The organism is Ruania albidiflava DSM 18029, assembly GCF_000421225.1.
Taxonomy (GTDB): Bacteria; Actinomycetota; Actinomycetes; order Actinomycetales; family Beutenbergiaceae; genus Ruania; species Ruania albidiflava.
The window spans coordinates 1-57,671 of sequence record NZ_ATWL01000016.1 but is presented as its reverse complement, the minus strand read 5'-3'; the positions used below and the strand labels follow the sequence as shown (position 1 = coordinate 57,671).

Below are 57,671 nucleotides of genomic sequence, written 5' to 3'. Positions count from 1 at the left end.
GAGAGTACCTTCCGACCCGCCTATCAGTCCAAGGAGGTCATACCCGACAGGCTCCTGATACTTGCCACCAATATCAACCGCATCGCCTTGCCCCGTCACAAACCGAAGTCCGGTCAGATGGTTGGTGGTGAAGCCATATTTTAGGCAATGGGCACCCCCCGAATTCTCCGCGATATTGCCGCCGATTGTGCAGATTGTTTGACTCGACGGATCGGGCGCGAAGTAGTATCCGTGTGGCGCGGCCCGCTTGGTGAGCTGGAGGTTGATGACACCGGGCTCTACGACGGCGCACCTATTGATGTCATCGATCTCGATGATGCTCCGCATTTGCGTAACGACAATGAGGAGACCATCGGGATCGGGAAGCGCGCCACCCGACAGTCCTGTTCCAGAGCCGCGGATCACATAGGGGACTTCACGCTCGACACACATTGCGATAGCATGGCTGACGTCCTCGGCGGACCGCGCCAGGAATACTCCTCCAGGTATGGATGCATATTGTTCCAGACCGTCACTTTCGTACGTTCTGAGGCTGGATCGCACGGTGACGACCTGCGACTGGGTATACGACTCAGTCAGGCGTTGAAGGACCGATTGGAGGGGAGACATTTGTTTCTCCTATTTTGAGGAAAGGCTCACGCGTGATCTTGCGGAAAGGCGGGGGGCGCATAGTCGTAACGAACAGGCGTTTCCGACATCTCGATCGGGCTGGCCACCTGGGGTATCGTCTTCCCCTCGCGCTCGATCCGGCGAATGGGGTCCAAGCCCAACTGCCTCGCGCTTTCGAATGCACCAGCTATATCGTTTACTGGGCCCGCCGGCACGCCGGACTTAGTGAGCATCTCCTGTAGTTCTTGTGTCGCAATTTTCTTGGTCGACTCTTCTAGAGTCGGAAGTAGTGTCGATCGGTTGTCGACCCGTGCCGTATTCGTGGAGTATCGCTCATCTCCGGCGAGGTCCTGCCGATCGAGACTCTCACATAGGGACTCGAAGTGTCGATCGTTGCCACAGGCGATCGCTATCTGACCATCCGCGGTCGAGAATGTTTGGTAGGGGACGATCGAAGGATGCTGATTGCCCATCAAACCCGGAGAGCGTCCGGTTCCTAGATAAGCTGTTGCTTGGTTAGCCAGGGAGGCGAGGAGCGCCTGGAGGAGGCTTACCTTGATGCGCTGACCCTGACCGGTTGAATGGCGATGTTGCAGAGCGGCAAGGATCCCGACACATCCATGCAGTCCAGCCAGTACGTCGACCAAAGCGACGCCGGCCTTGACGGGCCCGCTGCCCTCGGTCCCTGTGATGCTCATGAGACCGCCGTAGGCTTGGACAAGAAGGTCGTACCCTGCCAGATTCTTGGCGGCCTCGGCCTCGCCGAAAGCCGAGATGGAGCAGTAGATGATCCTGGGATTTAGTTGACGTGCGTCCTCGTACGACGTCCCGAGTCTCGCGGCTACGCCTGGTCGAAAGTTTTCGACGATGACATCAGCCGTACGGGCTAATTCCGCGAGCTTTGCTCGTCCATCATCGCTTTTGAGATCTAGGACCAAGCTCCGCTTATTTCTGTTAGCGCTCCAGAAGTAGGTGGCCTCGCCATCGACAAACGGGGGGCCCCAGTGCCTTGTATCATCACCTGTTGGACCTTCGACCTTGATGACATCGGCGCCAAGGTCGCCCAGCAACATTGTCAGGTATGGACCCGCCAAGATGCGCGTGAGGTCGAGGACTCGAAGACCTTGCAGGCTAGTTGAGGCGCCGCGGCTCAGCCAGTCTGCCTCTCGGTTGTCCGAGACTGTCATTAGTGCTCCTTAAGGGGCTCTTCCCCTTTGAATCAGTGGGTGTTACTTGGTGGTCCCCAGTCACGAACTAGTCCGCTTCGACTGGTCACGGGGGCGCGCTCCGTGAGGCGCGACCCCGTGACCAGCCCGGATATTCCGTCAGGACATCCGTTCGTAGGCAGGTACCGTGAGGAAGTCGGCGTAGTCGTCGGAGACCGCCACCTCGAGGAAGAGCGACTTCGCTTCCTCGTAGTCCTCAGCGGCGCCGGGGAGGTTGGCGATGACCTCCTCGACGACGCGCTCGATGAGTTCCTTGGTGACCACCTGGTGGGTGTCAGCCAGCTCGATGCTGTTGTGCAGCCACTGCCAGATCTGGGAGCGGGAGATCTCGGCGGTGGCGGCGTCCTCCATCAGGTTGTGGATCGCTACCGCGCCGAGGCCACCGAGCCAGGCCCGGAGGTACTGCAGGGCCACATCGATGTTGTTGCGCAGGCCCTCCTCGGTCACCTCGCCTGGCGTCGAAGCCACATCCAGAAGCTGCTCCGCAGTGACCTGCACGTCCTCGCGCTTGTTGTCGATCTGGTTGGGCTTGTCGCCGAGCACCTCGGTGAACACCTCCTTGCAGGTGGCCACCATGCCGGGGTGGGCCACCCAGGAGCCGTCGAAACCGTCGCCAGCCTCACGGGCCTTGTCCGCGCGGACCTTCTCGAACGCGGTGGCATTGACGGACTCATCCTTGCTCGGGATGAACGCGGCCATCCCGCCGATGGCGTGCGCGCCACGCTTGTGGCACGTGCGTACCAGCAGCTCGGTGTAGGCCCGCATGAACGGTACGGTCATCGTGATCGCATTGCGGTCTGGCAGCAGGAACTCCTTGCCGCGCGTGCGGAAGTTCTTGATCATCGAGAACAGGTAGTCCCACCGGCCGGCATTCAGCCCTGCCGAGTGCTCCCGCAGCTCGTAGAGGATCTCCTCCATCTGGAACGCGGCCGGGATGGTCTCGATCAGGCAGGTCGCCCGGATCGTCCCCCGCGGGAAACCGAGGAGGTCCGACGCCATGTTGAAGGCGTCGTTCCACATCCGTGCCTCGAGGTAGTGCTCCATCTTCGGCAGGTAGAAGTAGGGGCCCTGTCCCTTCTCGATCTGCCGCAGGCCGGCCGTGGCCACGAACAGCGCGAAGTCCACCAGGCCGCCCGCGGTCACCTGACCATCCACGAGGATGTGCTTCTCGTCCAGGTGCCACCCACGCGGGCGCATCACGATCGTGGCGAGCTCCTCATCGGGCTTGAGCGCATAGGACTTGCCATTCTCCGCGGTGAAATCGATGCGCCGATTCACCGCATCCAGCAGGTTCAGCTGACCGTCGATCACGGCGTCCCAGTGCGGGGTGTTCGCATCCTCGAGGTCCGCCAACCACACCTTCGCCCCTGCGTTGAGGGCATTGATCGTCATCTTCTTGTCCGTGGGGCCAGTGATCTCCACCCGGCGGTCCACCAGGCCAGGCGCGGGCGGGGCCACCTGCCAGCTCTCGTCCTCCCGCACCTGGGCGGTCTCGGCCAGGAAGTCCAACGTGCCGCCGGCTGCCAGGTCGGCAACACGCTGCTGGCGAGCTGCCAGGGCCTCCGCCGGGCGTCCGGCCAGGCTGCGATGCAGCTCCACGATCAGTTGCTGCGCGGACTCTGTGAGCACTTCCCCGGCACGCTCGGGAAGATCGCCGACGATCTCGATTCCGCTGACCTTGTCCATCTGGACCTCCCATTGCCATATTTCGCATCGCGAACGTTTGCTTCCTCCCAACGATAGCAGACTGGGTGTCACGGCAGTGTCGACCCACCGACGGATATCCCCTCTTCCCGGAGGGAGGGGAGCACCGACAGCACCATCAGGCTCAGCACCTAGGCTCGGCGCAATGGGCACAGCGGGCACAGCGCTGCATACCGACACCGCTACCGTCGCCCGGCAGCACCACGCACGCCGAGCGAGGTGGTGCAGGCCATCGCCTCCGCGAACGGTTGGTTCAGCGCCGTGGGGAGGCCTAGGCCGACATGGACATCGGCCCGGGCCTCGCATCGACGACGACCTCTACGCCGTGATCGAGGATCGTGTCCGCACCTGGCACAGGTCGGATTCGCTCGAGCGGCTCAGCGTCAGCCGAGCCGCTCCATCACCAGCTCGCGCACCCGGCCGGCGTCCGCCTGCCCACGGGTGGCTTTCATCACCGCACCGATGATGACCCCCATCGGTCCGAGGTTGCCCGAACGGATCTTCTCGGCGATGTCCGGCTGGTCCGCCAGAGTGGCGTCGATGACCTGCAGCAGCGGGCCGTCGTCGGAGACCACCTCCAGACCGCGGGCGGTGACCACCTCCTCCGGCGAACCTTCCCCGGCGAGCACTCCTTCGAGCACCTGGCGGGCGAGCTTGTCGTTCACCCGACCGTCATCGACCAGCGCCTGCAGCGCGGCAACCTGCGCAGGCGTCACGCCGACCTCGGCAAGCTCGACCCCGCGTTCCTTGGCGGTGCGGGCCAGCTCGCCCATCCACCACTTCCGGGCGGCGGGCGCTCCGGCTCCGGCGGCCACAGTCGCCTCGATCACCTCAAGGGCGCCGGCGTTGATGACATCGCGCATCTCCTCCTCGGAGTAGCCCCACTCCTGGCGCAGCCGGCGGCGGCGCACGGCAGGCAGCTCGGGCAGTCCGGCGCGGATCTCGGCCACCCACTCCCGGGACGGGGCGAGCGGGACCAGGTCCGGTTCGGGGAAGTAGCGGTAGTCCTCGGCATCGGACTTCACCCGGCCGCTGGAGGTGGTCGCATCCTCCTCGTGGAAGTGGCGGGTCTCCTGCAGGACGGAACCTCCGCCGTCGAGCACTGCCGCCTGGCGGGAGACCTCGTAGCGCACCGCCCGCTCGATGGAGCGGAAGGAGTTGACGTTCTTCGTCTCGGTACGCGTGCCCAGCGGCGCGTCCGGGGACGACCGCAGGGACACGTTCACGTCCGCGCGCACGTTGCCGCGTTCCATCCGCGCTTCGGAGACCCCGAGCGCACGGAAGATGTCCCGCAGCGCCGAGACGTAGGCGCGGGCCACCTCCGGCGCCCGCTCCCCTGCCCCGGTGATCGGCTTGGTGACGATCTCCACCAGCGGGATACCGGCCCGGTTGTAGTCCACCAGGGAGTAGTCAGCACCCTGCAGCCGACCGGTGGCGCCCACGTGGGTGTTCTTCCCAGCGTCCTCCTCCATGTGTGCCCGCTCGATCTCCACCCGGAAGATCTCGCCGTCGTCGAGCTCCACGTCCAGGTAGCCCTCGTAGGCGATCGGCTCGTCGTACTGGGAGGTCTGGAAGTTCTTCGGCACGTCCGGGTAGAAGTAGTTCTTCCGGGCGAACCGGCAGGTCTCGGCGATCTGGCAGTTCAGCGCCAGCCCGATCCGGATCGCGTACTCCACGGCCTTGCCGTTGACCACCGGTAGCGCACCGGGCAGCCCGAGGGAGACCGGGGTGACCGAGGTGTTCGGCTGCTCACCGAAGCTCGCCGGGGCGTCGTCAAACATCTTCGTGGCGGTGCCCAGCTCCACGTGCACCTCGATGCCGAGCACCGGGTCGAACCGGCTCACGGCCTCGTCGTAGTCGACCAGCGTGGTCATGCCTTCACCTCGATCTCGGGGGCGCGGGCCAGCAGCGGGCCGCCGTTCGCCTGGTCCAGCCGGGCCTCCAGTGCGGCACCGACCCGGTACAACCGCTCGTCCGCCCGGGCCGGGGCGAGGATCTGGAAGCCGGCCGGCAGACCGTCGGAGAGTCCGTTCGGCAGCGACAGACCGGGCACACCGGCCAGGTTGGCGGGGATGGTGGCCACGTCGTTGAGGTACATGGCCAGCGGGTCGTCGACCTTCTCCCCGAAGGGGAACGCGGTGCTCGGCGCAGTCGGCGAGACCAGCACGTCCGCCTGTTCGAAGGCGGCCGCGAAGTCCCGCTGGATCAGCGTGCGCACCTTCTGCGCCGAGCCGTAGTAGGCGTCGTAGTACCCGGCGGACAGCGCATAGGTGCCCAGGATGATCCGGCGCTTGACCTCGGGACCGAATCCCGCCCCGCGGGTGGCGGCCATCACCCGTTCGGCGGTCACCGGGCCGTCGGCCGGTTCGACCCGGAGCCCGAACCGCATCCCATCGAACTTGGCCAGGTTGGAGGAGGCCTCCGAGGGCAGGATCAGGTAGTAGGCGGCCAGTGCGGCGTCGAAGCTGGGGCAGGAGACCTCCACGATCTCGGCCCCCGCGGCACGCAGCTCCTCCAGGCTGGCAGCGAACGCGGCGCTCACCCCCGCCTGGTAGCCCTGGCCACCGAGCTGGGTGACCACGCCCACCCGCACGCCGGCCAGGTCGCCATCGGCGCCCTTCCGGGCGGCCTCGGTGTACGACGGCGGAACTTCCGGCAGCGAGGTGGAGTCCCGCGGGTCATGCCCACCGATCACGTCGTGCAGCAGGGCGGAGTCCAGCACGGTACGCGAGCACGGTCCGGCCTGGTCCAGGCTGGAAGCCAACGCGATCAGCCCGTACCGGGACACTCCGCCATAGGTGGGCTTCACGCCGACAGTGCCGGTGACGGCGGCCGGCTGGCGGATGGAACCGCCGGTGTCGGTGCCGATCGCCAGCGGCGCCTCGTAGGCGGCCACGGCGGCGGCCGACCCGCCGCCGGAACCGCCGGGGATGCGGTCGGTGTCCCACGGGTTGCGAGTAGGGCCGTAGGCCGAGTGCTCGGTGCTCGAGCCCATCGCGAACTCGTCCATGTTCGTCTTGCCGAGGATCGGCATCCCGGCCGCGCGCAGCCGCTCGACGAGGGTGGCGTCATAGGGCGGGATCCAGCCCTGCAGGATCTTCGAGCCAGCGGTGGTGGGCTGCCCCTTGGTGACCACCACGTCCTTCACCGCGATCGGCACCCCGGCCAGCGGGGCGAGCTCCTCGCCGGCGGCGCGGCGGGTGTCCACGTCGGCGGCGGCAGCGAGCGCCTCCTCCGTGTTCACGTGCAGGAAGGAGTGGATGCGTGAGTCCACAGCGGCGATCCGGTCCAGGTGCGCCTGGGTGGCCTCGACGCTGGAGACCTCGCCGGCGGTGAGCTTGGCGGCGAGGTCTGCGGCGGTCAGGCGGGGCAGGTCGGTCGAGTCGGCCACTATGCGTCCTCCCCCAGGATCTGCGGTACGGCGAACTGACCGTCCTCGGCGGCGGGCGCCTGGGCGAGGACCTCGTCCACCGGCAGAGTCTGGCCGACCACGTCCTCGCGGAGCACATTCGTCAGCGGGATCGGGTGGGAAGTTGCGGGCACGTCGTCGCCGGCCACCTCGGAGACCGTGGCCACGGCCTGGACGATCACGTCCAGTTCTCCGGCCAGCTTCTCGATCTCCTCGGGACCGAGGTCGATGCGGGCCAGTCCGGCCAGACGCGCGACCTCGTCAGAGTTGATGGTGGACATGAGCGAAAGTCTACCGATGCCGCCGGACGCACCCGACCACCATGCACACAGCGGCGGTGCTGTGGCGACCGCGACAAGGCCGGCATATGCCTTGGCACGCACTGAGCGGGCCAAGACAACGCGTCGCACCCCGGCTCAGACGTCGACGTGTCGTCCTCTGGATGCCGCTTGAAGTAGACGATCTCGTACAGATCGTCGGCAGACGGCGCTCAGCGCACACTGACACTCGGCGTCTTCTTCCGCTTCTTCGAGGTAGCCATCGTCAGCGACCCTAGAAGCAGGGACCGACAACGCCGGCGAATGCCGCAGCGAGCACCAGGTCGTTGGTTGGAAACTCAGACCAGCCGGGCCACGAGGTAGACCACCCAGCACGCCACAGCAGCGTAGGCGAAACCGTTCACGATCTGACGGCGTAGTGACAGCGCCCAGGTGAGCGCCACCCCGGCGATCAGGGCCCAGCAGGCGGGCACGGTCCAGCGCACCAGAAACGCCCTGAACCCCGTGCCGGTGACGGTCGGTGGCACCACGGTGACGTACGCGACAGCGAGCACGGCGCAGATGATCGCGACCAGCAGGCCCAGCACCCGGCGGTGCCGGTTGGCGAATGCCTGGATCGGTGGCTCAGGAACCTCGCCGGACTCCGGCGCTTCCGCGGAAGCGCCGCCCGCAGCGCCCGGCGCGGGCTCCTGGGGCGCGGCCACCTCCGGCGACCCAGCACCGACCTCGGACTGCTCGGCCACCACGCCAGGTGACGTAGCCTCACCGCCGGAGGTCCCGCCGTCCAGAACTTGCTCCGCCGCACCCGCCTCCTGCAGCACCTCGGCCCGCGGGCGGGTGTCCTGCAGCGCCTCGGGCAGCGAGTCCGAGCCGTCCGTGGCTCCCGCGGAAGCGCCAGGCGGCTCGCCGCTGACGTCCCAGAGGTGGTGCACCAGATCGTGCACCAGGTACTGCATCAGCGTGGTGACGGTGAACGCTGCACCGTCGCTGCGCAGCCCGCGGCGGCCGGCCGACTCCGGCGGCACCGCCTCCACTGCCGCAGCGAGGGTCTCGGCGGAGGCGAGGATCTCGGCGCCCACGGTCTCGGGGTCGAGCTCGTGGTACCCGCCGGCCAGCGCCGCCTCGTTCGGGTCCCAGTCGGCAAAGGTGGGTTCGTCCTCGGCGCGGATCAGCGCGAGCCGGTCGGTGAACAGGCGCAGCACGTCCCGAGTGTGGGCGGCGTACTCCAGCGGGGACCAGACCTGCTGCGCGGGCCGGTCGAGCACGTCACCGCGCAGCAGCACCACCGGCCAGACCTGCACCTGGGCGCGAATCACCGCGGGGATCTCCGCCAGGGTGAGCACGCCCGCCTCCAGGGTGCACTGCGGGCAACGTTCGTGCAGCACCCAGGTCCAGTCCTTGGTCTCCGGGGGCACCTCGGGAAGCTCGCTGTCGGGCATGGTCCTCACGGTACCGGGCGGCAGAGGTCAGGAGTCGCCCGGCGCCAGCCCGTCCCACCCCTCGCCTACCTGCATCACCGGCCGTAGGCCCTCGATGACGGCGGTCCACACCTCCTCGTCGATCTCACCTGTGCAGGTGTAGATCAGGTCCAGCCACTGGCTGACCAGCGATCCGTCGTACTGCACGAGGTTGCCGACCCGAGACAGGCCCCGCACCATCTCGTCGCCGGTCTGCCAGTCCCCGGTCACGAGCGTGAGTACCTGGTGCGGGTCGTTGCCCTCCCCTGCGCCCTGTGTGGTGAGGTCGATGTCGGTGGCGTCGTCCGGCGAGGCACCGTTCTCGGCGGCCAGCTGGTCCAGTCGTTGCACCGACGCGGCACGCATATCGTCCACCGCCTCGGTGGTCGTCCCGGCACGGCCGGCGAGCACGCACTCCGGGCTGGTGACGATATCGGCCCACTGATCGGTGAGCTCGGCGGGCATCACGTCGGTGAACCCGGGCGGGGTGGTCAGCGCCCGCACGGTCGGCACGGGGATCTCTCCGCCGGCCGGCGCGTCCGTGGCCGCAGGCCCGGACCCAGTTGCGGCCGCCTCGTCCGGCGCCGGTGACGATGTCTCCTCGGAAGCGCCCGACGAGGTGCAGCCCGCGGCCAGCAGCAGGAGAGCTGCCACACCGATCCGCACCGGGAGGCGGCCCCGCGTGCTGCCCGTCATCTGCGCTCACCCCTTGAAGCATCGCTGCTCTCTGGTCCCCTCACGCTAGCCGGTCAACATGCGACTGAGGAAGCGGAGCTGGTCGGTGATGACCTGGGTGCGGATCTGCGGGTGATAGATCTCGAAGTGGGTACAGGGGTACCCGATCAGCTGGCCGTGCGGAGCGTCGTGGGCCAGCGCAGTGGTCATGTCGCCGACCGTCTCCTGATCGTGCTCGGCGATGCACACCAGCAGCGGCGCGCGGAGCTGGCGGACGTGGTCGCCTGGCTTGTAGCGCATCATCTGCAGCACGCCCCGTGGTGCAATGCGGTTCTGCCAGGTGGGGCTGTGCATCGCCGCGACGGCCTGGCTCGCACCGGCGCTCGCCATGACGGCGACGGCGTTCTCCTCACCCACGGCGGGGATGTAGTAGGGGGACATCCGAAGTGCGCCGCGCACCGTGTCGAGCAGGATCGCGCCGAGCAGGCCGACCGTGGACCTGGCGCTGCGGGGTGGGCCCTGCCCGGCCTTCGGGAAACCGTTGAACGGGACCTGGGTGAGGACGGCGGCGACCCGCGGGTCCTGGGCGGCGGCGGTGATGGCGTGGCCGCCGCCCAGAGAGGAGCCCCACAGCACGATCTGGTCGGCAGCAGCTCTGGGCTCGTCCCGGGCGTGCTGGATGGCGGCCCGGATGTCTTCCAGCTGGGCCGGGATGTCGATCAGCTGGCGCGGTGTGCCCTCGCTCAGCCCGAACCCGCGGTAGTCGAACGTCATCGCGAGGTAGCCGGCATCGGCGAATGCCTCGGCGGCAGCGACCAGGGCGGGCGTGTCCTGCGTCCCGCCAAATCCGGGGCACATCACGACGCAGGGACGAGGGGACGACCCGCCGGGCAGGTACAGGTGCCCGCTGCATTCCGTCCCGGCAACGTCGAAGGTGAGTCGCTCGGTGGTCATGAGCAGCTCGCGGGGGTGAACACCGAGGCGACCACCGGTCGCAGCGCGGCCTCGACATCGACCTCGAGGCGGTAGGTGGTCCGGGCCAAGACCAGACCGTTGAGGGTCACCAGGAGGCGCTCGGCGGCGGCCTCGGGGGCTGGGGCGGCATGCTGGAGGGCCGCAGCAGTGGTGCGGTGCACCTCGGCTGCCGATCGGGCCATCCGGGCCGCTAGCTCGCTGTGCTGGCCGGACTCCAGCAGCAACGCGAACCGGGCCAGGCTCAGCGAACGGCCAGGCCCGGTCAGGAAGTCGATCATCCGCACGCACAGGGCAAGCAGCGAGCGCTCGTCGGTCGCCTGTCCGAGCTCGGCCCTGACCCGGTCGAGCGCCTCGCGGTCCTTCTCGATCAGATGGTCCACGACGCCTAACAGCAGCTCGAACCGGGTCCGGTAGTAGTTCGACGTCGTTCCCGCCGGCACGCGGGCCCGCCGGTCGAGCCCGGCGTGCGTGAGCGCACGTGGGCCGGAGTCGGCCAAGAGCTCCACCGCGGCGTCCAGCAGCCGGGGCCGGTGCCGGGAGACCGTAGGAGCCATCAGGGTTCCCTCCACATCTGGACCCACCCTCGTGCCACTATGTTCATAGTGTATCCGGGATCGCTTCGGCAGGCCATGCTCCACGGCGGCCAGTCTGTGATCGGGAGCAGAGCGGTCCGGTGTTCCGCCCTACGATGTGCACCGGGCGACGTGCGAGGAGGATGCGTGGGCTGGGAGTTCTGGATCGACCGGGGCGGCACGTTCACCGATGTGGTGGCCCGCGCACCCGACGGGCGCCTGCACACCCACAAGCTGCTCTCGGAGGACCCGGAGCGCTACGCCGATGCCGCCGTCGAGGCGATCAGGCGGCTGGCCGGACCAGGTGCGCAGGTGGACACGGTCCGGATGGGCACCACCCTGGCGACGAACGCGCTGCTGGAACGCCGCGGGGAGCCCACTGTGCTGGTCACCACCCGCGGCTTCGCCGATGCGCTGGCGATCGGCTACCAGGACCGGCCGCACATCTTCGCCCGGCACATCGTCCGCGCCGGGGTGCTGCACAGCCAGGTCATCGAGGCGGACGAACGCCTCGCCGCCGACGGCTCCGTGCTCCGCCCGCTCGACGAAGCCGCCCTGACCGCGCAGCTGCGCCGGGCGCGCGCGGCCGGACTGCGGTCGGTGGCGATCGCATTCCTGCACTCCTACCGGGAGCCGCGGCACGAGCTGGCCGCCGCCCGGATCGCCCGCGATCTCGGCTTCGAGCAGGTCTCGGTCTCGGCCGAGGTCAGCCCGCTGATGAAGTTCGTCGCCCGCGCAGACACCACTGTGGTGGACGCCTACCTCTCCCCCGTGATCGATGAGTACATCCGCGGCATCCAGGAGCGCCTGCCGAACACCGAGCTGCTGTTCATGACCTCCGGCGGCGGGCTGGTGCCCGCCGGCTCGTTCCGCGGCAAGGACGCGATCCTCTCCGGCCCGGCCGGTGGGGTGGTCGGTATGGCCCGGGTGGCCGAGGCGGCCGGCTCCGACCGTGCGATCGGGTTCGACATGGGTGGCACCTCCACCGACGTATCGCACTACGCCGGGCAGCTGGAGCGGCAGTTCGAAACCGTGGTGGCCGGGGCTCGGCTGCGCTCACCGATGATGTCCATCCACACAGTGGCCGCCGGCGGCGGGTCGATCCTGCACTATGACGGGTCCCGGTACCGGGTGGGCCCGGACTCCGCCGGCGCCGACCCGGGGCCGGCCGCCTACCGCCGCGGCGGGCCGCTGACGGTCACCGATGCGAACGTGATGCTCGGGAGGATCCAGCCTGAGCACTTCCCGCACGTGTTCGGTGATGGCACCCAGTCGCTGGACGCCGGCGTGGTCCAGCAGCAGTTCACCGAGCTCGCGGAGGAGATCGACGACGGTCGCTCGCCGGAGCAGGTCGCCGCCGGCTTCCTGCAGATCGCCGTGGCGAACATGGCCAGAGCCATCACAGCGATCTCCGTGCAGCGCGGTTACGACGTGACCGGCTACACCCTGGTCACCTTCGGCGGTGCCGGCGGGCAGCACGCCTGCGCAGTGGCCGAGGCGCTCAGTATGCGCCGGGTGCTGATCCACCCGCTGGCAGGGGTGCTGTCCGCCTACGGCATGGGCCTGGCGGACGTGAGCGCGATCCGCAGCCAGGCAGTGGAAGAGCCGCTGACCGATGCTTCGGTGGACCGGCTCGGACCGCTGGTCGCCGACCTGGAGAGCCAGGCGCGCACCGACCTCGACAGTGATCCGGACGACGTGGCCGTGCAGGTGCACCTGCGCTATGCGGGCACGGACACCGCCCTGCAGGTGCCGCTGGGCACCGCTGAGGAGATGACCGCAGCCTTCCAGGCCGCCTACCGGCAGCGGTTCTCCTTCCTCATGCCGGACAAGGAGATCCTGCTCGAAGCGGTCACCGTGGAGCTGACCACCAGTCCGGACACGGCGGACCTGACCCCGGCCGACGCCCTGGGCAGCCAGCGGCCGGCGGCCGGGCAGGTGCCGATGTTCACCGGCGACGCCTGGCAGCAGGTGCCGCTGGTGCAGCGTTCCGCCCTGACCGCGAGCGAGCGGCTGGAGGGCCCGGCGATCATCGCCGAGACGACCTCGACCACGGTCGTCGAGCCGGGCTGGGTGGCCGAGGTGACCACCGAGGGCAACCTGCTGCTCGTTGCCCGGGCGGGCTCCGCCGTCGAGCAGGTCTCCACCGAGCGGGACCCGATGCGCCTGGAGATCTTCAACAACCTGTTCATGTCCGTGGCCGAGCAGATGGGGGTGCGGCTGCAGGGCACGGCGCACTCGGTGAACATCAAGGAGCGGTTGGACTTCTCCTGCGCGGTGTTCGACGGCGAGGGGAACCTGATCGCGAACGCCCCGCACATTCCGGTGCACCTGGGGTCGATGGGCGAGACGATCCGGATCGTCGCCGAGCGCAATGCGGGCACGATGCGCCCCGGGGACGCCTACGCCGTCAACGACCCGTTCCACGGGGGAACGCACCTGCCGGACGTGACCGTGGTGACACCGGTGTTCCTGAATGGCTCGCTGGAGTTCTTCGTCGCCTCCCGCGGCCACCACGCCGAGATCGGCGGCGCCACCCCCGGGTCGATGCCGGCGTTCAGCACCCACCTGGACCAGGAGGGGGTGGTGATCGACAACTGGCTGCTCGCCCGGGACGGGCACCTGCGCGAGGCGGAGACCACCGAGCTGCTCAGCAACGCCCGCTACCCGAGCCGCAACCCGGAGGACAACCTGGCGGACCTGCGCGCGCAGATCGCGGCGAACGAGCGCGGGGTGGCCGAGCTGCGGACCATGGTCGCCGACTACGGGCTGGATGTGGTGCAGGCGTACATGCGGCACGTGCGTGCGAACGCGGCCGAGGCGGTGGCGCGGGTGATCCCCACGCTGACCGGCGGCACCTGGCGGCAGGAGCTGGATGGTGGCGCGGTGATCCAGGTGGCGATCACCATCGACGGCGCAGCTCACCGGGCGAGGATCGACTTCACTGGCACCTCGGCGCAGCTGGGCAGCAACTTCAACGCCCCCTCCGCAGTGGCCAAGGCGGCCGTGCTGTACGTGTTCCGCACCCTGGTGGCCGACGAGATCCCGCTGAACGCCGGGTGCCTGGAACCGCTGGAGATCATCATCCCGGCCGGGTCGATGCTGGCGCCGACCTATCCGGCGGCCGTGGTGGCCGGGAACGTGGAGACCTCGCAGGCGATCACCGCCGCGCTCTACGGGGCGCTCGGGGCGCAGGCCGAGGGAGCGGGCACGATGAACAACGTCACGTTCGGCAACGCGGCGCACCAGCACTACGAGACGGTGGCCAGCGGCTCCGGAGCGGGTCCGGACTTCGACGGCACGGACGTGGTGCAGACGCACATGACCAACTCGCGGCTGACCGACCCGGAGATCCTGGAGTGGCGGATGCCGGTGCGGGTGGAGTCCTTCGAGGTACGGCGCGGCAGCGGCGGCGCCGGCGCGCACCGGGGCGGGGACGGTGCCCGCCGGGTGCTGCAGTTCACCGAGCCGGTCACGCTCACCCTGCTGGCCGGGAACCGGGTGCATGCGCCCTACGGGCTGGCTGGCGGGTCGCCGGGGGCGGTGGGTAAGCAGTGGGTGCGACGGGCGGACGGGTCCCAGACCGAGCTGGCGGGCTGCGACTCGGTGGAGCTGGAGGCCGGGGACGCGCTGGTGCTGCTCACCCCGGGCGGCGGCGGGTACGGGGCGCCGGGAAAGTGACGGTCATACGGCCGCACCTCGGCATATGGCGAAGCTCCGGCCGTATGACCGTCAGTTTGACCGCTGGGCCCAGCCGCAGTAGGAGACGAAGTTCGGGTCTTCCTCCTGCAGGTAGGTGACGAAGTCCCAATCGTCGATCTCGTCGCCGAGCCAGCTCTCGCTGGTGACGATCACCGCGTTGACCTCCGGGGAGGCCGGCTCCATCTCTGGGGCGGTGCGCACCTCGCCGCCGGAGTCGGAGGGCTCGACCATCATCGGGCAGGCGCCGCCCCAGGACGGGAACGGGTCGGTCTGCACCAGCCAGGGCCGGTCGTCGGTGTCGTAGGAGACCTGCACAGTGCGGGTCACCTCGATCCCGGCCCCTTCGGCGCAGGCGGACTGCCAACCCATCTGCGCCTCGTCGATGACCACTCCGACGTCATCGGCCTTCGTGACGGAGTCCACCTGGGTGTCGCAGTCCCCGGAACCGGCCAGCGGGTAGGGCAGCTGGGTGAGCTGCTCACCGTCGTTGAGCCAGACGAACCAGGTGGTGGCCACCCACTGGTAGGTCTCCGGGGCGGTCTCGAAGGAGAAGGACATCGAGGCGACCACGTCCTGGTCCCCGTCGTCGTCGATGTCTACGTAGAGCGGGTCGTCATCGCCGAGCTCGAACTTCCCCTCCCACTGGCCGAACTCGCCGGTGGCCTCGCCGCCTTCCAGCGGCACGTCCACCGGGTCCTGGTACACCGTGGAAAACTGCCACTCCTGCTCGGCCAGGTCCACCTGCTGCGGGTCGAACGGCTCCGGGCTCTCTGACACGCTCGGGCTGCTGCTCGGCTCGCCGGACCCGCCCGGCTCACTGCTCGGTGGCGCAGTCGGGTCAGGCCCCGGACCGTCCCCGGAGCAGCCCCCGGCCAGCACGAGGATGACCGCACCGCAGGCCATGACTGTTCTGCGCATTTCTCTCTCCCCTGGTGTCTGCGTGCCCGGGCAGAGTATCGGCACCGACAACCCCACCGTCCGGGCACCGGCACGCAGAGCCAGTACTCTGACCCGATGGCCATCCCCCTCGCCGACCGTGTCACCAGGATCAAGGAGTCGCCCAGCACTGCTGCCACCCAGCGGGTGCGGGACCTGCGCGCCGAGGGGGTGGACGTGCTCAGCCTGACCGTGGGCGAACCGGACTTCGACACTCCGGACCACGTGAAGGCGGCCGCTGAGGCGGCGATCCGGTCCGGACAGACGAAGTACACCTCGGTCAACGGCACCCCGGAACTGCAGCACGCGATCCTGGACCGGGTCGAACGCCGGATCGGGCTGCGCTACTCCTCCGGTGAGCTGGCCGTGGGCGGCGGCGGGAAGCAGGTGATCTTCCTGGCGCTGATGGCCACCGTGCAAGACGGTGCCGAGGTGATCATTCCCGCGCCCTACTGGGTGTCCTACCCGGACATGGTCGCCGCCAACGACGGCCACCCCGTCATCGTGCCGACCCGGGAGAAGGACGGCTTCCTGCTCACTCCTGAGGCCCTGGCGGAGGCGATCACTGCGCGCACCACGTGGCTGATCCTGAACTCACCGGGCAACCCCACGGGAGCGGTCTACGGCCGTGCCGAGCTGGCGGCGCTGGCCGAGGTGCTGCGCGAGCACCCGCAGGTGAACGTGCTCACCGACGAGATCTACGACGAAATCAGCTTCGGTACCGAGCCGGTACCCGGCCTGCTGCAGGTCGCCCCGGACCTGCGCGACCGGGTGCTGCTGATCAACGGAGTGTCCAAGGCCTACGCGATGACCGGCTGGCGGATCGGCTATGGGGTGGGTCCCGCGCAGCTGGTGAAGGCGATGAACACGCTGCAGTCGCAGGTGTCCACCTGCCCGTCCTCGGTGAGCCAGGCGGCCGCAGCCGCGGCGCTGTCCGGGGACCAGTCGTTCGTCGCGGAGGCGAACGAGATCTACCGGCGCCGCCGGGACCTGGTGGTGGCGGGCATCAACGCGATCCCGGGGCTGGGCTGCACCACGCCAGAGGGTGCCTTCTACGTCTACGTCAGCTGTGGCGACGTTCTCGGCACGACCGCCCCGGACGGTCGGGTGATCGACTCGGACGAGGCGCTGACGCTGTACCTGCTGGACCGTGCCCGGGTGGCCGTGGTGCACGGCGCCGCGTTCGGGCTCTCGCCCTACTTCCGGATCTCCTTCGCCACCAGCGAGGACGTGCTGCACGCTGCGCTGGCGCAGGTCGCCGAGGCGCTCGCCGAGCTGCGCTGACCGGGCGCTGACCGGCGCAGCAGCGAGCCTGCTCGGGTCAGTGCAGCTACGGCACCCGCTCGGCACGGGAGTCGCTGCGGAACCTGGACGGGCTGGCCCCGGAGACGGCTCGGAACTGTCGGGAGAAGTAGAACGGGTCGCTGTACCCCACCGCTCGGGCGACCTCGGCCACAGTCATCTCGCTGCTCACCAGCAGCACCCGCGCGCGGGCCATCCGGATCCGTTTGACGTACTCCAGCACCCCACCCCCGGTGGCGTGGCGAAACAGGGCCGCGAAGTGCGAGACAGACAGCCCCACCCGGGCGGCGAGCTCCGGCACCCGCACCGGCTGGTCGAAGTTCTCCATCAGGTACTCCCGGGCCCGCTGCACCGGGGAGCCGTCGTCCCGTGGGCCGGCGAGCTGGTCGGAGCCGACCTGGGCGAGCACGTGCCAGGCTGCCCCGCTGGCGGCGAGCAGCGCGGGCATCGTCTCGTCCCGCTCCATCGCCTGCACCACCTGCTCCATGCTGCGCGTCACCGGTGCCGGGTCGTGCAGCTGCACCAGGCCGTATCCGCGGCCACTGAGCACCGGCGCCAACAGATCGTCCAGATCCGCACCGGTGGCGTGCAACCACCACAGCGTCCACGGGTCGGTGGCGTCGGCGCGGTACAGGTGCGGCTGTCCCGGTGCGAGCACCAACGCCTGCCCCGGGAGCACCCCCAGCGCCCGATCCTCCAGCTCGCACCAGCCGGCCCCTGCCACGCAGACCAGCACCACAGCCTCCCGCGCCCCCTCCCCGCGGGAGCGCCCATGGTTCGCAGCGTGCGGGAAGTACCCGGCATCGGTGACCAGCAACCTGCCGGTGGCCCCACCGGCCAGCGCTCGGGCCACCAACGGGCGCGGCAGCACCCGCATCCGTTCACCGGGGAACCCGTCCCGTAGGTAGCGCACCATAGCAGAATCATAGGATCGTCCAGGAAGAACCATCGGATCAGCCATTCAGATGCGGCTGTGGCTCGGCCTAGCCTCGTGACATGCTCACCGAGGAGTCCCCCCGTCAGGCCGAACCGGTCGACCTGCCGCCGCGACCCGCTGACCAGACCGGACAGGCGGTCGCCGTCTGGCGCACCGGGCTCACACTGCCGACCTACCTGCCCGAGGAGCCGTCCACGCTGCCGGCCTACCTGGACCAGCGGGTCTACCAGGGCTCCTCGGGGCGGATCTACCCGCTGCCCTTCCATGAACGCATTGCCGCCGACCCCACCACCCGCACCTGGGACGCGATCCACCTGGAGAACGAGTGGCTCCGGGTGGTGGTGCTGCCCGAGCTCGGCGGCCGCGTGCACACGGTGATCGACCGGTCCTCCGGGGTGGACCTGTTCTACAGCAACCCGGTGGTCAAGCCCGCCCTGGTGGGCCTGGCCGGCCCGTGGCTTGCTGGCGGGATCGAGATGAACTGGCCACAGCACCACCGCCCGGCCACGTTCCTGCCCACCGATGCCCACATCGAGAGCCACGAGGACGGTTCGGTGACCGTGTGGTGCTCCGACCACGACCCGTTCGAACGGATGAAGGGGATGCACGGTGTGCACCTGGACCCCGGCAGCGCCGCGCTGGAGCTGCGGGTGCGCCTGTACAACCGCACCCCGCTGACCCAGACGTTCCTGTGGTGGGCGAACGTCGCCGCCCGGGTGCACACCGACTACCAGGCGTTCTTCCCCACCGACGTGTCGATGATCGCCGACCACGCCAAGCGGGCGGTGTGCGCCTACCCGGTGGCGGACCGGCCCTACTACGACCTGGACTACCCGGCCCGCCGGGACCGCACGTTCACCGCCGCCTCCGGGAAGGAGGTCACCGGCGACCGGCTGGACTGGTGGGAGAACATCGTGGTGCCCACCTCCTACATGGTCACCCACACCGACCATGACTTCTTCGGCGGCTACGACCACCGCAGCCAGGTGGGGTTCGTGCACGTGGCCGACCGGCGCGTGGGGGTCGGCAAGAAGCTCTGGACGTGGGGGAACTCCGCGTTCGGGCGCGCCTGGGAGGCGAACCTCGCCGACGACGCTTCGGCGTACGTGGAGCTGATGGCCGGGGTGTTCACCGACAACCAGCCGGACTTCGCCTTCCTCGCCCCCGGGGAGACGAAGGTGTTCCGCCAGCGCTGGTACCCGGTCCGGGACGTGGGCCCGGTGCAGCAGGCCACTGAGGATGCGGCCCTGGCGGCGCGGCGGACCCCGAGCGGGCTGGGTGTGGGGGTGGTGCCTACCCGGCGGCACGAGCGGCTGGAGGTGCTTCTCCTGCCCGACGGCGGAGCTCGCCCTGGCCAGGGTCATTCCGGGGCACAGGGCGCACCTGGGGAGGCCCTCGCCTCCTGGGCCGGTCCCGCCGCACCGGACGAACCGGTCCAGTGGGAGGTGGACCTCACCGAGGTCACGCGCGCCGTGCGGGTGGAGGTGCGCAGCGACGGTCGTCTGCTGCTCGAACACATGCTGCCGGGCGCCGACGGCACTGCCGAGGGCGCCGGTGCCGAGGAGGCGATGCACCCGGCCCGCGAGCCTGCTGCCCCGGAGCAGGTCGGCACAGTCGGCGAGCTGGTGGACATCGCGGGGCACCTGGTGCAGTACCGGCACGCCACCCGCTCCCCGGAGCCGTACTGGGCGGAGGCGCTGCGCCGCGATCCGGAGCACCCAGGGGCGCACACCGCCGTGGGTGTCCGCCGGCTACGGCAAGGGCGCTGGGCCGAGGCGGCCGAGCACCTGCGCCGCGCGGTCGCGGCCCTCACCGCCTACCACCCGACGCCTCCGGACATGAGTGCGCACTACCACCTGGCCCTGGCACTGACCGCCCTCGGTGACCTGGAGGAGGCCTACGACCTGCTCGGCCGCGCCTCCTGGGACCGCCGCTGGCGCGCACCGGCCGGGTACGAGATGGCCCGCCTGGACGCCGCCGCTGGCCGGCACCACGCCGCCCGGGACCGGCTCGCCGACGTGCTGCGCACCGAACCGGAGCACCTGCAGGCGCTCACGCTGGCCGCACTGACCGAACGCCGGCTCGGCCACGAGGATGCGGCGGCCGAGCTGCTGCATCGGGCGAGCAGCATCGACCCGTTGCACTGGTGGACCCGGCATGCCTTCGGCGAGCAGCTCGGCTGCGATGCGCAGACCTGTCTGGACGTGGCCTTGGAGTACGCCGCCACCGGGTACACCACTGAGGCACTGGCGGTGCTGGACCGTGCGCAGGTGCAGGAGGCGACCCGGGTCCGCGGGCAGACCGCTGCCGGGCCGCTGCTCGCCCTGCACCGGGCCGACCTGCTCGCCCAGGCTGGCGACACGGGCGGCGAGGCGACCGCGCTGGCCGCCGCGCAGGCCGCCGACGCCCGCTGGTGCTTCCCCGGGCGAGCCGCGGACGCCGCGATGCTGGAACGCATGGTGGCCCGCCACCCCGACCACGCCCGCGCCTGGGCGCTGCTGGGGCACTGGCGCTACGCCGTCGGCCGGGAGCAGGAGGCGGTGCAGGCCTGGCGCGCCGCAGCTGGCCAGGCGAGCGACGCCGTCGTGAGCAGGAACCTGGGCCTGGCCGCGGTGAACCTCGACGGCGATCTGGCTGCCGCCCGGGAGCACTACGACCGAGCCCTGGCCCAGGACCCGGACGACGCCCGGTTGCTGCTGGAGTCCGACCAGCTGGACCGGCGCCGGCGGGTGGCTGTGGCCGAGCGGATCGCGACGCTGCAGGCCGCCGCCGACCGGGTCGCCGAGCGCGACGACCTGACCACGACGCTGGTCGGCCTGCTGGTCTCCGCCGGGAAGCCCGAGCGTGCCCGCGAGCTGATGACTGGTCGGGTCTTCCAGCCCTGGGAGGGCGGTGAGGGTGAGGTGCTGCGGGCCTGGGAGCGCACCTGCGTAGCGCTCGCCCGGCGCACGCTGGCCGCCGGGGACGCACCCGGCGCCCTGGAGCTGCTCGGTGCGGCGATCGGACCGCCCGCCCACCTGGGTGAGGCGCGACACCCCCTCGCCTCCACCGCCCGGCTACAGCTGCTGCTCGGGGACGCCCACGCCCTGGCCGGGCAGGGCGAGCAGGCAGAGCTCGCCTGGCGCGATGCGGCCGAGCAGGTCGGCGACTTTCGCACGATGAGCGCCGCCCGGCACAGCGAGAACAGCTACTTCTCCGTGCTCGCGCTGCGGCGCCTGGGAGCCGCTGATCGTGCCGAGCACCTGCAGGCGGACCTGGCGGAGTTCACGGCCGAGCTGGCCAGCACCGAGCCACACATCCCCTACTTCGCCACCTCGTTGCCGCAGCTGCTGCTCTTCCCGCCAGACCTGCGCGAGGGACGGGACGTGCAGGTGGCGTTCTTGCGCGCCCAGCTGCACGTGCTCGCCGGTGACCTGGCTGCTGGCCAAGACCAGTTGACCGAGGTGCTCGCGGCGGCGCCCGACCATGCCGAGGCCCACGACCTGCTCGCCGAGCTCTCTGACCGCACCGACCAAGAGAGTGCCCGATGACCTACACCCCGGTGCCCCTGCCCGCCCACCTGCCGGAGAGGCTGACGATCACACTGTGGGACTTCTCCTGGTACGTGCGCACCGGACCGGGTGAGCCGTTCGAAGACCTGGACGCCGCGTTCGCCGCCGCCCGGGAGCGCGGCTACAACACCATCCGGATCTGCGCGATGCCCTACCTGCTGTTCGGCTCCGGTCTGGACACCAGCGCCTTGACCCTGGGCCCGCTGGGCGGCGAGGTCGGGCAGCAGATGCGCTGGTACGACGTGAAGTCGCCGACCACGATCGACGCCCGCGCGCACCTGCTGGAGCTGTTCCGCGCGGCGCAGCGGCACCAGATGTTCGTGATCGTCTCCTCCTGGGAGTATCAGCAGAGCCCAGCGTTTGCCGCCACCGACGAGTGGTACCGGGCCCTGCACGCCGTGGACCCTGAGGACCGTGCCGTGGAGCTGGCGCGGGCGCTGGCGGCACTGGTGGACTTCCTCGACTCTCATGGTCTGGCCGACCGGGTCGCGTTCACCGAGCTGCACAACGAGGTGCAGATCGGGCATCTGACCGCCGGGCTCGGTGCCCGCGGGGCCGAGGCGGTGCCGCTGCTGTCCGACCGGCTGGAGCGGGGACTGGCAGAGTTCCACTCGCTGTGCCCAGGGCTGCCGGTGACGGTGAACTACGCCGAGGTGCCGGTTGCGGCGATGAGCGCGATCCCAGCCAGCGCCGACGTGCTGGTATTCCACCCCTATGTCTACGGCGTGCTGCAGGACCTGATCGACACCTACGGCCTGCGCGGGGAGGTGGGCGACTACGACCAGGCTGCAGCCCGCGCCGACCTGCTCCGCCCGGGGGCGCCGGACCTGGCCGAGTGGGCGCTGCCGCCGGAGCAGGCCTGGCGGCTGGAGGCCTCGATCGTCGCCACACCCGAGATGTACACCCACGACTGGTGCGACCCGGAAGCGTTCGACCGGTGGCTGTACGCGAACTACGGCACCTGGCGGGAACAGATGGCCACGAAGCTCACCCTGTGGCTGGAGGTGGCCGCCGATGCCGCCCGTTCCCGCGGGGTGCCGCTGGTGCTCGGCGAGGGGTGGGTCGGCTACACCCCGCTGCACGGCACGTTCGAGGAGGGCCCGGTCGGTGCCGAGATCTGCCGCCGCGCCGTCGCGGAGTCCGCACGGGTGGGCGCCTGGGGCACGGTCGTGTGCTCCAACGCCGCACCCCAGCACCCGATGTGGGCCGATGTGGCCCTACAGGTGGAGTGCAACGACCTGTTCGCCGCTCGGACAGGAGCATCACCGGCCTGAGCACTCGGCTCGGACCATCGATCAAGCGCCAGCGTCGGCGCGAGGAGGATCAGATGTCTACTCAACCACTCACCCGTCGTTCCCTGCTGCTCGGCACCACGGGTCTGGGCGCAGCCGGGCTGCTGTCCGGGTGCGTCGGCTCCGGTGGTGGCGGCGAGGAGCCCACCACCGACACCGGCGCCGGGTCCGGCTCGGCGCCCACCGGCGACCCGGACGGGCCGGTCACCCTGCAGAACTCCCAGTCCGACCCGGCGCCGAAGGAGGCGATCGAGCAGATCGTCGCCGACTACGACGGCAACGTCACACTGAACACCGTCGCCACCGAGCAGTTCCGGGCCCAGCTGTCCACCTACCTGACCTCGGCCACCCCGCCCGACGTGCTGTCCTGGTACGCCGGGGCGGTCGCCCGCGACTATGCGGCCGAGGGCCTGCTGTTGGACATCTCTGACCTGTGGACCGGGGACGGCGCGTGCGCAAACTTCTCCGATGCGCTGAAGTCGCTGTCCAGTGCGGAGGACGGCACACAGATCTTCGTGCCGACGAACTACTACTGGTGGTCGGTGTTCTACAAGAAGTCCGCGTTCGAGGAGTGGGGCGTGAGCGCTCCCGAGACCTGGGACGACTTCATGGCCCTGTGCGAGGAGCTCAAGGGCAAGGGGGTGCACCCGCTGGCCAACGGCATCGGCTCCACCCCGTGGATGGCTTCCGGCTGGTTCGACTACCTGAACCTGCGGATCAACGGCGCCGACTACCACCGCGAGCTGCTCGCCGGGGAGCACGCGTTCACCGATCCGGAGGTGACCGCCGTGCTGGAGCAGTACAAGGAGCTCATCCCCTACTTCGACCCGAACATGGCCTCCTACTCCCACCAGGAGGCGGTCACCCCGGTGGCGCAGAACGAGGACGCGATGTACCTGATCGGGGCGTTCGTCACCCAGTTCTTCCCCGAGGACCAGCGCGACGACCTGGACTTCTTCTCCGTGCCGCCGATCAACCCAGACGTGCCCAGTGCCGAGGAGGCGCCCACGGACGGCTACTTCGCCGCCTCCGGGTCACAGAACCCGGCCGGGGCGAAGGCGCTGCTGACCTACCTGGCCTCTCCGGAGGCGCAGGAGACGTTCATCGAGGTGTCCCAGTCCTCGAACCTGCCCACCAGCCCAGACGTGGACACCTCCTCGTTCTCCCCGTTGGTGCAGAAGGGCATCGAGCTGCTGAACAACACTGAGGAGATCACCCAGTTCTTCAACCGGGACTCCTCGGATGCGCTGCAGGCCACCGCTGACGATGCGCTCACCCGGTTCCTCGCCAACCCCGACGACATCCCGGCGATCCAGGAGGGCTGGCAGGCAGCAGCGCAGCGGGTCTGGGACTCCGAGCAGTGAGCACTGCGGCACCGGCCCTGCCGGACCGGCGTGCCCCGGTGGCGCGCTGGTGGGCCGGTGTGCGCAAGGTGCCCGTGGTGGTCTGGGTGTTCCTGCTGCTGCCGGTGGCGGTCGAGGCGTTCTGGGTGTTCTGGCCCGCGGCGAACTCCTTCTCGCTGTCGATGACCCGGTGGAACGGGGTGGGGGCCGCGGAACCGGTCGGTGTGAAGAACTACACCGACCTGCTGGCCGACCCGATCTTCCAGACGGCAGTGAAGAACAACGTGATCTGGGTGGTCGGGTTCGGCGGGCTGAGCGTGCTGGTGGGCCTGGCGATGGCGGTGCTGCTGAACCGACCCGGCCGGGGCATCGGTTTGTACCGGGCGGCAATCTACCTGCCGATGGTGTTCTCGCTGACCGTGACCGGCATGTTCTGGCGGGTGCTGTACTCCCCGGACGGGCCGGTGAACGCCTCGTTGGGGCTGCTCGGGCTTCAGAGCTGGCAGCGGCAGTGGCTCGCGGACCCGGACGTGGCCCTGTACGCGGTGCTGGTGGCGGCGGTCTGGCGGCAGGTCGGCTACATCATGGTGCTCTACCTGGCCGGACTGAAAGGCGTGGACCCGTCCCTGGAGGAGGCGGCCGCCGTGGACGGGGCGAACCGGTGGCAACGGTTCGCCCAGATCGTCTTCCCCCAGCTGCGCGGGGTGAACGCGGTCGTGTTCGCGGTGACCGTGATCGACTCGCTCCGCACCTTCGACATCGTCTGGGCGATGACCCGCGGCGGGCCGTACAACTCCACCCAGCTGCTGTCCACCTACATGTTCGAGCAGGGGTTCACGCTGGTGAACCTGGGCTACGGGTCGGCGATCGCCGTGGTGATCTTCCTGCTCGCGATCGCATTCATCATCACCTACCTGGTGCGCTCGGCGCGGACGGAGGACTGACATGGCGACCACCCCACTCCGTCAGTCCGGCCGGGTCCAGCGCGGCCGGCGCTCCATCGAGCATCGTCGCTCCCCGTGGTTCCACGTGCTGATGATCCCGTTCACCCTGCTCTGGATAGCGCCGATGGTGTTCGTGCTGGTGGTCTCCCTGCGCCCGTTCGACGACCTGATCGCCCGCGGTCTGACCGCGCTGCCGACCACGCTCAGCCTGGAAGGCTTCCGCACCGCGCTGAGCTCGGGCGGGATCGCCGGGGCGTTGCGCAACTCGCTGATCGTCACCGTGGTGGCGGTGGTGCTCTCCTTGTTCCTGGCCTCGCTGGCGGCGTTCGCGCTCAGCCGGTACCGGATCCCGGGCCGGCTGGTGATCCTGCTGGTGATGCTGGCCGGGAACCTGCTGCCGCCGCAGATCCTGCTCATCCCGGTCGCGAAGATTGCCCAGGGGCTGGGCATCTATGACTCGCTGACCGCGCTGATCGTGGTGCAGGTGGGCTTCGGGCTCGGCTTCTACACGTTCGTGCTGCACGGGTTCATGCGCGCCCTGCCGGCGGAGGTGTTCGAGGCGGCGGTGATCGACGGCGCCGGCCCGGTGCGCATCTACGCACAGGTGGTGCTGCCGCTGACCCGCCCGGCGCTGGCGGCGCTGACCGCGCTGGCGACCACGTGGATCTTCAACGACCTGATATTCGCGATGACCGTGCTGCGCACGGAGACGAAGTTCCCGATCACCGCGGCGCTGCTGAACCTGCAGGGCGGGTTCGTCAGCCAGTGGAACGTGGTGGCCGCGGGGTCGATCATCGCAGCCATCCCGACGGCCTTCGTGTTCTTCATCTTCCAGAAGCAGTTCGTCTCCGGCCTGCTGGTGGGCACGAACAAGTAGGGCAGCGGCTCAGTCCTCTACGCTCTCCGCGGCGGCAGCGGCCTGCAGCAATCCCATCGCAGGCCGCACCTGGGGTCGGTCGCCGTCGGTCAGCAGTAGCCGGGACGGGGACCCGATCAGGTGGGTGTAGTACAGCCGGGTGTAGCGGGGCGTCGACTCGGCGAGGCCGAGCAGATATTCCATCGCTTCGACCTGGACATCATCGGTGATCTCCTCATGCGTGAAGAACCCGGGTTGTCCCACACCATCTTCGGTGTTCCAGATCTCGGCACCGGACCAGCTGCCGCGGAACGCATAGAGCACCCGCTCGAGCAAGCAGTCGTCGTAGCCGGTACAGGTCCGCACTCCGGTCAGGTAGGCGTTCGTGTCCGACCATCCATGGTAGGCCACCACGTCGGGTCGGAAGTCCGCCGGCAGCCCGAAGTCCGCAGCGGCATTCGCGATCTCGTTGCGGTACTCGTCCAGGTAGGACGGCGGCAGGCCGGTCGTATTGTGTTCGCTCGGCTCGTCGCAGTGCTCCTGTCGGGGAACCGCGGCCATCCTGCAGTTGGTCAGGTAGTCGACCCAACGCCCCCCGTTCGAGCCGAAGTTGACCGCGGCCACCGTGCATCCTCGTGAGGCGCACGCGCTGGTAGCCGCGAGGTAGTACTGCGCTGCGAGCCGAGGTCCGATCACCGAGTCCGCCCCCGGAGCGGGTGCTGGGTAACCGTTCCCGGAGGTCGCGTTCAGGTTGGGCTCGTTCCAAGCGGCGAACGCGAAGTCACCGGTGTAACCGGTCAGGCCCGCCCAGTCGGTGTCCAGATAGTCGACGAACGCCGCCTGGTACTCAGCGACCGTGGGCGGAACCGGGTCGAACTCATCGTCGGGGTCTGCCGAGGAGAGCGCCTTGAAGGAGATCAGCACTTCCTCACACCCCCTGGCCTGCGCGGTCTCCAGCCACGCGATGTTGGCGGCCAGGCCGCTGGGGTGATCGGGTTCCCCATCGGTCAGCACCGCCGTGTCCCAACCGGTGTAGTACTGGCAGAGCCGCGGCCCGTGGTCAGCGTCTGGCGTGTAGAAGTGGTCGATCATCTCGATCTGTTCAGTGCGCCCGTTGAAGCCGACCTGTAGCCGTTCGGTTGCCCTGGCGTCCGGGGTGACGGTGTGGTCCGGACCCGGCTGCACCGGGGATTCGTCTGCAGTTGCGGCGCTCGCGCCGGCAGCAAGCATCGCCGCCACGACGCTCGTCGCCAGGATCGAACCCACCGCTCGAACGCGGCCCTGATGTGTCGTCATCGGTGCTTCCCCTCGATAGTCGTGGACAGGGCGCTGAGGGTGACCTCACCCACCTGCTCTCCCCAGATCGATCCGGCGGCTCCGTCCGGGTCGAGCTGAAGCCGCCATCGACCCGCCGGAGTGGATACCTCGACCCGATATCCGCCCTGGCTGCTCTCCGAGGAAAGTCGTGGTACCGGATCTGCATCGTCGCGTACCCGGACCACCCAGGCGCTGGTCAGGATGGGCTCACCGGCGCCCACCCAGTACCGGCCCCGCCGTGCCCCGGCGCAGATCTGCTCGACGGCGATGCTGCGCAGCCCGGAGCGGTCCGTCACCGGATGGGAGGTCACCCCTAACGGTGCATCGGCGACTACATCGAGCACATCGTCCACGCACAGGGCGTTCTCGGCCAGGGGCACGATCGAACGCCGGTGATCGTTGTGCACATCGTTAGGGATCAACAAGTTGAGGCCGTGCGCGCTCAGCAACGGGGGGCGAAGGTCGCGCGCCCGGGAGACGTGCAGTCCGACCACCGTCGCGTCGTCGGGGAGGGCAGCCACGACGATCCAGGTGTCGGCGACCGGACCGGTACCGCGCCAGCCTTCGGCGACCGACAAGGCCACACCCTCCTCGACCCGGGCCGCGCTGACGAACCCGCCGGCGAACGTGTCCAGCGTGTAGCCGGCGACCCGCCGCTGCGGATGGGGGGACTCGGTGGTGCTCGAGGCCCGGCCGTCACCCTCGAACCGCAGCACCGGGCAGAGGTTGTGCGCCCACTCGGCCATGTCCGGCCGCTCGGTCGGGAACGCCAGCAGCTGGGTCCGGGTGGCCGCACGCCAGGAGACCGACGCTGTTCGCCGGGTGCCGCGGACGTAGGCGAACCCGTGCTCCCGGTCACTCCAGGCGTCGGTCTCCTCATCGCGGCGTGCAGCGGCGGTGCTGGTCAGGACCACCTCGGGACGGGAGGTCGCCGCAGCTGCGCCGGCGCTCCGGTGCCCTGCGGCGCTACCGATCACGGTGTGGTGCCACCAGAAGCCCAGCGCGCACGCCCGGTCGGTCTCCAAGCGGGCACGGTAGTAGGGCTGGTGGGAGCCGAGCGTCTGCAGACGGCGACCGTAGAGGAGGCCGTCGGAGGTCTCGGCCCGTTCGTGCCCCACCAGGTGGAGGTAACGATCGGCGAGCTCTCCCGCACCCGCATCACCGAGCTCGCGCTCGGCCAGCAGGAGTGCAGGGAGCAGATACTCCTGGCAGTACGCGTACCGGACGCGGGCGTCGCCACCGATCCGCAGAAGCCGCCCGTCCGGTCCGATCAGGCGTCGAATCCGCTGCCACAGGTCCCGCTGGTGCCACAGCAGCGCCTCCGGGACAGGGCGGCCCTGTGCCCTCAGGTCGAGCAGGGCCAGCGCAGCGTTGCTCGCGCAGATCACCATGTAGCCCACGTTCAGGTACCCGTGGTGGTCGAGAGCGTAGGACTCGAAGAAGTTCGCACCTCGATGCGCCTGCGCCACGGGCACCCCGTCGACGACAGCGGTGCTGTCGGCATCGCTGGGTACCGACACCGCGTTGAGGAGGAAGTGCACGGCCACCTCCTGCCACTTTGTGGCATGGGGATGGTCCGGGTACCGCTGCGCGGTGCGCCACAGATGTGCGCCGCACCAGAGGTTCGACTCGGGCCGGTTGAGGCCGTCCTTCTCCCAGCGGCCACCACAGATCCCGGGCACGCCGCCACGCTCATGATGGTCGGCTTGCCAGTCGGCCTCGTCGATCAGCAGATCGGCCAACCCGGCCCGGTACCGGGGTTCCAGCTGTGGACCGAGCTCGTCGAGCACCCATCCCGCTCGCTCCAGACCAAGCACGCTGATCCAGGAGCGGCCCCACCGGCGACCGTCCTCGGCGGCAGCGAACCCGCACGCGTGGGTGGCGACCACATACCTCAGAGCAGCGAGCGCCCGACGAGTCGCCCACCTGCGCGTCGCCTGATCGGGAGAGTGGACCGCTACTGCACCCGTGGCCGCGAGGTACTGCAGCGTCGTCTGCATCCCCCAGGCGGTGTAGCCGGTTCCGTACCAGCCCTGCTCGAGCCCGTCCGAGTCGTTGCGGGTGTGCCAGTCCTGCTCTGCCGACCGCAACCACTGCGTGAGCCAGTCACCTACCTGGTCGGCCGAGACTGCTGCCGGCGGCCTTCCGGACCTGTCGGTCGCCGTGACGTCGGCGCCAGACACCATCACTGCCCAGCCTGCTGCGCGTCGTAAGACTCCTGGTACTCCTCGATCATCGTGCTGCCGCCACCATCGAGGAACTCTTGTGCTGCCGGCTCCCAGTCGCTGACTGGGCGCCGCCCGTAGATGATGTCGTCCTGCACGCTGGCCAATGCACCGGCCAGGGAGTTCAACTGCCGGGACGCCGTCTCGGAGAGCAGGCCGTAGGTCGGGTCCACCACCGACTTCTCGGTCACAGCACTCTGGTGGTCCCAGGCGTCCTGCACCGTGTCCGGCCGACCGGGCGAGTAGATGACGCGTGCCGTGTCACTGAAGTACAGCGACCCGATGTTCACCTCAGTGGCGAGATCGCCCGGTACCGGGTCGGAGCCGTCCAGCTCGTAGTTGCGCCCGGCGATCCCATACTTGTTGAACAGGTACTCCTCGGTCCCGAACGGGGCGGCCAACCAGTCGGCGATCCGCAGCAGAGTCGGGAGCCGGTCACCGACATCGGCGGAGAAGGCGGTGAACCCGGCATTCGGTCGGGGCAGGTCCTGAGTCCCGGCCCCCTCGGTCATACCCGGGATCGACATCGCCTGGATGTCGATCCCGTCGACGCGGGCGTTGGCCACGTACAGGCTGAACCATGCGATGAAGGAGTCGGACATGAACACGATCTGTCCGCCGCCGAACCACTGCTTGCGCGTGGAAGCCGGGGTGCCGGCGGCATCAGGGTTGACGCTCCCGTCGTCGACCAGTTTCCGAGTCGCCTCCAACGCCTCGAGCTGCCGCTCGTCGAGGAGGTTGGTACCGATCGTGCCGTCCTCGAGGGTCCATCGGATCGGAATGTCGCACATCCGGCGCAGGTGGCCGATCGGTGCATCCGACCAGGCCCACCGGTTACCGCCGGTCAGCTCGGCAGAGATCTCCCGGAGCGTCTCGAAAGAGGTGATCTCACGACGATCGATTCCCTCGTCGGCGAGCAGGTCGTTGCGCATCAGCACGCTCGGCAGGGAAACCAGGCCCCGATTCAGCGGGATGGCCCGGATCGTTCCCTCGAAGACGCATTCCTGCCACGAGTCGGTCGGGATCGAGGCCAGACCTGGGTAGTCCTTGATGGCATCGCCGGCGAGGAACTCCGTCAGGTCCGCGGTCTTCGACATCATGAACCGCGGGCGAGAGGGCATCGAGCCCACGTAGAAGGCGTCCGGGAGACTGTCCCCGGCAATCGTGGTGGAGAACTTGGCATCGTACTCACCGGCCGGGGTGAGGGAGATCTGCAGGTCACTGCCGATCCGTTCGTTCATCTCCTGCCAGAACGGGTTGTCCTCCAGAGCCGGGGGCAGACCGAAGCTTGTCGGGCCCATGAACGTCACCGGCTCGCCGTCGCCCGGCGTCTCAGAGCTGAACGCGACCGGGGACTCCGGATAGGCGAAGAAGGCACCCGAGGTACGGCCCAGCTCCGCCGGAAGATCGGGTTCGACGTCCGCATACGGCACGTAGGTGGGCAGAACGGCCGAATTCGCCTCCTGGTCCGCTGCCGGGTCGTTGCTGCCGCCGGAGGAGCAGCTTCCGAGAACGACGGCGGCGCCGGCTCCGGCCATGCCTCCGAACAGGGCTCTGCGGGAGATAGGGATCATCGTTGACATTGCCTTTCAGTTGGTATGTGAATCGTGGTCAGCCCTTGATGGCACCGGTGAGGGCACCCTTGGCGAAGTGCTTTTGCAGCCACGGGTAGACGAGCAGGATCGGCACCACCGAGACCACCAGGATCGCCATCTGCAGCGACGGCTGGGCCGGGATCGCTTCTGCGGCGAGGTCGTAGCCGGTGATGGCGTTGTCGTCGACGACGTAGGTCCGCAGCACCAGCTGCAACGGCCACATCGTGGAGTCATTGAGATACAGCAGTGCCGAGAAGAACGCGTTCCAGTAGCCGACGGCGTAGAACAGCCCGATCACGGCCAGCGCTGCCTTGGACAGCGGCACGACGATGCTGGTCAGAATCCGGATCTCCGAGGCCCCGTCGATCTCGGCCGCGTCCAGGATGTCGCTGGGCAGACTGCCGAAGAATGCCCGCAGCACGATCACGTTGAATGCGCTCAGCGCAGTGGGGACGATCAGCGAGGCCAGCGAGTTCAGCAGCCCATAGGACTGCACCGCCAGGTAGGTGGGCAGCAACCCCGGGCTGAAGAACAGGCTGATCACCACGAGCATGGTCAGCCCACGCCGGAACGGTAGGGCCGGCCGGGTCAGGGTGTAGGCGAGCAGTGAGCTGACCGTGAGACTGAGCAGTGTCCCGCAGACGGTGACGATGACACTGATCCCGAGCGCACGGGTGACGATGCCGCCGGAGAGGATCGCCTGATAGGCGGAGAAGTCGAGGCTTTCCGGGAAGAGCACGAGTCCACCGGCCCGGGAGACCTGCTCCGGCGGCGCCATGGACGTGGAGAGGATCCCGACGAAGGGCAGCACGACCAACGCACAGGCCACGGAGAAGACGATGGCCTTCACCACGGTCGCCGCTGGCGAGGGAGGCAGCTGCCCCCCGACCAGCGGACGACGGCGACGGCGGCGTGCGGGGGTTGGGGTGATGGTGCTCATGTGCGGTACAGACCGTCCTCTCCGAAGATGTGCGCCACCTTGTTGGCACCCCAGACGAGCACCACGCCGACCACGCCCTTCACCAGGCCCACGGCCGCCGCCTCACTCCAGTTCTGGTCGACGATGCCGTTGTTGTAGACGTAGGTGTCGAGCACCTCGGATGCCTGCAGGCCCACTGCTTGCTGCTGCAGAATGATCTGTTCGAAGCCCACCGACAGGGCATCGCCGAGCTTGAGGATGAGCAGCAGCACCACGATCGGTCGCAGCGCCGGCAGCGTCACGTGCCACATCTGCCGCCAGCGGCCGGCCCCGTCCACGCTCGCCGCCTCGTACAGCTCCGTGCTGACCTGCGAGAGGACTGCCAGGAACAGGATCGTCGCCCAGCCGGAGTCCTTCCAGACCACTTGGGCGGTGATCAGCGGGATGAAGGCATCCGGATCGCCGATGATGGAGAACGTGTCCCACCCCTGGCTCCGCAGGAAGTTGTTGATCATCCCCGCGCCACCCAAGAACTGCTGGAAGACAGCGACCACGATCACCCAGGACAGGAAGTGCGGGAGGTACAGCACTGACTGGACCAGACGCTTGATGCGCTCCGACACCAGGCTGTTCATCGCCAGTGCCAGACAGATCGGTATCGGAAACACCAGGACCACCTGAACGAGCGTGATGATCAAGGTGTTGCCGAGAGCGTTGACGAAGCGCGGATCGCCGCCGGTGATGATCTCGAAGTTCTCGAGGCCGACCCAGTCACTCTCTGCGATACCGATGAACGGCAGATAGTCCTTGAACGCAATGACGTTTCCGGCCAACGGCACGTACTGGAAAGCCAGCAGCAGCACCAGTCCGGGCAGTGCCATCAGGATCAGCGGAGCTGCCCCTGGCGGCCGTCGGCGTCGCCGGGACCGGGCCTGTCCCCGCTTCCCGATCGCTTCCTCCGGGACGGATGGGCGCCGCCTCGTCTCAGTCAGTGTCGGCAAGAAGTCTCCCGTACGTGTCGTCGTTGTCACCGAGCAGGCACTTGTTTATCCGTCGTCACGAGCAGCTAGCAAGACAATCGATCACAATCGATCACGTTTCGCGCACGGCTCTGCACGAACGTGATCATTCGTTTGGCAGGATGGTCATGTCGACAGAGGAGCCCCGAATGTCCGACCACCTACCCACGAAGCGGCGCGAACGTCTGCTCACCCTCTTGCGCACCCGTGGTTCGATCCGGGTCAGCGAGATAGCGGTTGAGCTCGGAGTGTCACAGCCCACTGTGCGCCGCGACCTCAGCGTGCTGACGCAGCGTGGTCTGATCAGTCGGGAGCACGGGGGCGCCACCCCGGTGGCACCGGGGCGGGTCCCCGGTCGCTACCCCTCGGACGGACCGCACTGGGTCGTCGGCATGGTGGTGCCCAGCCTGCACTACTACTTCCCGGCGGTGGCCCGGGGGGCGAAGGCGGCAGCAGACTCCGCCGGAGCACGACTGGTCCTTCGTGGTTCTGAATATGATCCGATGGCCGATCGTGAGCAGATCGGCGGGCTCGTCGCCCGATCTGAGATCCAGGGGCTGATCGTTGCCCCGGAGCTGCGACGACCGACATCACCGGAGCTGCTGCACTGGCTCGACGCACTACCGATCCCGGTTGTCCTGGTCGAGCGGCAACCGGCTTCGGACCAGTTCGTCGAACAGCTGCAGTGGGTCGCCTCGGACCACGTGCGCGGCGGCGCCGCCGCAGTGGAGCACCTGCACGCCCAGGGCCACCGGTGGATCGGCCTGTTCGGCACGGACAACGTCACCGGAACTCAGGTAGCGGTGGGCTGGCGTGCTGCCCTCCGCCGACATGGACTGGACCCGGACCGTCAGCTCGTGGGCCAGATGGGGATGTTCCACCGAGACTCCCGCGAGTCCGCAGTGACCGATGTCGTCGAACGGGTCCGCAACGGCACGCTGACGGCGCTGATCGTGCAGCCCGATCCCGATGCCCTGGCGCTAGCACAGCGATGCGGGGAAGCAGGGATACGGATACCCGAGGACCTCGCCATCGTCGCCTACGACGACGAGATCGCCCCGATGGGCGAACCCGCACTGACAGCAGTGCGGCCAGCGAAGACCTACGTGGGCAGACTGGCGATGAAGGTCCTGCTGACGCGACTCCGGCAAGGCGCCGAGGCACCGCCTCAGCAGCTGCTGGTCCGCCCCCAGCTCATGGTGCGGCAGTCGAGTATCGGTCGCGCAGCCGACGTGCCGCACCTCCCTCTGCTCTCGGAGGCGTAGGCACCAATCTGCACCGCCGGTCACGTACCCGCTGGTGCGCAAGCGTGGGGCAGCGCGCCAGAGGCAGCTCGTCCCTCACTGCTCGATGAACACCGCACGCCGTGCGGCGCGGCGTAGCGTCACAAGCACCGCGTGCCCGAACAGCCCGATCCCGACCACGGTGGTCAGCGCGCGCAGCAGGTCCCAGGGCAGGGAGGTGACGACCGAGTACGCCAGGAACCGGCCCAAGTTCTCCACGACCGGCGCCCCGGCGACGAACGAGATCGCAGTGCCCGTCCCGGCCAGGAACGGCCAGAAGGACAGGTTCATCACCACCCCAAACAGCACCGATGCGATCGCACCGTAGGCGGCGAGCAGCACCAGCTCGGCCACCCCATGCAGCCGCCGGGCGCCGATCCGTTCCGGCAGCAGCCCGGCTCCGAGGCCGACCCAGCCGGCGGCGAGCATCTGGTACGGCAGCCACGGCCCCACCCCGCCGGTGAGCAGTGCAGAGGCGACCATCGTGGTCACCCCGAGCAGGAACCCGAACCCGGCACCGAACACCCGACCACCGAGCACCAGCAGCACGAACACCGTCTCCACTCCCCCGGTGCCCGACCCGATCGGACGCACCAGCGCACCCACCGCCGACAGGAGCCCGAGCATCGCCACCGCCCGCACGTCCAACCCGCCGTCGGAGACCGCCACCAGGGTGACCACCAACGCCGCCGCCAGCACCACACCCAGCACCAGCGGCGCCGTCGTGGCGGACGCCAGCACCGAACCCGGCGCGATCAGCAGCGGCCACCCGAAGGCGAGCAACCCCACCAGGGAGACCGCGCCGAGGACGAGCCCGAGCCGTAGCCCGACCGGCACCGCCCGACCCGCCCGCCACGGTGAGGTGGCAGACCAGCCCTGCTCCGCCGTCATCGGCCCGCCAGCGCCGCGGCGACCTCGGCGACGGAGAGCAACGGCACCGGGGCGAGCACCCGGGCCACCTGGGGAGCGGTCAGCGCGGAGTCGGTGAGCACGGTGCGCGCGGGTCCGTCGGTGACCACCTGCCCGTCGGCGAGCTGCACGATCCGGCCAGCCACCTGGGCGAGGAACTCCACATCGTGGCTGGCCACCACGACCGCATGCCCCGCATCTCGCAACCCGATCAGCACCTCCGCAAGCCGTGCCTTGGCGCCGTAGTCCAGCCCGCGGGTGGGCTCATCCAGCAGCAGCACCGTGGCTCCCGGCGCCAGCTGGACCGCCAACGCCAGGGCGAGCCGCTGCCCCTCGGAGAGGTCCCGCGGGTTCACCTCTCCCGGCACGCCGGGGGCGAGCTCGTCCAGCAACGTGCGGGTGGCACCGCTCTCGCCAGGCGGGTCGGCGGCGGCGCACTCGGCGACCACGGTGAGCCGGAACAGCAGGTCTTCCGGAGACTGCGGCACCAGTGCCACCCGCCCGCCGGCCCGCACCCTCCCGGCGGTGGGGGGCAGCGCCCCGGCGAGCGCCCAGAGCAGGGAGGACTTGCCGGCGCCGTTGCGGCCGGTCAGCGCGAGGATCTGCCCGGCGGGCACGCTCAGGTCCACGTCCCGCACGGCCACCACCGACCCGTAGGTCACCCGGAGCCGGTCGGCGCGGAGCAGCTCCTCACCCGGTGCGGGGGTCCGGGGGACGACGGCGGAGCCCAGGCGGGTGCGCAGGTCACCGGCCGCTCGGCGTGCGTCCCGTACAGTCAGCGGGAGCGGCTCCCAGCCGGCGAGCCGGCCGAGCCGGGTCACCGGGGGCGCCACTGCGGCGCGGGCGAGCACCTCGGCCGGGGCACCCACCGCCGCCGTGGCGCCGTCCGGCGTCGGGGTGAGGGAGATGACCCGGTCGGCGAAGCCCACCACCCGTTCCAGCCGGTGCTCGGCGAGCACCACCGTCACCCCGGCGTCGTGCACCAACCGGGCCAGGGCGGCGAGCACGTCCTCGGCGGCAGCCGGGTCGAGGGCGGAGGTCGGTTCGTCCAGCACCAGCACCCGGGGCTGGGCGGTGAGCACCGCGCCGATCGCCACCCGTTGCGCCTGCCCGCCGGACAGGGTGGCCAGCGGCCGGCGGCGCAGCTCGGCCAGGTCGAGCAGGTCGAGCACGTCCTCCAGGCGGCGGCGCATCAGTGGCTCCGGCACGCCGAGCTGTTCCATGGTGAAGGCCAGCTCGTCCTCGACCACGTCGGTGGTGAACGTGGCCGCCGGGTCCTGGCCCACCACCCCGACCAGGTCGGCCAGGTCACGCGGTCGGTGCTGGCGGGTGTCCCGGCCATCGATACGGACGCGGCCGGCCACCCGCCCACCGGTCAGGTGCGGCACCCGGGCACTGATCGCGCCGAGCAGGGTGGACTTGCCGGACCCGGTGGGGCCGATCACCAGGCACAGCTCGCCCTCGTCGATGGTCGCGCTGAGGCGGTCCAGCACCGGCGCGTCGTAGCCGACGGAGAGGTTCTCGATCTCGATCATCGGCCCTCCCGGTCCGGCAGGAAAGCCGGCACCGCCGCAGCAGCGAGGATCCCCAGGGCGAGCAGGGGCAGACCGGGCCAGCCGGTGGACAGCCGCCACGGCCCCAGCCCGGCCGGGTCAAGGATGACGCCGACCCAGGCAGTGGCGGCGGCCAGTACCCCGCACGTGGTGATCACCGTCTCCGGCCAGCCCCACGGCTCGGCCCGGTACCGGGTGCGGCGCACCGACCGGCTGGCCAGCACCGACGCGCCGACGGCGAGCAGCACGCCCCCGGCCAGCAGCACCGCCGACAGCGTGGTGGCACCGGTGGCGGCGAGCAGCCCGTACCCGCCGGCGGCAGCGGCGAGCAGGGCGATGACCAGCGCGGCACCGACCAGGCGGCTGCCGCCGCGCTGCGCGCGGGCGTAGCCGCGGGAGTCCATCGAGGCGGCCAGGTCGAGCGCCTGGTCCAGCGCGCCGGCGAGCACCGGGATCAGCGTGGCGGCCAGGCCGCGCAGCCCGCGGGCCGGTTGCCCGCGGAGCCGCTGAGCCCGCCGCACCCGGCGCGCGGCAGTGAGCAGCTGCGGTGCGGCGGACACGGCGATCACCGCGGCGCTGCCCAGATGGTGCAGGGAGGCGGGCAGGCTGCGCAGCGCCCGGCGCGGGCTGGCCACGGCGTTGACCGCACCGACGGTCACGATCAGCACGGCGAGCGCGAGCCCGGCGACCGCTGCCTGCACCAGTCCGGCCACGTGCACCTCCCCCAGCAGGGACACGTTGCTGAACCACGCGGGCAGCTCGATCGTCGGCAGGGTGACCAGCACCGGGCTGGAGTCCGGCAGCCCGAGCAGCAGGTAGAACCCGGTCCGCACCAGCACCACGACCGCGCCGAGCAGCAGACCGGCTTCCAGGGCTCGGTGCCATGGACCGGCCGGACGGCGGGCCAGGGCGACCAGCACCACCGCGAGCAGGAGCAGCACGAGCACCACGGGGTTGCCTACCCGGGAGGCGGCTACCGCGCAGCCGGCGGCCCACGCCCACCAGGCGAGCGGGTGCCCGGTGCTGCGCAGGCTGTCGTTGTGCTCGGCGGCCAGCGTGGTCACTTCTCGGAGCTGTCCTCGCTGTGTGCGGAGGCCCTGCGGCGGCGCACCACGAGCACGATGCCGGCGACGAGCACCACGGCCACCACACCGGCGGCGATGTACCCGGAGGGGTCGGCATCGTCGTCTTCTTCCGGAACGGCGGTCGACGTCTTGTCGGCGCCATCGTCGCCGGAGCCGGAGTCGTTCTCCCCGGCGTCGTCGGCGCTGCCCTCAGCGGCGTCGGCCGCAGCGGCTGCCGCCTCGGCGGGCTCCACCTGCGGTCCGGCGGAGCCGTCGAAGTAGCGCCAGCCCTCCACGTCGCCGGGGGCGGGTTCGGCGTCGTCGGCACCGACCTGGTAGCTGGTCCAGGCATCGTCCTCGGCGAACCAGTAGGACCAGTAGGAGCCGTCGAACTCCTCCGGGCACGGGTCGGGTTGACCATCGATGGTGCAGATCATGCCGGGCTGGGAGTCCTCCGGGGCGAAGCCGGCGGACTCGAGCGCCTCTCGGCCGCTGGCTGGGTCACCTTCGGCGCAGCCGACCTCGATGTCGCCGCCGAGGTCGGTGAAGTCGACCACCACGGTGACCCCGTCGGTATCGGTGCACCCGGTGCCGGAGACGACCTGCGCCTGGGCGGGTGAGGCGCCCAGGGCGAGTACCGCCGTCGTGAGCGGGAGGAGTGCCGCCGCGGCGAGCAACCGGGCGGACCTGGCCGGGCCGGCCAGCAGGGTGGGTGAGGGACGCATCGCTACCTTCCAGTGCTGGTCGCGACGGGTCCGCCCACGCCCCACGCGTGGGACTCGGAGCCCGCAGTCCGCGACGGGTCGAGAGTTGCCGGCCTGGGCAGGTGCTCCGGCTCGCCGGCGTACCGGCTCACGGTTGCGGGACAGCGCCGGAGTTGCACCGGCTTCCCCTGGCGCCACGGCCTGTGCAGTTGTGTCCTTCAGTGTCCCACCTCCGGCACGTGCGCGGCCACGGTCCTGGAGCCTGGTCAGCCCGCCAACCGCTGCGCCATGCTGGGGGCATGCGCATCTACACGGGTACCGGGGACGACGGCAGCACCGGCCGGTGGCTGGGCGGCCGAGTGGCGAAGACGGACGCGGTGGTCGTCGCCTGCGGGGACGTGGACGAGCTGGTGGCCCTGCTGGGCGTAGCGCGCGCGGGCTGCGAGGACACTGGGCTTGCGCAGGTGCTGCTGCGGCTGCAGCGGGAGCTGTTCGTGCTCGGTGCGGACCTGTCCGTCAACCCGAGGCATCGGGACCGGCTGGAGCCAGGCCGGTCGCTGGTCACCGCCGAGGATGTGGCCGGTCTGGAGCAGCTGATCGACGACTGCGTGGCCGCCCACCCGCTGCGGCCGGTGTTCATCGTGCCCGGTGCCACCCTGCTCAGTGCGTACCTGGACCATGCCCGCACGGTCGCCCGCCGGGCGGAGCGGGCCACGTTGGCCGCGCGGGATGCCGGTGCCCAGGTGAGCGACGCCGTCGCCCGCTACCTGAACCGCCTCTCCGACCTGCTGTTCGTGCTCGCCCGGCAGGCGGCCGGGGATGCCGAGGAGCCCGCCAGCCACGACTAGGACAGTACGTCCTTGGTGGTGAAGCGGCCGTAGGCCAGCGCCCCGAAGAAGGCGAGGTAGCCGGCCTGCAGCACCAAGTTGTCGGTCAGGCCGGAGAAGCTGATCGGCTCGCGGAGCAGGTCCATCATGCCGAGCCAGTGGTGGGTGAACAGCCACGGGTGCAGCCAGGCGAGCTGATCCAGCTGGCCCAGGACCTGCGCCACCACGGCGAGCACCGCCGTGGCAGCCATCGCACCGACGCCCACCGTGGTCAACGTGGAGGCGAACAGGCCGATCGCGCTCAGCCCGAGCATGGAGATCGCCACGTGCAGGGCGACCAGCGCCGACCGGGCCAGCGCCCCACCGGGTCCGATCACGTCCCCGGAGAGCAAGGTGGCTTCCCCCACCCCGAACAGGGCCGAACCGATCGCCCAGCCGACGAGCAGCACCACCGCCGGAGCGAGCACGGCGAACACTGCGGCACCGGCATACTTCACCACCAGCAGCCGCAGCCGCCCGGCCGGGGCGACCAGCAGGTAGCGCAGCGTACCCAGTCCGGCCTCGCCGGCGATCGCATCCCCGGAGACCACCGAGATCGTCAGCGGCAGGAACAGCGGCGTGGTCACCACCAGGGCGGTCACCGAGACGAACATACCGTTCTGGGTGACCTTGTCCAGCAGCGGCGGACCCTCACCAGGGCCCGGTGGGGAGGCGGAGAAGAACACCACCAGGGCGAGCAGCACCGGGATCGCGGCCAGCGCACCGAACATCGCCCAGGTGCGGCCGCGACGCAGCAGCACCCGCAGCTCGGAGGCGAGGAGCGCGATGGTGGTGCCGCCCGCCGCGCGATCACCGGGCAACGTCGAACCCCTCCCCGGTCAGTGCCACGAACAGCTCCTCCATGCTCGGCCGGCGCACCTCGAAGCCGCGCACCCCCACCCCGGCGGCTACCAGCTCGGCGACCAGGTACTCCGGAGCCGGGGCGTCCTCGGGCAGCGTGGCGGTCAGGTCGGTGCTGCCGTCGGCGGCCTGCTGCCGCCCGGTGACGACCAGCCCGAACCGGACCAGCTCCGCGGCGGCGGCCTCTGGGTCTGGGGTGCGCAGCAGCACCTGGGCGGTGCCCGCCGCCCGCAGCTCGGCCAGTGTGCCCTGAGCCTTCAGCCGGCCCTGGTGCATCACGGCTGCATGGGTGCTCACCTGCTCGACCTCAGCGAGGAGGTGAGAGGAGACGAGAACTGTGGTTCCGCCGTCGGCCAACGACCGGATCAGGGACCGCACCTCCCGGGTGCCCTGCGGGTCCAGGCCGTTCGTGGGCTCGTCCAGCACGAGCAGCTCGCGCGGGAGCAGCAGCGCGTTCGCCAGCCCGAGGCGCTGCTTCATGCCCAGGGAGTAGGCGCGCACCTTCTTGCCGGCGGCCTTGGTCAGCCCGACCCGCTCCAGTGCCTCGGCGACCCGGTGGGAGCGGGTGCGGGCTCGCCCGCGCGGGTCCGCCGCGTCCAGCCGGGCGAGGTTGTCCGCACCGGTCAGGAACGGGTAGAACGCCGGCCCCTCGATCAGCGCCCCGACCTGCGGCAGCGCGGCGCCGAGCCCGCCGGGCACCTCGTGGTCGAGCACCCGGGCGGTGCCGCCGGTGGCGGCGGCTAGGCCCAGCAGCATCCGGATCGTGGTGGTCTTGCCCGAGCCGTTCGGGCCGAGGAGGGCGAACACGCTGCCGCGCGGTGCCGCCAGGTCCAGAGAGTCGACGGCGAGCTGGTGGCCGAAGCGTTTGGTCAGGCCCCTGGTCTCGACCGCCAGGTCGGTCACCTCACCGCCTGCAGCGCCTCGACGGGGACGGCGCCGAGGCGCACCTGGCCGTCGTCGGTGATGAGCAGGCTGAGCAGGTTCGTGCTGACCGCGTGCCCGCCGTCCACAGCGGTGGTCAGCTGGGCGAGCACCGGTTGGCTGCTCAGGTCGAGGGTGCCGGCGGGGGCGAGGAGGACACTGTCCCAACCGGTACCGACGTGCTCGACCGGGCTCTGCTCCCCCGGTGCGATCCCCTGGCCGTCGTGCTGACCGGGCGTGACCTCCTCCACTGTGGTGCCGCTCGGCGGGGTGAAGTCGAACAGGCCCGCATCGGGGGCGGTGAGGTCGAGGCTGGTGTAGCCCACCTGGAGGGCCGGGTCGCTCTGGCCGCGGGCGGTGATGGTCACCTGCAGCGGCAGGCCGGTCTCACCGTCGACGGCGATGCTCACCTGGCCCACGAGCGTGTCGGTGGAGCGGGGCGTGAGCACCAGGTCGTAGGCGGTGCGCCCGGCCACCTGGACGTTCTCCCCGATGGTCAGTGCGGTGCTGGGGTCGGCGGCCTCGATGACGTGCTGTGCCAGCTGCTCCGGGGTGAGGGTCGGGGTCTGCTGGGTGTGCTCGGCGTCCTCGGCGTTCTCGGGGGCGGTAAGGTGGGTAGCGGTGTCGTCGCCGGAGTCGTAGAACCAGGCCTGGTCACCGTCGACGATCACGTCCCGCTCACCGAAGGTGTCGAAGACCTGCACCCGGGCCTGGTCCTGCTCGCCGACGAACACCCGGCCGGTGTGGTCGCTGTCGATCAGGTCGAGCGCGGTGAGCACACCTGTGGTGGCGTCGTCGGTGCCGGGCAGGTCGCCGGGCAGGCTGGGCAGCCCGAGGTCGGAGGTCTGGGTGAACTCACCGGACAGCGGCTGGTGGTCGTGGGAGGCGAGCAGGGTGAGCACCTGCTCGGGGGTGCGGTCGGGCAGCTCGTCGGCGCCTGCACTGCTGCCGGCAAGAGTCACGGAGGCAGCCACCACCACGGGGACGGCGGCTGCCGGTAGCCAACGGGTCCAGGTGCGGGTCATCTCAGCTCTCCTCGCGTGCGCGGGGGTGGTGCGCGTCTGCTTCGACGGTACGCCGCGGATCGGTGAAGTGCCAGGGGTGCTCGCCGCACTGCGCCCCTGTGCCGTTCACGCCATCTGCCTCACTCGTCCGCCGGAAGGGCGACGATCGCATCGACCTCGACGAGGAAGCCGTTCAGGTCGGCCTGGATCGACGTGCGCGCCGGGTAGGGCGTGCTCAGGAGCTCCTTCGAGACCTCGTTGAACTCGGCCCAGTCGGCGAGGTCGTTGAGGTAGACCCCGATGCGGACCGCGTTGTCCATCGACGTGCCCGCCGCCACCGCGACGGCCTCGAGGTTCGCGAACGTCTGCCGGACCTGGTCGGCGAACGTCTCACCGACCAGGGTGCCCTCGGGGGTGAACGGCCCTTGGCCTGCGATGAACAGGAAACCGCCGCTGACGATTCCGGAGGAGTAGGTGCCGGCCGGCTCCGGGGCCGAGGGTGTGGAGATCTGCTGCACTGTCGTTCCTTTCTAGTGGCGGCCCAGAACGGACCAGATGTCGACGACGACGCCGTCCTCGACGGCGAAGACGTGCGAATGCATGTTGGTCAGCCCACAGGCGTGGTTGGGGCGGATCCGGATCAGGTCACCGACCTGCAGAGCCGACGAGCCGCGGAGGACGCCGTGCTCTTCATACCCGCTCGCCAGCACGCCCCCGCTGCCGGAGACCACAGTGCCGATCCGGCCATCACCGTGCAGGGACCCGTCCGAGCTCATCGCCTTGATCCCGGCGTCGACCAGCACCGGATCACCGCGCTGGGTGCTGATCACGCGGCTGAGTACGCTCATCGCGGCATCGCTCGGGTCGATCGTGCCGATCGCGACCTGGTTCTCGTCGCCGTAGACGTAGGTTCCCGGCCGAGCCTCGGTGACCCCCGGGACCCGAGGGGCCGAACGGGCGCCGGCGGTCGAGCCGACCGAGACGCTCGGGACCTGGTGCCCGTCCGCCCGCAGCGCCTCGGCCACCTGCACGAGCAGCTGACCCGCTGCCGTCCCGACCTCGGTGCGCCGCTCGGGGTCAGCGCCTACCCCCTGGACCTGGCCCTCGTGGGTGAAGACGCCCTCCAGCACGAGCCCGGGCAGGTGCGCGAGGCCTCGTGCGACGCCTCGCGCGTCATCAGGGTCGACCCCTGTGCGCCCCAGCCCGGAGTCGACCTCGAGACGGACCTCGATCTCGACCTCCTCGGCGTCGGCGGCCTCGGCAAGCGGTTCGGCCGATGCGAGCGAGTCGACTCCGACGATCACGCGTGCGCGCCGCGCAGCGCGCAGGGCTGTCTCGATCCGGTGGGAGCCCACCGGCGGATACGCCCAGAAGATTTCCGTGAACCCGGCCGCGGAGAGCGCATCGACCTCGGCAGCCGTCGCTGCGGACAGCCCGGTGGCGCCCGCCTCGAGCTGCCGACGAGCGACCTCAGCGCACTTGCTCGTCTTCCAGTGCGGGCGCAGGGCGACACCGAAACCGCGGGCAGCCTCTGCCATCTGCGTGATGTTGCGATGCAACGTCGGGAGGTCGATCAGCACCGCGGGAGTGGGGAGCTCCTCGATCGAGCGGCCGATGAGGGCGGGCAGGTTGGTCACAGTCACAGGGTCTCCAAGTCTGGTGGGCGGATTCATCCCTGGGTGAGCGGGAACTCGCGTCGCACGTCGAACTGGGAGTACGACACGTGGCGGGTGAGCGGGTCGGCCGCCTCCGCATACTCCGTCAACGGCAGCAGCGCCCTCGTCTCGCTGCGGAACCGGACATAGGGTTCGGCGAGTGCTACACCCGCAGAACGTCCGAACTCGCCGTTGCTCGCTTCGATGAGCTTGCGGGCGAACGGGCCGTCGTAGCCCTGGCTGGTGAAGCAGTCCATCGCCGCCACCTTCCGACCGACGACCGAGGTGATGTCGATGAGGAGGTCGTTGCGGACGCCGTAGGTGGACAGTGCGTCACTGGCGAGCACCGGAAGGCCACCGAGGAACACCTGCTTGATGTTGACCTCCTCCTTGCCGTCCAGGTTCTTCAGGAACGAGGCCGCCCTGTCCATGGCGGCGATCAGCACCATCGTCGCGATGGTGTGGGTGGAGTTTGTCACGGCGGGGTTCTGCGGGTAGTCGGCGATGACGACGTCGGGCCGGTGTTCGGCGATCAGCTCGGCGACCTGGTCCACCAGGTCTTCCTGGACGGTGCTCATCAGGTCGTCGTGGTCGAGGAACTCGATGGTGCCGATGCCGATGATGTCGGCCGCGCGGCGCAGCTCACCCTTCTTGTTCTCGATGATCTCCGCCCGGCCGGCAGCGGTGAGCCTGGGGTCGGCGTTCTCCTTGCGCGCCTCCTCGGCATACACATTCGGGTGGATGCGACCGCCGTGGGTGAGGATCACCGCGACGATCTCGTCACCGGCGTCGGCGTGCAACGCCAACGTGCCGCCGCAGTTGGTGATCGTGTCGGCGGGGTGGGCGTAGACGGTCATGATGCGCATGGATGTTCTCCTGTGTCGGACTGGGACTGCACTAGACGTTGGTGATCCGTGTGACATGGCGAGCCCGCTGACGGGCGGGGTCGGGGAACGGGGCAGCGTCGACGAGCCGGCGTGCGTACTCGGTCTGCGGGTCGTTGAGCACCGACCGCGCATTGCCTTCCTCGACGATCTGTCCCTGCTGCAGGACGACGACGTTCTCCGACAGCAGCTCGACGACTGCGAGGTCGTGGCTGATGAACAGGCACGAGAACCCGAGACGCTGCTGCAGATCTTGGAACACCTCGAGCACGGCGGCCTGGACCGAGACATCGAGCGCCGAGGTCGGCTCGTCGGCGATGAGCAGCTCGGGATCCAGAGCCAGGGCGCGTGCGATGCCGACGCGCTGCCGCTGTCCTCCGGAGAGCTCGTGCGGGAATCGCGTCGTCCATGCGGCCGGCAGCTGCACCTGCTCGAGCAGCTCGACCACCCGTGCGTGACGAGCGGTACGAGACATCGTGCGGCGGTGCGCCACGAGCGGTTCGGCGATGCACTCGCCGATCGTCATCCGCGGATTCAGCGATGATGCCGGATCCTGGAAGACCATGCCGAACCTCTCGCGCGCCGCACGCGCCTGCCCACCCCGCAGCGCCTTCAGCTCGACGTCCCCGACCCGGATGCTCCCGGCCGTGATCGGAGCCAGCCCCACGATCGCCTTGCCGATCGTGGACTTGCCAGATCCGGACTCGCCGACCAGGCCGAGCACCTGGCCTGCAGGTACCGAGAAGCTGACGCCGTCGACGGCACGCACGCCCTGCCTGCGCCACGAACGGTGGTACTCCACCACGAGGTCGCTCACCTGAAGGGCAGCAGGTTCTGCTTCCTCTACCCGACCGCGCTCCGGCGTCGCGTCCGACGGCTGGGGTACGGCGTCGAGCAGCTTGCGTGTGTAGGGATGCTCAGGAGAGGAGAACAGCGCGTGTGCCTCGGCCATCTCCACCACCTTCCCCTCCTTCATCACCACGATGCGATCGGCCATGTCGGCGATCACGCCCATGTCGTGCGTGATCAGCATGATCGCGAGGCTTCGTCGATCGCGGAGCTCGCGGAGGACGGCGAGGATCTCCGCCTGGATCGTGACGTCGAGCGCCGTGGTCGGCTCGTCGGCGATGATGAGGTCCGGATCGTTGATGAGTGCCATCGCGATCACCGCTCGCTGGCGCATCCCGCCGGACCACTGGTGCGGGTACTGCTTGGACCGGTCCGCCGCATCGGGCACGCCGACCAGCTCCAGGGTCTCGACCATCTTCTCGCGAGCCTTCGCGCGGGGGACCCGCGGATGGTGGATCCGATACGCCTCCTCGATCTGCGCGCCGATGGAGATCACCGGGTCGAGGGTCGTCATGTGGTCCTGGAAGACCATCGCGATGCGGCGCCCTCGGATCCTGCGCATCCGGCCCGAGCTGAGGGTGGCGAGGTCGACGCCCTCGAACTCGATGCGCCCGCCGACGATGCGGGCGCCCGCGGGCAGGATCCGCAGCACGCTGAGCGCAGTCATGCTCTTGCCCGATCCGGACTCCCCGACGATGCCGACGATCTCGCCGGGCCGAACCTCGAACGCCACGTCCTCGAGGATGCGCACCTTGCCCTGGGGGGTGGAGATGTCGAGCGTGAGGTCATGCACGGCCAGCGGCGGCGTCGGTGCTGTCTGCTTCGTCATGTCAGTTGTTCTTCCGGGGGTCGATGGCGTCACGGACACCGTCTCCGACCGCCATCGCCGACAGGACAGTGACGGCGATCATGAGACCGGCGGGCACCCACAGCCATGGCATGGACGAGAGGACGGTGAGGGACTGTGCCTCGTTGAGCATGTTTCCCCAGCTGGACTCCGGCGGCTGGACACCGGCACCGAGGAACGACAGCGATGACTCCAGCAGGACCGCCTCGGCCACGAGGAGGGTCGCCGAGACCACGATCGGAGGCAGCACGCCCGGCACGAGGTGCCGGAAGATGATGAATCCTGTCCGGGAGCCGAGGGCGCGGGCGGCCTGGACGAACTCCTCCTCGCGCAGGCTCAGGACCACGCCCCGGGCGATACGCGCCGGCGTCGGCCACGCGAGACCCGCGATGACCACGACGAGCATCGGCACGCTCGGGCCTATCACGCCGGCCAGAACGATGATCACCAGGACCGCCGGCACCGAGAGCATGATGTCGATGATGCGGCTGATGATCCCGTCCACGATTCCGCCGAACCACCCCGCCACGACACCGGCCAGCGTGCCGATCGCCACGGCCATCAGGGCGGCCAGGAACCCCACCATGAGCGAGATCTGTCCGCCTGCGAGCAGACGGCTGAAAACGTCGCGGCCGGTGGAGTCGGTGCCGAGCAGATGGTCGGCGGACGGAGGCTGACGGACGTTCCCGAGGTCGATGGCGTTCGGCGGGTAGGGGCTGATCACCGGCGCGAGCACACTGGCAAGCACCGTGATCAGCAGAGCGAGCACGCCGATCACCGCGACCGGATTCTTCAGGAACCGGCGCCACGCGAGCTTGTCCGGCGACGACTCCTGCGAGGTCGGTGCCACGTCGACGGTCGACGCGGGAGAGTGACCGTGGTCTGTCATCGTGCAGTCCTCACCCTCGGGTCGATGATCGTGTAGGACAGGTCAGCGATCAGGTTGCAGATCAGCACGAGCACGGCGATGTAGAGCCCGAAACCGATCAGGACCGGGTAGTCGCGGTTCCCGAGAGCGTCGATCGCGAGCTGACCCATACCGGGCCAGGAGAAGATCTGTTCCAGCACGACCGCGCCGGAGAGCGCGATCGGGATCGTCATCGCCAGCACCGTGATCAGTGACATGAGGCTGTTCCGCAACGCATGCCGCAACGCCCTCGTCCGCGTTCCACCCTTGGCGATGATCGTGCGGACATAGTCCTTCTCGAGCTCCTCGAGCACGCCGCTGCGGACATAGCGGATGAAGTTTGCCGCATTGGCCAGGGCGAGCAGACCGACCGGCATGATCATGTGCAGCAACAGGTCACCGAGATCGTCCCGACCCGTGCTGTGCATCCCCGAGGAGGGGAGCACCTGCAGCTTCACCGCGAACGTGTAGATGGCGAGCATGCCGAGGAAGAAGCTCGGAACGGCGATGGCCAGCACACTCACGGAGCTGATCGTGTAGTCGGCGATGGTGTTCCGTCGCACGGCCGCGATCACCCCTGCCGGTACGGCGATGACCAGCCCGATGAAGAGTGCGCTGCCCATCAGCAGCGCCGTCGGACCCAGCCGGCCGGCGAGCAGCTCGCCGACCGGCCGGCCCGTGGTGTAGGAGAAGCCGAGATCTCCGGTCATCAGCCCGCCGAGCCACCGCCAGAACTGCACCACGATCGGCTGGTCGAGACCGAACCGCTCGCGGACCGATGCGATGTAGGCGTCTCGTGGGGCGCCCGCCAGCTCGGGCGGCACCATCATGTCGATGGGGTCGCCGGGGGCCAGCCGGACCAGGGTGAACAGTCCGATGGCGATCAGCAGGAAGACGGCCACGCTGGAGAGGAGGCGTGGGAGGAGAGATCTCAGCATGCAATCAGTCCGTGACGGTCCAGTCGGCAGCGTTCCAGAACCCGTTGGCGAAGTCACCGTGCGGCTCGAAGCCCTCGATGCGGTCGCTCGTGGCCCAGAGCGTGTCCGGGACATAGAGCCACAGGTACGGCACCAGCTGGTTGTCCAGCCGAGCGGCATCCTGATAGATCTGTGCGCGCTCGTCCTCGTCGGCCGTCACGGCTCCCTCGTCCAGCAGCTGGTCGAGATCCTCGTTGCAGAACAGGGACGTGTTCCCGCCGGCCGGGAAGACGCTGTCACAGAGGAGAGCGTTGGCCGAGACCGTCGGATCCGGAGTGTAGTTTCCACCACCCGAGATCATCAGGTCGTACTCCGCGTTCTCGATCATGCCCAGCTGGTTCGCGCTCTCGATCTGGTCGGCGACGGCGTTGATGCCGATCGCCTTCAAGTTCTCGAGCACGATCTGCACGGCCGCGTCCCGGTCGGCGGTACCTGGGATCCAGCTCACCCGGAGCTCCTCGGAGAAGTCATAACCGGCTTCCTCGAGAAGGGCCTGCGCCTCGTCGGGGTTGTACTCGTAGGGCTCAAGGTCGTCGGGGAGTGCCCAGGGGGTCATGATCGTGCTGTTGATGACCTCACCGTGGCCGCCGAGGATCCCATCGATGATGCCCTGGCGATCGATCGCCTGGAGGAATCCCTGCCGGATCCGCTCGTCCTCGAACTTCGTGAAGTTCACGAGCAGCCTCAGGAACCCTGGCGACGGTGCCGAGCTGACATTGACCCCGTCGAGTCCCTCGACCGTCTCCAGATCCTGCGGGGAGATCTGCACGACGTCGATCTCTCCGGTGGCGAGCTGGGCGGTAGCGACGTCGCTGGTGACCATCTGCAGGTAGAGCGTGTCGATACCCACCTCGGACCAGTAGTTCGGGTTGGCCTCGAGCACGATGTTCTCGTCGACGTTGAACTCCTCCATGACGTACGGCCCGGAGCTCACCGTGGGACGCTCGAAGAACTCGTCCTGCATGACCTCGCCGGGATCGACGTCTCCGAGGATGTGCTCGGGGAGGATCCCGTAGCCGCTGCCGAACAGCGCGAGGAAGCCGGGGGTCGGATCCGTCAGCGTGATCGTCACGGTCTGGTCGTCCTCGGCCACAAGACCTTCGAGCGTGTCGGCTGCGCCGTCCTGGACGTCCTGGAATCCCACGACGCCGGCGAACGGCGCGGCATTGGGGCTGGCGACCTCGGGGTTGGCGAACAGGTTGTAGGTGAACACGACGTCCTCTGCCGTGATCGGCTCGCCATCACTCCACTCGAGCCCGTCCCGGAGGTGGAAGGTGTAGGTCGTGGCGTCCTCTGACATGTCCCACGACTCCGCCAGCCGCGGCACCGGCTCGAAGTCCGGGCCCACGTTGAACAAGCCGTTGTACACCAACGACATCGTGAGCTGTTCGGCGCCCTGTCCGGGCGCCAGTGGATTGAACTGGACCGGGGCCTGGTACAGGTACAGGTTGGCCGAGCTAGGGCCGTCGGCTGCTCCTTCACCGCCGGGGCTGCCGCCGGTGCAGCCCGCCAGGAGGGCGGTGGTGGCGCCGAGCGCTACTGCGGCTGCGGCGATACGGGATCTCATGATGACTCCTTCGTGATCAGGGGGGGACCGGGATGATGGGTGTGAACAGGTACCGCGATTCCGGGCGGCGCTAGCTCGCCACGACGGGGGTGGTCAGGGGCCCGAGGCCCTCGACCTCGGCGACCATGCGGTCGCCGGGCTTGAGGAAGACGCCGGTGGTGGCACCGACGCCGGACGGTGTGCCGGTGAGGATCACGTCACCCGGATTGAGGGTCATCAGCCGTGAGCTGAACGACACGAGCTCGGCGACGGTGTGGACCATGTCCGTGGAGCTACCCCGTTGCATGATCTGACCGTTGAGCTCGAGGGTGAGCTCGAGGTTCTGCGGATCGGGCACCTCATCGGTGGTGACGAGGTAGGGGCCCATCGGCGCTGAGCCGTCGAGCCACTTCCCCTCGAGCCAGTCGAAGAACCCGGTCCATGCCTCGCCGTCACGCGGGACGTCCAGGTCGAGGCTGCGCGCGGAGATGTCGTTGCTCGTGGTGTAGCCGAACACATGGTCCAGAGCCTGCGCCACGGGCACGCTGCTGGCGCGGCGGCCGACCACTGCGGCGATCTCGACCTCCCAGTCCAGCTGGCTCGTGATCGGGTTGAGCACCACGGGTGCATCCGGGCCGGTGATCGCGGTGTCGGGCTTCAGGAACAGGCGCGGCGTCGCCGTCTTCTGGTCGCGGGCCTCGCTGCCGCTCTCCTTGACGTGCTCCTGGTAGTTCGCGGCGACGGCGATCACCTTGCCCGGTGTGAGCAGCGGAGCGAGGATGCGCACGCCCTGCACCGGGCGACGCTCCCTCACCCCGGTCCCAAACTCACCTCGGACCACTGCGGCCAGGTCCCCGTCGCCGGTCACGACGATCTCGTCACCGTCGAGATACCCGTGCCGGACGGTGCCGCCCTCATCGAATGTCAGCCACTTCATGTTCTGTCCTCCGTCACCAGGTAGTCGATTTCGCTCGGCCGGATCGCGCTGACTCGGCAATCGCAGACAGCGTGTCGGCGGCGTCGGCCGCCGGGATCTGCGTGCCAGGCGGCCCGAAACGCACCTGTCTCGCGCCGGCCGCCGTGCGCACGTCCAGCAGCGGGCGCAGCAGGTCCACCAGCACCGAACCATGGGTGCCCACGAGCCGGATCGTTGCTCGGAGGTACTCCCGGGGTTCCCCCGCGACGAGCGACAGGTGTGCGCTCACTGCGATCCCGTGGCTGGCCCGCCCGAGGAACGTCGTGGCGCCATCCGCCGTCGCATGAGCCTGGAGCTCGACCGATACCGGACCGGTCGCGCTGCGGATGAGCTCGATCGCCTCAGGGCCGAGCTCGCGCAGCGCGTCCCCCTCGCCGACCGCGACGAGGTCCAGAGCCACCGCACGCAGAAGTCCGATCTCTGCGCCACGGACCGCGGCGAGCGCGCGGGTGAAACCAGGCTGGGTAGTCAGTGGGACGGTCATGCCGGTGCTCCGATCTCGATCGTGCGGCCCGCGCGGAGCGACTCCTCCGACGCAACGGCGATGTCGACGGCGTGGATCGCTGCTGACAGCGGCGGGACGACGTCGGCCTCACGGCGCGCCGCGGCGACGAAAGCCTCGAGCTCGCGGACGAAGGTTCGGTCGGCGGAACCGGTCACGCTCCACGCCGTCAGACCTGCGTCGGTCCAGGCGAGAACGCCCTCGGCATCCCATGTGCGTGCTGCGATGCCGTCGGTACCCACGACGGTGAGCTCGAGGTAACCGGTGCTGCGGGGCCGCTCGCCGCGACTGATCTCGCAGACCGCCGACCCGCCGCTCGCGAAGCCGAGCTCCATGACCAGGTAGTCGTGGATCTCCAGGGCTTCGCTGGTGGCGTGCTGTCCGACGGAGAAGACGCTCGTCGCAGGCTCTCCCATCCACCAGCTCGCGAGGTCGACGAGGTGGACACCGTTGTGCAGCGAGTGGCCGCCGGACAGCTCGGGGTTCAGCATCCATGCCTGCCAGCCAGGCCAGATCCATCCGCCGTTCATCACGATGCGGACGAACCGCGGCGTGCCGATGTCCCCAGCGTCGATGAGCTCGCGGATCGCCAGGCTCTGGTCGCTGAAGCGGTGGCTGTGGCCTACCGCGAGGGCAAGATCGCGGGCAGTCGCCTCGGCGGCGACGGTGCGTGCCCCGTCGGAGGTCAGCGCCAGTGGCTTCTCCATCAGCAGGTGCTTACCGGCCCTGAGCACCTGGACACCGAGCTGCTCGTGCGTCATGTTCGGCGTGCAGACGATCACGGCCTCGACCTCGTCGTCGGCGAGGAGCTCCTCGAGCGAGCCATACCCGGTGCATCGCTGCAGGTGCGCCACCTCGGTAGCACGGGCGGCGTCCACATCGCACACTGCGACGAGCTGTGCGCTCGTCATGGCGCGCAAGGCAGCCATGTGGGACAGCGCGATGCCGCCGACTCCCACGATTCCGACGCCGAGGGGCGATTCGTGTTCGGTCACTGCTGACCCTTCCTGATGAGCTTTCCTGGCCGGGCTCCGGTGTGGTGCCCGGATCCGATGACGGCCGAGCCGTTGACGTAGACGTGCTCGAGCCCGACGGAGGGTTGCGCCGGCTGCTCGAACGTCGCGGCGGAGTCGAACGTCAGGTCGTCGAGGACGACCAGGTCGGCACGGTGCCCGCGGGTGATACCGCCGGCGATTCCGGCCCGGGCGGCCGGTGCGGTGGACAGACGCCGGACGGTTTCGCCGATCGGCGTACCGTGCTGGCGCAGCCGCCGGTAACCGGCGGAGAACGCGCCCCAGGAGCGGGGGTGGGCGGCGGAGCTGTGATGCGTTCGGTTCAGCGCTGTGCCGTCGGAGGCGACGCTGACCCAGGGGGTGGCGAGCGCCAGGTCGACGTCGCTCCACAGCCCGCTCTCCACGGCGACATCCACCAAGGCCTGGTTCGCCACCAGCAGGTCGACGAGCAGGCGCCAGGGGTCGCCCTGGAGCTCGGTGAGGTCCTTCCCGACCACGTCGGGGGTGCTCGCCGCCTTCATCACGATGATCTGACCGGGCTGGTAGCCGGCGGTCTCGAGGTGGTCGGCGATCGCCGCTGGGGCCCTCCGGCAGGCCTCGACCACGGCGTCTGGCCCCGCGGCGCGCAGGTCCGATGGCAGCAGCTGGATGAGCGTGGTGTGCCCGTGCACGTACGGGTAGGCGTCCGCAGCGATGTCCCTCGATTCCCTCAGCTGCTCGACATGGGCAAGCACCTCGGTGAAGCCGTCTTCTCCGCCTACACCGCGCAGGTGGGAGATCTGCAGCCGCGGCCCGTCACCGCTCACGACATCAGCCAGCTCGTCGACCGAGCGCCGCAGCGCGCTCGTGCGATAGTCGCGCAGATGGGCCGACAGGACGCCGTCATGAGCGGCCACCGTGCGTGCGAGAGAAGCGAGCTCTTCCTCCCGGGCCGATTCGCCTGGCGCATACATGAGGCCGACGCTGGCACCTACGACTCCGGCGGAGAATGCCTCCTCCAGCTCGTGCTCGAGCGCCGCCAGCTGACCGTCGTCGAGTGCCACCGTGCTGGTGCTGCCCACGGCGAACCGTGCCGAGCCGTGCCCGACCTGAGCGGCAACATTGGTGGCCGTGGGGCAGTCGTCGAGCGCCTGCAGCCAGCCGGCGACATCGGTCCAGGTCCACTCCACCTCAGGTGCGACGTCGATGGTGCTGATGATCCGTGCCAGGCCGGCGACGTCGGCATTGCCCGGGGCCGGCGTCATACCGCAGTTGCCGACCACTTCCGTGGTGATGCCCTGGGTGATCCTGCTCTCGTTGTCCGGATAGGCGAGCAGGCTGAGGTCGGAGTGGCAGTGCAGGTCCACGAAGCCTGGGGCGACGACCCGGCCGGCGCAGTCGACGATCTCCGCGTCGTACCCAGCGACGGGTCGTTCGCTCGCCGGGACGACGGCGGCGATCCGGTCCTCAGCGATCAGGACATCGCCGCGGAAGGGCTCGCCGCCGGACCCGTCGGCGACGAGGCCGCCGCGCAGCACTGTCTGGGAGATCGAGGACATGTCAGGTGCCGACCTGAGCCGTCTCGAAGAACCCTTCGCGCGCCATCGCGCCCAGGACCTCTTCCGCCTGGGTGAGCGTGGTGTCGATGTGCTCCTCGGTGTGCGCGAGCGAGATGTGGTTCCGCTTCAGTGCCATCGGGTACATGAACGAGCCCTTGTCGATCATCCGACGGTGGAAGGTGGCGTAGGCGTTGTCGTTGTTACGCAGCAGGTCCCGATAGCCGCGTACCTCCCCGTCGAGGAAGTACGGGATGAACACCGAACCGAGGCCGGTGATGCGTGCGGCGATGCCGTGGTCATCGGCGATCGTCTGAAGGCCGGTGCGCATACGGTCGCCCAGGCGATAGACGTGGCCGTAGAAGTCGACGTCAGGGTCCTTCAGCACGTTGATCGTGGCGATGGCGGCGGCCATCGAGGAGGCGTTGCCGTTGAAGGTGCCGGCCAGCATCACGGTGCCACCGCTGGGGGTGAAGTTGGTCATCACCTCGGTGCTGCCGGCCAGGCCCGAGACCGGGAAGCCGTTGCCCATCGCCTTGCCGAACGTGGTCAGATCCGGTGTGACCCCGCACAGCTCCTGGTAGCCGCCCAGGGCGTGGCGGAAGCCGGTGATCACCTCGTCGAAGATGAGGACGGTGCCGTGCTTGCGGGTGAGCTCACGCAGGCCCTCGAGGAAGGACTGCTCCGGAAGCAGCGCGCCGACGTTGTGCGGCACGGGCTCGAGGATCACGGCCGCGATCTGCTCGGGATGCAGGGCGAACAGCTCCTCGACCGAGGCGAGGTCGTTGAACTCGGCGATGAGGGTGTGGTCCACAGCGTCGTCGAGGATGCCGGACGAGTTCGGGTCGCGCTTCCACGCACGGTCGGGCGTCGAGATCACGTTGCGGGCGAGCCCGTCGTAGGAACCGTGGAAGCAGCCCTGGAACTTCAGGATGTAGGGGCGCCCGGTCGTGCCGCGAGCAAGGCGGACCGCCTGGAACGTCGCTTCCGAGCCGCTCATCGTGGAGATGACCATCTCGGCGCTCGGGATGGCATCCACGATCAGCTGTGCCGCCTCCACCTCGAGCTCGGTCGTGCCCACACCCAGCAGGTCGATGTCGGCGATGGCGCGCGTGACCGCGTCGTTGACGCGCTCATCGCAGTGCCCGAGAAGGATCGCGCCGAATGCGGCGTGGTAGTCGGTGTAGCTGCCGCCGTCCAGGTCGGTGATCGTCGCACCGCGCGCAGACTTCCACGCCCAGGGGGCGCCGATGTTTCGCGTGGCGGAGTTCACTCCGCCCGGGATGATGCGCTCTGCCTCCTTGGCGAGGCGGCGGGAGACGGATGTCACGTGGTGCTCCTTGGTTTCGATGAGTGCGTGTCGACCGGGTGGGAGAGCTCGAGCATCGTCAGTGCATCGCAGTGGATGATCTGATCGATCGTGTCCTCGGCCACGTACGGCAGGTTCCCGGCGCGGAACTCGCCGATCGAGCGGAGGTTCGCGATGGCCTGCGCGGGGGTCCACAGGGGGTAGTCGGACCCGAAGACGAGCTTGTCGACCGTGCGCCACTCCTGGGCTCCGACGAGCGCGAAGAACGCGTCCATCGGACGCGACGGGACACCGGAGACATCGGCGAACACCCGCCGGTTCTTGCGGAGGACGACATTCGTGTCGCGTTGCCAGGGGTGTCCCATGTGCGCCATCACCTGCGTCAGGTCCGGATGGCGGCGAGCGACCTCGTCGATCACCATCGGCTGGCTCACCGCGAGGCGTCCGACCGGGCTGGGCGTGGCGCCCATGTGCCAGAGGGCGACCATGCCGTTCGACGTCAGCTTCGTGTAGAACTCGTCGAACTCCGGAGCGAGAGGATCGAAGAGGGCGAGCACCGGATAGAGCTTCACGCCTTGAAAACCGAGCTCGATCGCTTCGTCGAGCTGGTCGCGCCAGTCGGCCTCGAGCGGATCGATCGAGCAGAACGGGATAGCGGGTGTCCTCATCTGCGCGACGAAGTCGGCGACGAATGCGTTCGGTGTGCGCACGCCGGCCTGCGCTGCCGCCAGGCCGAACACGATCGCGACGTCGACGTCTGCTTCCTGCATCACCTGGTCGTACGACTCCGGGGTGACGACCGGGTACGGCTCGCCACCGTAGGCGTCCTGCCAGTGGTCTTCGTGCTCGCGGCCCCAGTGCTCCGGCTGGTGGCAGTGGCTGTGGACGTCGACGATCATCCGAGCACCATCCGGGTGCGCAGCGGGGCGAGCGCAGTCTCGAACCCCGGCAGAGCGACCAGCTCGGCGGCGGCCGCTCTCAGGACGGGCAGCAGAGCCTCCTGGGCGGGTGCCTCAAGCTCAGCACTCGGAGCGGAGACCGACAGCGCGAGCGTAGGAGCGTGGTCGGTGGGCAGCAGCACAGCCATGCAGGTGACGCCTCGGTTCCGCTCCTGGTCGTCGATGCTGTAGCCGACCGTGCGAATCCGTGCGAGCTCGGCGACGAGCCCGGCTCGGGTCGTGATGGTGCGGGGCGTCCAGCTCGGGTAGGGCTCCGCCTCCGGCAGGTGCGCGTCGATCGCGTCCTCCGCAAGCTCGGACATGAGCAGCTTGCCCAGACCGGTGCAGTAGGCGAAGTCGAGCGTGCCGCCCGTCGCGAACCGTAGGGCGCGCTGCGGCTCGGCCACGTGCAGGTGGAGGACTGAGGGACCTTCGAGCACGCCGAGGTTGGCTGTGAATCCGACCTCGTCAGCGAGCCTGCTGAGCACGGGCGCGGTGATCTCGGCCATGCTCGGGGGGCGATACCCCTCAGCGATCTCGTGGATGGCGTGCCCGATCGAGTACGCAGGGTGCTCACCGAACTTGCGCACGAACCCTTCATCCTCCATCACGTGCAGGAGGCGGACCACAGTCGACTTGGGGAGGTCGAGCTGCGAGGCGATCGCAGCCAGCGTCAGCGGCGTGTCCGCCTTGCCCAGGAGGCGCAGGATCGCCAGAGCCCGGTTCAGACCCTGCGAGTGGTACGACGTGGCACGCTGTTCCATGTCCGGCAACGTAACAGAGGATCGGCAACATGGAAAGGCGTTCCATGTCTCCATTTGGTCACGCCCCCGCAGGCATGCTGCCGGGCCACAGGCCGGGAATGGCCTGATCGACCGAGAATGTAACGATCCGGTAACACGATCTGGAACTCTCGACATGGAACGGCGGTTCATGTTGATAGTGGCGGCGACACCGTACGCGAAGGAGCCGAACGTGATGCCCCACTCTCTGGTCCGGACCAGACCGTCCGCCCGCCGACGCGCGGGTGTTGCTGCTGTGACCGCTGGTGTGGTGGCGTTGGCGTTGGCGGTGGTGCCGGGTCAGGTCGCTGTTGCGGCTCCGGCTGATGGCACAGTGCGTACCTTCGACGAGGAGGCGCTCGGTGAGCCGCCGGCTGAGTGCGAGACCGTCGGTGATGTCAGCATCGCCGAGGCCGGTTTCGGTGGGGCAGCCGAGACGAACCGGGCGATGCGGCTGGTCGATCAGGACAGCTCCGTCTACACCCGGGCCTGGTGCCACTACCCGCAGACGCAGGAGCGCTCGGTCTCCTACCGGTTCTCACCCGCGCAGTTCGACGCCGGTCCGTACGTGGCGATCCAGGGCGCTGAGGGCACCAGCGCGAACGGGGTGTGGCGCTTCACGTTCAACCCCGATGGGGACGACATCCGGATCGCGGCCTACGACGGTTCCAGCTTTGCCGATGTCGCCACAGTTGTCGATGGCGCTGCGCTGAACGAGTGGGTCGATGTCACGATCAATGCCACCCTCGACCGCGCTGAGCTCATCGTCAACGGCGTGCGGTTCGAGACCGACCGCCGCAACGACGCCTCACCCACCATGGGTGACATCTACTTCGGGTCGGCCGGGTTCAGCCCCGTCGGTGTCGACTACTACATCGACGACCTCGCCGTAGCCGGCGAGCTGCCCGAGGACGCCTTCACCGGCCTCGACATCGACCCCCTC

At 69.3% G+C, this 57,671-nt stretch carries 48 protein-coding genes and 1 riboswitch (1 of these 49 running past the window's edge); of the genes, 10 read left to right on the top strand and 38 right to left on the bottom strand.

Features of this window, described 5'->3' with window-relative positions; translation table 11 throughout:
- The 10 genes from K338_RS25255 to K338_RS24730 all read right to left on the bottom strand — a co-directional run.
- A protein-coding gene (locus K338_RS25255) for an FAD-linked oxidase C-terminal domain-containing protein (protein WP_084481339.1) crosses the window boundary here: on the bottom strand, positions 1–609 show its beginning. Its footprint begins 843 nt before the window's first position; the window shows 609 of its 1,452 coding nt (coding positions 1–609); it begins with the start codon at positions 607–609; its stop codon lies off the left edge, out of view.
- A gap of 26 nt (positions 610–635) precedes the next feature.
- Entirely contained in the window at positions 636–1,796 is a 1,161-nt protein-coding gene (locus K338_RS23280) for a CaiB/BaiF CoA transferase family protein (RefSeq protein ID WP_084481336.1), read from the bottom strand.
- 138 nt (positions 1,797–1,934) lie between these two features.
- Positions 1,935–3,521: a malate synthase A gene (gene aceB / locus K338_RS0115760; protein WP_022919128.1), complete on the bottom strand. Its 1,587-nt coding sequence runs from the start codon at positions 3,519–3,521 to the stop codon at positions 1,935–1,937.
- Between the two features lie 401 nt (positions 3,522–3,922).
- A complete protein-coding gene (gene gatB, locus K338_RS0115755) occupies positions 3,923–5,413 on the bottom strand; it encodes an Asp-tRNA(Asn)/Glu-tRNA(Gln) amidotransferase subunit GatB (RefSeq protein WP_022919127.1) in 1,491 nt (496 codons plus the stop codon).
- Positions 5,410–6,930, bottom strand: coding sequence for an Asp-tRNA(Asn)/Glu-tRNA(Gln) amidotransferase subunit GatA (gene gatA, locus K338_RS0115750; RefSeq protein WP_022919126.1), 1,521 nt, complete (start codon positions 6,928–6,930; stop codon positions 5,410–5,412). Before gatA ends, gatB begins: the two co-directional genes overlap by 4 nt.
- Complete coding sequence (gatC, locus tag K338_RS0115745; protein ID WP_022919125.1) at positions 6,930–7,229, bottom strand: Asp-tRNA(Asn)/Glu-tRNA(Gln) amidotransferase subunit GatC; 300 nt, start codon at positions 7,227–7,229, stop codon at positions 6,930–6,932. Before gatC ends, gatA begins: the two co-directional genes overlap by 1 nt.
- Before the next feature lie 335 nt (positions 7,230–7,564).
- On the bottom strand, positions 7,565–8,665 hold the full coding sequence (locus K338_RS25690; RefSeq protein ID WP_022919124.1) for a DinB family protein: 1,101 nt from the start codon (positions 8,663–8,665) through the stop codon (positions 7,565–7,567).
- Positions 8,666–8,692: 27 nt separating this feature from the next.
- The gene (locus tag K338_RS0115735) at positions 8,693–9,379 is read right to left on the bottom strand and encodes a hypothetical protein (protein ID WP_022919123.1); all 687 of its coding nucleotides are present in this window, start codon (positions 9,377–9,379) and stop codon (positions 8,693–8,695) included.
- A gap of 45 nt (positions 9,380–9,424) precedes the next feature.
- Positions 9,425–10,312 carry an alpha/beta fold hydrolase gene (locus tag K338_RS0115730; RefSeq protein ID WP_027286923.1) on the bottom strand — a complete coding sequence of 296 codons (888 nt, stop codon included), beginning with the start codon at positions 10,310–10,312 and terminating at the stop codon, positions 9,425–9,427.
- On the bottom strand, positions 10,309–10,887 hold the full coding sequence (locus tag K338_RS24730) for a TetR/AcrR family transcriptional regulator (protein ID WP_022919122.1): 579 nt from the start codon (positions 10,885–10,887) through the stop codon (positions 10,309–10,311). The genes K338_RS0115730 and K338_RS24730 overlap by 4 nt, the downstream gene beginning before the upstream one ends.
- A gap of 165 nt (positions 10,888–11,052) precedes the next feature.
- On the opposite strand from K338_RS24730, the gene K338_RS0115720 reads away from it, so the two are divergent.
- Positions 11,053–14,586 (top strand): hydantoinase B/oxoprolinase family protein, encoded by a 3,534-nt coding sequence (locus tag K338_RS0115720; RefSeq protein WP_022919121.1) that lies wholly within the window; start codon positions 11,053–11,055, stop codon positions 14,584–14,586.
- A 51-nt stretch (positions 14,587–14,637) separates the two neighbouring features.
- Here the strand turns inward: K338_RS0115720 and K338_RS0115715 are convergent, their stop codons facing one another.
- Positions 14,638–15,525: a hypothetical protein gene (locus K338_RS0115715; RefSeq protein ID WP_157612534.1), complete on the bottom strand. Its 888-nt coding sequence runs from the start codon at positions 15,523–15,525 to the stop codon at positions 14,638–14,640.
- Positions 15,526–15,621: 96 nt separating this feature from the next.
- Here K338_RS0115715 and K338_RS0115710 point away from each other — a divergent pair, with 96 nt between their 5' ends.
- Positions 15,622–16,827 (top strand): aspartate transaminase, encoded by a 1,206-nt coding sequence (locus tag K338_RS0115710; RefSeq protein ID WP_022919119.1) that lies wholly within the window; start codon positions 15,622–15,624, stop codon positions 16,825–16,827.
- Positions 16,828–16,873: 46 nt separating this feature from the next.
- On the opposite strand, the gene K338_RS0115705 is transcribed toward K338_RS0115710, so the two are convergent.
- Positions 16,874–17,761 (bottom strand): AraC family transcriptional regulator, encoded by an 888-nt coding sequence (locus K338_RS0115705; RefSeq protein ID WP_022919118.1) that lies wholly within the window; start codon positions 17,759–17,761, stop codon positions 16,874–16,876.
- 80 nt (positions 17,762–17,841) lie between these two features.
- Here K338_RS0115705 and K338_RS23265 point away from each other — a divergent pair, with 80 nt between their 5' ends.
- The 5 genes from K338_RS23265 to K338_RS0115680 are packed head-to-tail and all read left to right on the top strand — an operon-like array spanning position 17,842 to position 25,789.
- Entirely contained in the window at positions 17,842–21,312 is a 3,471-nt protein-coding gene (locus K338_RS23265) for a DUF5107 domain-containing protein (protein ID WP_022919117.1), read from the top strand.
- A complete protein-coding gene (locus K338_RS0115695; protein ID WP_022919116.1) occupies positions 21,309–22,607 on the top strand; it encodes a cellulase-like family protein in 1,299 nt (432 codons plus the stop codon). Before K338_RS23265 ends, K338_RS0115695 begins: the two co-directional genes overlap by 4 nt.
- A gap of 53 nt (positions 22,608–22,660) precedes the next feature.
- Positions 22,661–23,989, top strand: coding sequence for an ABC transporter substrate-binding protein (locus tag K338_RS0115690; protein WP_022919115.1), 1,329 nt, complete (start codon positions 22,661–22,663; stop codon positions 23,987–23,989).
- Positions 23,986–24,912, top strand: coding sequence for a carbohydrate ABC transporter permease (locus tag K338_RS23260; protein ID WP_022919114.1), 927 nt, complete (start codon positions 23,986–23,988; stop codon positions 24,910–24,912). Before K338_RS0115690 ends, K338_RS23260 begins: the two co-directional genes overlap by 4 nt.
- 1 nt (position 24,913) lies before the next feature.
- The gene (locus tag K338_RS0115680; protein WP_022919113.1) at positions 24,914–25,789 is read left to right on the top strand and encodes a carbohydrate ABC transporter permease; all 876 of its coding nucleotides are present in this window, start codon (positions 24,914–24,916) and stop codon (positions 25,787–25,789) included.
- 9 nt (positions 25,790–25,798) lie between these two features.
- On the opposite strand, the gene K338_RS0115675 is transcribed toward K338_RS0115680, so the two are convergent.
- Genes K338_RS0115675 through K338_RS0115655 form a run of 5 tightly spaced genes read right to left on the bottom strand, consistent with a single transcriptional unit; the run spans position 25,799 to position 32,705 of the window.
- Positions 25,799–27,064 (bottom strand): hypothetical protein, encoded by a 1,266-nt coding sequence (locus K338_RS0115675; RefSeq protein ID WP_157612532.1) that lies wholly within the window; start codon positions 27,062–27,064, stop codon positions 25,799–25,801.
- On the bottom strand, positions 27,061–29,271 hold the full coding sequence (locus K338_RS23255) for a hypothetical protein (protein WP_022919111.1): 2,211 nt from the start codon (positions 29,269–29,271) through the stop codon (positions 27,061–27,063). The genes K338_RS0115675 and K338_RS23255 overlap by 4 nt, the downstream gene beginning before the upstream one ends.
- Positions 29,271–30,884 carry a type 2 periplasmic-binding domain-containing protein gene (locus K338_RS0115665; protein WP_157612530.1) on the bottom strand — a complete coding sequence of 538 codons (1,614 nt, stop codon included), beginning with the start codon at positions 30,882–30,884 and terminating at the stop codon, positions 29,271–29,273. Before K338_RS0115665 ends, K338_RS23255 begins: the two co-directional genes overlap by 1 nt.
- 37 nt (positions 30,885–30,921) lie before the next feature.
- Positions 30,922–31,845, bottom strand: a complete 924-nt coding sequence (locus K338_RS0115660) for a carbohydrate ABC transporter permease (protein ID WP_022919109.1) — start codon at positions 31,843–31,845, stop codon at positions 30,922–30,924.
- Entirely contained in the window at positions 31,842–32,705 is an 864-nt protein-coding gene (locus K338_RS0115655; protein WP_022919108.1) for an ABC transporter permease, read from the bottom strand. Before K338_RS0115655 ends, K338_RS0115660 begins: the two co-directional genes overlap by 4 nt.
- 287 nt (positions 32,706–32,992) lie before the next feature.
- Here K338_RS0115655 and K338_RS0115650 point away from each other — a divergent pair, with 287 nt between their 5' ends.
- Positions 32,993–34,108, top strand: coding sequence for a LacI family DNA-binding transcriptional regulator (locus tag K338_RS0115650; protein WP_022919107.1), 1,116 nt, complete (start codon positions 32,993–32,995; stop codon positions 34,106–34,108).
- Positions 34,109–34,183: 75 nt separating this feature from the next.
- Here K338_RS0115650 and K338_RS23250 read toward each other — a convergent pair whose 3' ends face one another.
- From K338_RS23250 to K338_RS25685, 4 genes are read right to left on the bottom strand one after another with little or no spacing between them, the layout of a single operon-like run.
- Positions 34,184–35,017: an ECF transporter S component gene (locus K338_RS23250; protein ID WP_022919106.1), complete on the bottom strand. Its 834-nt coding sequence runs from the start codon at positions 35,015–35,017 to the stop codon at positions 34,184–34,186.
- Positions 35,014–36,570, bottom strand: a complete 1,557-nt coding sequence (locus tag K338_RS0115640; protein ID WP_022919105.1) for an ABC transporter ATP-binding protein — start codon at positions 36,568–36,570, stop codon at positions 35,014–35,016. Before K338_RS0115640 ends, K338_RS23250 begins: the two co-directional genes overlap by 4 nt.
- Positions 36,567–37,652 carry a CbiQ family ECF transporter T component gene (locus tag K338_RS23245; RefSeq protein WP_022919104.1) on the bottom strand — a complete coding sequence of 362 codons (1,086 nt, stop codon included), beginning with the start codon at positions 37,650–37,652 and terminating at the stop codon, positions 36,567–36,569. The genes K338_RS0115640 and K338_RS23245 overlap by 4 nt, the downstream gene beginning before the upstream one ends.
- Complete coding sequence (locus K338_RS25685) at positions 37,649–38,377, bottom strand: hypothetical protein (RefSeq protein ID WP_022919103.1); 729 nt, start codon at positions 38,375–38,377, stop codon at positions 37,649–37,651. Before K338_RS25685 ends, K338_RS23245 begins: the two co-directional genes overlap by 4 nt.
- Positions 38,378–38,456: 79 nt before the next feature.
- Positions 38,457–38,570: riboswitch (cobalamin riboswitch) on the bottom strand.
- Between the two features lie 85 nt (positions 38,571–38,655).
- On the opposite strand from K338_RS25685, the gene K338_RS0115625 reads away from it, so the two are divergent.
- Positions 38,656–39,204, top strand: coding sequence for a cob(I)yrinic acid a,c-diamide adenosyltransferase (locus K338_RS0115625; protein ID WP_022919102.1), 549 nt, complete (start codon positions 38,656–38,658; stop codon positions 39,202–39,204).
- On the opposite strand, the gene K338_RS0115620 is transcribed toward K338_RS0115625, so the two are convergent.
- The 17 genes from K338_RS0115620 to K338_RS0115545 form a co-directional block, all read right to left on the bottom strand.
- A complete protein-coding gene (locus tag K338_RS0115620; RefSeq protein WP_022919101.1) occupies positions 39,201–40,043 on the bottom strand; it encodes an ABC transporter permease in 843 nt (280 codons plus the stop codon). The genes K338_RS0115625 and K338_RS0115620 overlap by 4 nt on opposite strands.
- The gene (locus K338_RS0115615) at positions 40,033–40,977 is read right to left on the bottom strand and encodes an ABC transporter ATP-binding protein (protein WP_084481350.1); all 945 of its coding nucleotides are present in this window, start codon (positions 40,975–40,977) and stop codon (positions 40,033–40,035) included. The genes K338_RS0115620 and K338_RS0115615 overlap by 11 nt, the downstream gene beginning before the upstream one ends.
- Before the next feature lie 5 nt (positions 40,978–40,982).
- Positions 40,983–42,029 carry a LolA family protein gene (locus K338_RS0115610; RefSeq protein ID WP_022919099.1) on the bottom strand — a complete coding sequence of 349 codons (1,047 nt, stop codon included), beginning with the start codon at positions 42,027–42,029 and terminating at the stop codon, positions 40,983–40,985.
- Between the two features lie 119 nt (positions 42,030–42,148).
- Positions 42,149–42,526, bottom strand: coding sequence for a RidA family protein (locus K338_RS0115605; protein ID WP_022919098.1), 378 nt, complete (start codon positions 42,524–42,526; stop codon positions 42,149–42,151).
- Positions 42,527–42,538: 12 nt separating this feature from the next.
- A complete protein-coding gene (locus K338_RS0115600; RefSeq protein WP_169579574.1) occupies positions 42,539–43,645 on the bottom strand; it encodes an alanine racemase in 1,107 nt (368 codons plus the stop codon).
- A gap of 32 nt (positions 43,646–43,677) precedes the next feature.
- Positions 43,678–44,529, bottom strand: coding sequence for a PIG-L deacetylase family protein (locus tag K338_RS0115595; protein WP_022919096.1), 852 nt, complete (start codon positions 44,527–44,529; stop codon positions 43,678–43,680).
- 31 nt (positions 44,530–44,560) lie between these two features.
- Positions 44,561–46,225 carry a dipeptide ABC transporter ATP-binding protein gene (locus tag K338_RS23235; protein ID WP_022919095.1) on the bottom strand — a complete coding sequence of 555 codons (1,665 nt, stop codon included), beginning with the start codon at positions 46,223–46,225 and terminating at the stop codon, positions 44,561–44,563.
- A gap of 1 nt (position 46,226) precedes the next feature.
- On the bottom strand, positions 46,227–47,132 hold the full coding sequence (opp4C, locus tag K338_RS0115585) for an oligopeptide ABC transporter permease (RefSeq protein WP_022919094.1): 906 nt from the start codon (positions 47,130–47,132) through the stop codon (positions 46,227–46,229).
- Entirely contained in the window at positions 47,129–48,088 is a 960-nt protein-coding gene (locus tag K338_RS0115580; RefSeq protein WP_022919093.1) for an ABC transporter permease, read from the bottom strand. Before K338_RS0115580 ends, opp4C begins: the two co-directional genes overlap by 4 nt.
- Positions 48,089–48,092: 4 nt before the next feature.
- Entirely contained in the window at positions 48,093–49,694 is a 1,602-nt protein-coding gene (locus tag K338_RS0115575; protein ID WP_022919092.1) for an ABC transporter substrate-binding protein, read from the bottom strand.
- A 70-nt stretch (positions 49,695–49,764) separates the two neighbouring features.
- Entirely contained in the window at positions 49,765–50,610 is an 846-nt protein-coding gene (locus tag K338_RS0115570) for a fumarylacetoacetate hydrolase family protein (protein WP_022919091.1), read from the bottom strand.
- 13 nt (positions 50,611–50,623) lie between these two features.
- Complete coding sequence (locus K338_RS23230) at positions 50,624–51,133, bottom strand: Gfo/Idh/MocA family oxidoreductase (RefSeq protein WP_022919090.1); 510 nt, start codon at positions 51,131–51,133, stop codon at positions 50,624–50,626.
- Positions 51,130–52,146, bottom strand: coding sequence for a Gfo/Idh/MocA family protein (locus K338_RS0115565; protein WP_022919089.1), 1,017 nt, complete (start codon positions 52,144–52,146; stop codon positions 51,130–51,132). The genes K338_RS23230 and K338_RS0115565 overlap by 4 nt, the downstream gene beginning before the upstream one ends.
- On the bottom strand, positions 52,143–53,702 hold the full coding sequence (locus tag K338_RS0115560) for an N-acyl-D-amino-acid deacylase family protein (RefSeq protein WP_022919088.1): 1,560 nt from the start codon (positions 53,700–53,702) through the stop codon (positions 52,143–52,145). Before K338_RS0115560 ends, K338_RS0115565 begins: the two co-directional genes overlap by 4 nt.
- 1 nt (position 53,703) lies before the next feature.
- On the bottom strand, positions 53,704–55,029 hold the full coding sequence (locus K338_RS23225) for an aspartate aminotransferase family protein (protein ID WP_022919087.1): 1,326 nt from the start codon (positions 55,027–55,029) through the stop codon (positions 53,704–53,706).
- Entirely contained in the window at positions 55,026–55,907 is an 882-nt protein-coding gene (locus K338_RS23220) for an amidohydrolase family protein (RefSeq protein ID WP_022919086.1), read from the bottom strand. The genes K338_RS23225 and K338_RS23220 overlap by 4 nt, the downstream gene beginning before the upstream one ends.
- Entirely contained in the window at positions 55,904–56,710 is an 807-nt protein-coding gene (locus K338_RS0115545) for an IclR family transcriptional regulator (protein WP_022919085.1), read from the bottom strand. The genes K338_RS23220 and K338_RS0115545 overlap by 4 nt, the downstream gene beginning before the upstream one ends.
- A 274-nt stretch (positions 56,711–56,984) precedes the next feature.
- Here K338_RS0115545 and K338_RS23215 point away from each other — a divergent pair.
- Positions 56,985–57,671 (top strand): LamG-like jellyroll fold domain-containing protein (locus K338_RS23215; RefSeq protein ID WP_157612529.1); only part of this gene is annotated, 687 nt, incomplete at its 3' end.

What these genes read in the sequence shown, in the direction of transcription:
- K338_RS25690 (WP_022919124.1), bottom strand. Translation starts at nt 8,665, where the DNA reads ATGCCCGACAGCGAGCTTCCCGAGGTGCCCCCGGAGACCAAGGACTGG.
- K338_RS0115575 (WP_022919092.1), bottom strand. Translation starts at nt 49,694, where the DNA reads ATGAGATCCCGTATCGCCGCAGCCGCAGTAGCGCTCGGCGCCACCACC.
- K338_RS0115570 (WP_022919091.1), bottom strand. Translation starts at nt 50,610, where the DNA reads ATGAAGTGGCTGACATTCGATGAGGGCGGCACCGTCCGGCACGGGTAT.
- K338_RS25685 (WP_022919103.1), bottom strand. Translation starts at nt 38,377, where the DNA reads ATGCGTCCCTCACCCACCCTGCTGGCCGGCCCGGCCAGGTCCGCCCGG.
- gatB (WP_022919127.1), bottom strand. Translation starts at nt 5,413, where the DNA reads ATGACCACGCTGGTCGACTACGACGAGGCCGTGAGCCGGTTCGACCCG.
- K338_RS23250 (WP_022919106.1), bottom strand. Translation starts at nt 35,017, where the DNA reads ATGACGGCGGAGCAGGGCTGGTCTGCCACCTCACCGTGGCGGGCGGGT.
- K338_RS23265 (WP_022919117.1), top strand. Translation starts at nt 17,842, where the DNA reads ATGCTCACCGAGGAGTCCCCCCGTCAGGCCGAACCGGTCGACCTGCCG.
- K338_RS0115690 (WP_022919115.1), top strand. Translation starts at nt 22,661, where the DNA reads ATGTCTACTCAACCACTCACCCGTCGTTCCCTGCTGCTCGGCACCACG.
- K338_RS0115640 (WP_022919105.1), bottom strand. Translation starts at nt 36,570, where the DNA reads ATGATCGAGATCGAGAACCTCTCCGTCGGCTACGACGCGCCGGTGCTG.
- K338_RS0115660 (WP_022919109.1), bottom strand. Translation starts at nt 31,845, where the DNA reads ATGAGCACCATCACCCCAACCCCCGCACGCCGCCGTCGCCGTCGTCCG.
- K338_RS24730 (WP_022919122.1), bottom strand. Translation starts at nt 10,887, where the DNA reads ATGGCTCCTACGGTCTCCCGGCACCGGCCCCGGCTGCTGGACGCCGCG.
- K338_RS0115595 (WP_022919096.1), bottom strand. Translation starts at nt 44,529, where the DNA reads ATGCGCATCATGACCGTCTACGCCCACCCCGCCGACACGATCACCAAC.
- K338_RS0115560 (WP_022919088.1), bottom strand. Translation starts at nt 53,702, where the DNA reads ATGTCCTCGATCTCCCAGACAGTGCTGCGCGGCGGCCTCGTCGCCGAC.
- K338_RS0115655 (WP_022919108.1), bottom strand. Translation starts at nt 32,705, where the DNA reads ATGGCACTGCCCGGACTGGTGCTGCTGCTGGCTTTCCAGTACGTGCCG.
- K338_RS0115665 (WP_157612530.1), bottom strand. Translation starts at nt 30,884, where the DNA reads ATGATCCCTATCTCCCGCAGAGCCCTGTTCGGAGGCATGGCCGGAGCC.
- K338_RS23235 (WP_022919095.1), bottom strand. Translation starts at nt 46,225, where the DNA reads ATGACGAAGCAGACAGCACCGACGCCGCCGCTGGCCGTGCATGACCTC.
- K338_RS0115730 (WP_027286923.1), bottom strand. Translation starts at nt 10,312, where the DNA reads ATGACCACCGAGCGACTCACCTTCGACGTTGCCGGGACGGAATGCAGC.
- K338_RS23255 (WP_022919111.1), bottom strand. Translation starts at nt 29,271, where the DNA reads ATGGTGTCTGGCGCCGACGTCACGGCGACCGACAGGTCCGGAAGGCCG.
- K338_RS0115545 (WP_022919085.1), bottom strand. Translation starts at nt 56,710, where the DNA reads ATGGAACAGCGTGCCACGTCGTACCACTCGCAGGGTCTGAACCGGGCT.
- K338_RS0115625 (WP_022919102.1), top strand. Translation starts at nt 38,656, where the DNA reads ATGCGCATCTACACGGGTACCGGGGACGACGGCAGCACCGGCCGGTGG.
- K338_RS0115650 (WP_022919107.1), top strand. Translation starts at nt 32,993, where the DNA reads ATGTCCGACCACCTACCCACGAAGCGGCGCGAACGTCTGCTCACCCTC.
- K338_RS0115580 (WP_022919093.1), bottom strand. Translation starts at nt 48,088, where the DNA reads ATGCTGAGATCTCTCCTCCCACGCCTCCTCTCCAGCGTGGCCGTCTTC.
- K338_RS0115695 (WP_022919116.1), top strand. Translation starts at nt 21,309, where the DNA reads ATGACCTACACCCCGGTGCCCCTGCCCGCCCACCTGCCGGAGAGGCTG.
- opp4C (WP_022919094.1), bottom strand. Translation starts at nt 47,132, where the DNA reads ATGACAGACCACGGTCACTCTCCCGCGTCGACCGTCGACGTGGCACCG.
- aceB (WP_022919128.1), bottom strand. Translation starts at nt 3,521, where the DNA reads ATGGACAAGGTCAGCGGAATCGAGATCGTCGGCGATCTTCCCGAGCGT.
- K338_RS0115710 (WP_022919119.1), top strand. Translation starts at nt 15,622, where the DNA reads ATGGCCATCCCCCTCGCCGACCGTGTCACCAGGATCAAGGAGTCGCCC.
- K338_RS0115705 (WP_022919118.1), bottom strand. Translation starts at nt 17,761, where the DNA reads ATGGTGCGCTACCTACGGGACGGGTTCCCCGGTGAACGGATGCGGGTG.
- K338_RS23280 (WP_084481336.1), bottom strand. Translation starts at nt 1,796, where the DNA reads ATGACAGTCTCGGACAACCGAGAGGCAGACTGGCTGAGCCGCGGCGCC.
- K338_RS23230 (WP_022919090.1), bottom strand. Translation starts at nt 51,133, where the DNA reads ATGACCGTCCCACTGACTACCCAGCCTGGTTTCACCCGCGCGCTCGCC.
- K338_RS23220 (WP_022919086.1), bottom strand. Translation starts at nt 55,907, where the DNA reads ATGATCGTCGACGTCCACAGCCACTGCCACCAGCCGGAGCACTGGGGC.
- K338_RS0115675 (WP_157612532.1), bottom strand. Translation starts at nt 27,064, where the DNA reads ATGACGACACATCAGGGCCGCGTTCGAGCGGTGGGTTCGATCCTGGCG.
- K338_RS0115715 (WP_157612534.1), bottom strand. Translation starts at nt 15,525, where the DNA reads ATGCGCAGAACAGTCATGGCCTGCGGTGCGGTCATCCTCGTGCTGGCC.
- K338_RS0115610 (WP_022919099.1), bottom strand. Translation starts at nt 42,029, where the DNA reads ATGACCCGCACCTGGACCCGTTGGCTACCGGCAGCCGCCGTCCCCGTG.
- gatC (WP_022919125.1), bottom strand. Translation starts at nt 7,229, where the DNA reads ATGTCCACCATCAACTCTGACGAGGTCGCGCGTCTGGCCGGACTGGCC.
- K338_RS0115735 (WP_022919123.1), bottom strand. Translation starts at nt 9,379, where the DNA reads ATGACGGGCAGCACGCGGGGCCGCCTCCCGGTGCGGATCGGTGTGGCA.
- K338_RS0115680 (WP_022919113.1), top strand. Translation starts at nt 24,914, where the DNA reads ATGGCGACCACCCCACTCCGTCAGTCCGGCCGGGTCCAGCGCGGCCGG.